This window comes from Vreelandella sp. H-I2 (assembly GCF_052959335.1).
In genome coordinates this window covers 1-57,671 of sequence record NZ_JBRAMC010000007.1, presented here as the reverse complement: position 1 = coordinate 57,671, position 57,671 = coordinate 1, and the positions used below count along the sequence as shown (strand labels likewise).

50 protein-coding genes, 2 tRNA genes, 1 rRNA gene and 1 pseudogene are annotated in these 57,671 nt (G+C 52.2%); 30 read left to right on the top strand and 24 right to left on the bottom strand.

All coding sequences use genetic code 11. The features are described from left to right. The first annotated feature begins 23 nt into the window (after nt 1-23). Together ACUVOF_RS17130 and ACUVOF_RS17125 are read left to right on the top strand one after the other, a co-directional pair. A tRNA-Val gene (locus tag ACUVOF_RS17130) sits at nt 24-100 on the top strand. Nucleotides 101-124: 24 nt separating this feature from the next. Further along, a tRNA-Val gene (locus ACUVOF_RS17125) sits at nt 125-201 on the top strand. Between the two features lie 55 nt (nt 202-256). On the opposite strand, the gene ACUVOF_RS17120 is transcribed toward ACUVOF_RS17125, so the two are convergent. The 4 genes from ACUVOF_RS17120 to ACUVOF_RS17105 form a co-directional block, all read right to left on the bottom strand. Beyond that, nucleotides 257-742, bottom strand: a complete 486-nt coding sequence (locus ACUVOF_RS17120; RefSeq protein ID WP_447045482.1) for a GAF domain-containing protein — start codon at nt 740-742, stop codon at nt 257-259. 177 nt (nt 743-919) lie between these two features. Continuing rightward, nucleotides 920-1,711 (bottom strand): MetQ/NlpA family ABC transporter substrate-binding protein, encoded by a 792-nt coding sequence (locus ACUVOF_RS17115; RefSeq protein WP_447045481.1) that lies wholly within the window; start codon nt 1,709-1,711, stop codon nt 920-922. Between the two features lie 104 nt (nt 1,712-1,815). Beyond that, nucleotides 1,816-2,469 carry a methionine ABC transporter permease gene (locus ACUVOF_RS17110; protein WP_113269658.1) on the bottom strand — a complete coding sequence of 218 codons (654 nt, stop codon included), beginning with the start codon at nt 2,467-2,469 and terminating at the stop codon, nt 1,816-1,818. Continuing rightward, nucleotides 2,450-3,508, bottom strand: a complete 1,059-nt coding sequence (locus ACUVOF_RS17105) for a methionine ABC transporter ATP-binding protein (protein ID WP_447045480.1) — start codon at nt 3,506-3,508, stop codon at nt 2,450-2,452. Before ACUVOF_RS17105 ends, ACUVOF_RS17110 begins: the two co-directional genes overlap by 20 nt. 594 nt (nt 3,509-4,102) lie before the next feature. Between ACUVOF_RS17105 and ACUVOF_RS17100 the strand changes: the two genes are divergently transcribed. The 10 genes from ACUVOF_RS17100 to moaE all read left to right on the top strand — a co-directional run bounded on the left by ACUVOF_RS17100 (nt 4,103) and on the right by moaE (nt 12,029). Next, the gene (locus ACUVOF_RS17100) at nt 4,103-4,729 is read left to right on the top strand and encodes a riboflavin synthase subunit alpha (RefSeq protein WP_447045479.1); all 627 of its coding nucleotides are present in this window, start codon (nt 4,103-4,105) and stop codon (nt 4,727-4,729) included. 207 nt (nt 4,730-4,936) lie between these two features. Further along, nucleotides 4,937-6,235, top strand: coding sequence for an NCS2 family permease (locus ACUVOF_RS17095; RefSeq protein ID WP_447045478.1), 1,299 nt, complete (start codon nt 4,937-4,939; stop codon nt 6,233-6,235). A gap of 46 nt (nt 6,236-6,281) precedes the next feature. After that, nucleotides 6,282-6,827, top strand: a complete 546-nt coding sequence (locus ACUVOF_RS17090) for an adenine phosphoribosyltransferase (protein ID WP_447045477.1) — start codon at nt 6,282-6,284, stop codon at nt 6,825-6,827. Nucleotides 6,828-6,832: 5 nt separating this feature from the next. Beyond that, entirely contained in the window at nt 6,833-7,312 is a 480-nt protein-coding gene (gene gpt / locus ACUVOF_RS17085) for a xanthine phosphoribosyltransferase (protein WP_113269663.1), read from the top strand. A gap of 2 nt (nt 7,313-7,314) precedes the next feature. Then, nucleotides 7,315-7,998, top strand: coding sequence for a uracil-DNA glycosylase (ung, locus tag ACUVOF_RS17080; protein ID WP_447045476.1), 684 nt, complete (start codon nt 7,315-7,317; stop codon nt 7,996-7,998). A gap of 93 nt (nt 7,999-8,091) precedes the next feature. Further along, nucleotides 8,092-8,721, top strand: a complete 630-nt coding sequence (gene upp / locus ACUVOF_RS17075; protein WP_113269665.1) for a uracil phosphoribosyltransferase — start codon at nt 8,092-8,094, stop codon at nt 8,719-8,721. A gap of 87 nt (nt 8,722-8,808) precedes the next feature. Then, the gene (locus ACUVOF_RS17070) at nt 8,809-10,041 is read left to right on the top strand and encodes a uracil-xanthine permease family protein (RefSeq protein ID WP_447045475.1); all 1,233 of its coding nucleotides are present in this window, start codon (nt 8,809-8,811) and stop codon (nt 10,039-10,041) included. Between the two features lie 84 nt (nt 10,042-10,125). Beyond that, a complete protein-coding gene (mobB, locus tag ACUVOF_RS17065) occupies nt 10,126-10,662 on the top strand; it encodes a molybdopterin-guanine dinucleotide biosynthesis protein B (protein WP_447045474.1) in 537 nt (178 codons plus the stop codon). Nucleotides 10,663-10,761: 99 nt separating this feature from the next. Then, a complete protein-coding gene (gene moaC, locus ACUVOF_RS17060) occupies nt 10,762-11,559 on the top strand; it encodes a cyclic pyranopterin monophosphate synthase MoaC (protein ID WP_447045473.1) in 798 nt (265 codons plus the stop codon). Between the two features lie 14 nt (nt 11,560-11,573). Next, complete coding sequence (moaE, locus tag ACUVOF_RS17055; protein WP_447045678.1) at nt 11,574-12,029, top strand: molybdopterin synthase catalytic subunit MoaE; 456 nt, start codon at nt 11,574-11,576, stop codon at nt 12,027-12,029. On the opposite strand, the gene ACUVOF_RS17050 is transcribed toward moaE, so the two are convergent. Further along, entirely contained in the window at nt 12,026-13,618 is a 1,593-nt protein-coding gene (locus ACUVOF_RS17050) for a ribonuclease J (RefSeq protein ID WP_447045677.1), read from the bottom strand. The two genes, moaE and ACUVOF_RS17050, sit on opposite strands and share 4 nt — an antisense overlap. A gap of 242 nt (nt 13,619-13,860) precedes the next feature. Between ACUVOF_RS17050 and purU the strand changes: the two genes are divergently transcribed. Together purU and ACUVOF_RS17040 are read left to right on the top strand one after the other, a co-directional pair. Further along, a complete protein-coding gene (purU, locus tag ACUVOF_RS17045) occupies nt 13,861-14,715 on the top strand; it encodes a formyltetrahydrofolate deformylase (protein ID WP_447045472.1) in 855 nt (284 codons plus the stop codon). Nucleotides 14,716-14,739: 24 nt separating this feature from the next. Further along, complete coding sequence (locus tag ACUVOF_RS17040; RefSeq protein WP_447045471.1) at nt 14,740-15,411, top strand: energy-coupling factor ABC transporter permease; 672 nt, start codon at nt 14,740-14,742, stop codon at nt 15,409-15,411. A gap of 8 nt (nt 15,412-15,419) precedes the next feature. On the opposite strand, the gene lexA is transcribed toward ACUVOF_RS17040, so the two are convergent. Continuing rightward, complete coding sequence (gene lexA, locus ACUVOF_RS17035; protein ID WP_447045470.1) at nt 15,420-16,097, bottom strand: transcriptional repressor LexA; 678 nt, start codon at nt 16,095-16,097, stop codon at nt 15,420-15,422. Nucleotides 16,098-16,376: 279 nt separating this feature from the next. On the opposite strand from lexA, the gene ACUVOF_RS17030 reads away from it, so the two are divergent. The 4 genes from ACUVOF_RS17030 to ACUVOF_RS17015 all read left to right on the top strand — a co-directional run bounded on the left by ACUVOF_RS17030 (nt 16,377) and on the right by ACUVOF_RS17015 (nt 19,327). Next, nucleotides 16,377-17,054, top strand: coding sequence for a TetR/AcrR family transcriptional regulator (locus ACUVOF_RS17030; protein WP_113269672.1), 678 nt, complete (start codon nt 16,377-16,379; stop codon nt 17,052-17,054). Continuing rightward, on the top strand, nt 17,032-17,568 hold the full coding sequence (locus tag ACUVOF_RS17025) for a L,D-transpeptidase family protein (protein WP_447045469.1): 537 nt from the start codon (nt 17,032-17,034) through the stop codon (nt 17,566-17,568). The genes ACUVOF_RS17030 and ACUVOF_RS17025 overlap by 23 nt, the downstream gene beginning before the upstream one ends. 100 nt (nt 17,569-17,668) lie before the next feature. Further along, on the top strand, nt 17,669-18,700 hold the full coding sequence (nagZ, locus tag ACUVOF_RS17020) for a beta-N-acetylhexosaminidase (RefSeq protein WP_447045468.1): 1,032 nt from the start codon (nt 17,669-17,671) through the stop codon (nt 18,698-18,700). Nucleotides 18,701-18,748: 48 nt separating this feature from the next. Continuing rightward, on the top strand, nt 18,749-19,327 hold the full coding sequence (locus tag ACUVOF_RS17015) for a hypoxanthine-guanine phosphoribosyltransferase (protein WP_447045467.1): 579 nt from the start codon (nt 18,749-18,751) through the stop codon (nt 19,325-19,327). Between the two features lie 20 nt (nt 19,328-19,347). On the opposite strand, the gene ppsR is transcribed toward ACUVOF_RS17015, so the two are convergent. Then, nucleotides 19,348-20,181, bottom strand: a complete 834-nt coding sequence (gene ppsR, locus ACUVOF_RS17010) for a posphoenolpyruvate synthetase regulatory kinase/phosphorylase PpsR (RefSeq protein ID WP_113269675.1) — start codon at nt 20,179-20,181, stop codon at nt 19,348-19,350. A 323-nt stretch (nt 20,182-20,504) separates the two neighbouring features. Between ppsR and ppsA the strand changes: the two genes are divergently transcribed. After that, the gene (ppsA, locus tag ACUVOF_RS17005) at nt 20,505-22,880 is read left to right on the top strand and encodes a phosphoenolpyruvate synthase (RefSeq protein WP_447045676.1); all 2,376 of its coding nucleotides are present in this window, start codon (nt 20,505-20,507) and stop codon (nt 22,878-22,880) included. Nucleotides 22,881-22,997: 117 nt separating this feature from the next. Further along, nucleotides 22,998-24,788 (top strand): gamma-glutamyltransferase, encoded by a 1,791-nt coding sequence (gene ggt, locus ACUVOF_RS17000; protein WP_447045466.1) that lies wholly within the window; start codon nt 22,998-23,000, stop codon nt 24,786-24,788. 9 nt (nt 24,789-24,797) lie between these two features. On the opposite strand, the gene ACUVOF_RS16995 is transcribed toward ggt, so the two are convergent. The 3 genes from ACUVOF_RS16995 to acnB form a co-directional block, all read right to left on the bottom strand. After that, nucleotides 24,798-26,741 (bottom strand): glycerophosphodiester phosphodiesterase family protein, encoded by a 1,944-nt coding sequence (locus ACUVOF_RS16995; protein ID WP_447045465.1) that lies wholly within the window; start codon nt 26,739-26,741, stop codon nt 24,798-24,800. Between the two features lie 42 nt (nt 26,742-26,783). After that, nucleotides 26,784-27,278 carry a ribonuclease E activity regulator RraA gene (gene rraA / locus ACUVOF_RS16990; RefSeq protein ID WP_447045464.1) on the bottom strand — a complete coding sequence of 165 codons (495 nt, stop codon included), beginning with the start codon at nt 27,276-27,278 and terminating at the stop codon, nt 26,784-26,786. Between the two features lie 190 nt (nt 27,279-27,468). Then, nucleotides 27,469-30,072: a bifunctional aconitate hydratase 2/2-methylisocitrate dehydratase gene (gene acnB / locus ACUVOF_RS16985; protein ID WP_447045463.1), complete on the bottom strand. Its 2,604-nt coding sequence runs from the start codon at nt 30,070-30,072 to the stop codon at nt 27,469-27,471. Between the two features lie 583 nt (nt 30,073-30,655). On the opposite strand from acnB, the gene miaE reads away from it, so the two are divergent. Together miaE and ACUVOF_RS16975 are read left to right on the top strand one after the other, a co-directional pair. Continuing rightward, nucleotides 30,656-31,342, top strand: coding sequence for a tRNA isopentenyl-2-thiomethyl-A-37 hydroxylase MiaE (gene miaE / locus ACUVOF_RS16980; protein WP_447045675.1), 687 nt, complete (start codon nt 30,656-30,658; stop codon nt 31,340-31,342). Between the two features lie 27 nt (nt 31,343-31,369). Further along, nucleotides 31,370-35,269: an AAA family ATPase gene (locus tag ACUVOF_RS16975; protein ID WP_447045462.1), complete on the top strand. Its 3,900-nt coding sequence runs from the start codon at nt 31,370-31,372 to the stop codon at nt 35,267-35,269. A gap of 21 nt (nt 35,270-35,290) precedes the next feature. Here ACUVOF_RS16975 and ACUVOF_RS16970 read toward each other — a convergent pair whose 3' ends face one another. The 4 genes from ACUVOF_RS16970 to queC are packed head-to-tail and all read right to left on the bottom strand — an operon-like array spanning nt 35,291 to nt 37,819. Beyond that, entirely contained in the window at nt 35,291-35,548 is a 258-nt protein-coding gene (locus ACUVOF_RS16970; RefSeq protein ID WP_447045461.1) for a YkgJ family cysteine cluster protein, read from the bottom strand. Then, nucleotides 35,545-36,402: a 6-pyruvoyl trahydropterin synthase family protein gene (locus ACUVOF_RS16965; protein WP_447045460.1), complete on the bottom strand. Its 858-nt coding sequence runs from the start codon at nt 36,400-36,402 to the stop codon at nt 35,545-35,547. The genes ACUVOF_RS16970 and ACUVOF_RS16965 overlap by 4 nt, the downstream gene beginning before the upstream one ends. Then, nucleotides 36,402-37,106 carry a 7-carboxy-7-deazaguanine synthase gene (queE, locus tag ACUVOF_RS16960; RefSeq protein ID WP_447045459.1) on the bottom strand — a complete coding sequence of 235 codons (705 nt, stop codon included), beginning with the start codon at nt 37,104-37,106 and terminating at the stop codon, nt 36,402-36,404. Before queE ends, ACUVOF_RS16965 begins: the two co-directional genes overlap by 1 nt. After that, entirely contained in the window at nt 37,106-37,819 is a 714-nt protein-coding gene (gene queC / locus ACUVOF_RS16955) for a 7-cyano-7-deazaguanine synthase QueC (protein ID WP_447045458.1), read from the bottom strand. The genes queE and queC overlap by 1 nt, the downstream gene beginning before the upstream one ends. 206 nt (nt 37,820-38,025) lie before the next feature. Here queC and ACUVOF_RS16950 point away from each other — a divergent pair, with 206 nt between their 5' ends. Beyond that, on the top strand, nt 38,026-38,442 hold the full coding sequence (locus ACUVOF_RS16950; protein WP_447045457.1) for an SRPBCC family protein: 417 nt from the start codon (nt 38,026-38,028) through the stop codon (nt 38,440-38,442). Nucleotides 38,443-38,483: 41 nt separating this feature from the next. Here the strand turns inward: ACUVOF_RS16950 and ACUVOF_RS16945 are convergent, their stop codons facing one another. From ACUVOF_RS16945 to ACUVOF_RS16905, 9 genes and pseudogenes are all read right to left on the bottom strand, one after another. Then, the gene (locus ACUVOF_RS16945; RefSeq protein ID WP_447045456.1) at nt 38,484-38,723 is read right to left on the bottom strand and encodes a DUF2789 domain-containing protein; all 240 of its coding nucleotides are present in this window, start codon (nt 38,721-38,723) and stop codon (nt 38,484-38,486) included. 138 nt (nt 38,724-38,861) lie between these two features. Continuing rightward, a pseudogene (locus ACUVOF_RS16940) lies at nt 38,862-39,945 on the bottom strand (asparaginase). 28 nt (nt 39,946-39,973) lie between these two features. Then, complete coding sequence (locus tag ACUVOF_RS16935; RefSeq protein WP_447045455.1) at nt 39,974-41,185, bottom strand: MFS transporter; 1,212 nt, start codon at nt 41,183-41,185, stop codon at nt 39,974-39,976. A gap of 25 nt (nt 41,186-41,210) precedes the next feature. After that, the gene (locus ACUVOF_RS16930; protein ID WP_447045454.1) at nt 41,211-41,714 is read right to left on the bottom strand and encodes a hypothetical protein; all 504 of its coding nucleotides are present in this window, start codon (nt 41,712-41,714) and stop codon (nt 41,211-41,213) included. A 106-nt stretch (nt 41,715-41,820) separates the two neighbouring features. Continuing rightward, nucleotides 41,821-43,077 carry a DEAD/DEAH box helicase gene (locus ACUVOF_RS16925; RefSeq protein ID WP_447045453.1) on the bottom strand — a complete coding sequence of 419 codons (1,257 nt, stop codon included), beginning with the start codon at nt 43,075-43,077 and terminating at the stop codon, nt 41,821-41,823. Nucleotides 43,078-43,361: 284 nt separating this feature from the next. After that, on the bottom strand, nt 43,362-43,856 hold the full coding sequence (locus ACUVOF_RS16920) for a helix-hairpin-helix domain-containing protein (RefSeq protein ID WP_447045452.1): 495 nt from the start codon (nt 43,854-43,856) through the stop codon (nt 43,362-43,364). A 79-nt stretch (nt 43,857-43,935) separates the two neighbouring features. Next, a complete protein-coding gene (locus tag ACUVOF_RS16915) occupies nt 43,936-44,541 on the bottom strand; it encodes a PqiC family protein (RefSeq protein ID WP_447045451.1) in 606 nt (201 codons plus the stop codon). Nucleotides 44,542-44,550: 9 nt separating this feature from the next. Beyond that, nucleotides 44,551-46,251, bottom strand: coding sequence for an intermembrane transport protein PqiB (pqiB, locus tag ACUVOF_RS16910; RefSeq protein WP_447045450.1), 1,701 nt, complete (start codon nt 46,249-46,251; stop codon nt 44,551-44,553). Next, complete coding sequence (locus ACUVOF_RS16905) at nt 46,244-47,611, bottom strand: PqiA/YebS family transporter subunit (protein ID WP_447045674.1); 1,368 nt, start codon at nt 47,609-47,611, stop codon at nt 46,244-46,246. Before ACUVOF_RS16905 ends, pqiB begins: the two co-directional genes overlap by 8 nt. Nucleotides 47,612-47,996: 385 nt before the next feature. Between ACUVOF_RS16905 and ACUVOF_RS16900 the strand changes: the two genes are divergently transcribed. From ACUVOF_RS16900 to ACUVOF_RS16875, 6 genes are all read left to right on the top strand, one after another. Further along, a complete protein-coding gene (locus ACUVOF_RS16900; protein ID WP_447045449.1) occupies nt 47,997-48,974 on the top strand; it encodes a calcium/sodium antiporter in 978 nt (325 codons plus the stop codon). Nucleotides 48,975-49,198: 224 nt separating this feature from the next. After that, nucleotides 49,199-50,614: a cytochrome ubiquinol oxidase subunit I gene (locus ACUVOF_RS16895; protein ID WP_447045448.1), complete on the top strand. Its 1,416-nt coding sequence runs from the start codon at nt 49,199-49,201 to the stop codon at nt 50,612-50,614. Between the two features lie 2 nt (nt 50,615-50,616). Continuing rightward, nucleotides 50,617-51,618, top strand: coding sequence for a cytochrome d ubiquinol oxidase subunit II (gene cydB / locus ACUVOF_RS16890; protein ID WP_447045447.1), 1,002 nt, complete (start codon nt 50,617-50,619; stop codon nt 51,616-51,618). Nucleotides 51,619-51,622: 4 nt separating this feature from the next. Continuing rightward, entirely contained in the window at nt 51,623-53,296 is a 1,674-nt protein-coding gene (gene cydD, locus ACUVOF_RS16885; protein ID WP_447045446.1) for a thiol reductant ABC exporter subunit CydD, read from the top strand. Next, on the top strand, nt 53,293-54,999 hold the full coding sequence (gene cydC, locus ACUVOF_RS16880) for a thiol reductant ABC exporter subunit CydC (protein WP_447045445.1): 1,707 nt from the start codon (nt 53,293-53,295) through the stop codon (nt 54,997-54,999). Before cydD ends, cydC begins: the two co-directional genes overlap by 4 nt. A 49-nt stretch (nt 55,000-55,048) precedes the next feature. Further along, nucleotides 55,049-56,041 carry an adenosine deaminase gene (locus ACUVOF_RS16875; protein WP_447045444.1) on the top strand — a complete coding sequence of 331 codons (993 nt, stop codon included), beginning with the start codon at nt 55,049-55,051 and terminating at the stop codon, nt 56,039-56,041. Nucleotides 56,042-56,099: 58 nt separating this feature from the next. Here the strand turns inward: ACUVOF_RS16875 and ACUVOF_RS16870 are convergent, their stop codons facing one another. Then, the gene (locus ACUVOF_RS16870) at nt 56,100-57,086 is read right to left on the bottom strand and encodes a cytochrome-c peroxidase (RefSeq protein WP_447045443.1); all 987 of its coding nucleotides are present in this window, start codon (nt 57,084-57,086) and stop codon (nt 56,100-56,102) included. A 475-nt stretch (nt 57,087-57,561) separates the two neighbouring features. On the opposite strand from ACUVOF_RS16870, the gene ACUVOF_RS16865 reads away from it, so the two are divergent. Next, nucleotides 57,562-57,671, top strand: a 16S ribosomal RNA gene (locus tag ACUVOF_RS16865); the annotation flags it as partial.

Sequence of the window (57,671 nt, the reverse complement as noted above, 5' to 3'; positions counted from 1 at the left end):
CACGTTTTTGTCGAAAAAGAGATAGGACCATAGCTCAGTTGGTTAGAGCGCCACGTTGACATCGTGGAGGTCGGCGGTTCAAATCCGCCTGGTCCTACCATTCTTTACGCCAACATCTTTTTTCAGGACCATAGCTCAGTTGGTTAGAGCGCCACGTTGACATCGTGGAGGTCGGCGGTTCAAATCCGCCTGGTCCTACCAGCTATCGTCAAAAGCCCCCCCCAGGTATTGTTGCCTGGGGGCTTTTGTATGGACGCTATACGGCAAGTTCGATCAGGTCGGGTAGATCAGTTTGGTGCATAAACGTTGCTACCAAGGCTTCGATTCCCGCTTGATCTTGCTGGGTAAACCGCGCATGAAGTGGGCTATCCAGATCGAGTACACCCCAGAGGCGGCCATCCACTACGATTGGCACCACGAGTTCAGAGCGAGAGTTGGCGTCGCAGGCAATGTGGTCGGCAACCGCATGTACGTCTTCCACTCGCTGAGTCGTTTGCTGGCGAGCGGCCGCACCGCATACGCCTTTGTTGAAGGGGATCGGGTGGCAGGCAGGCTGACCTTGGAAGGGCCCCAAGCCCAAGACATTGGGCTGACGCTGAAGGTAAAAACCGACCCAATTAAGGCCGCTAAGCTGCTGTTGAATGAAAGCGCAGGTTTGTGCGCTGTTAGTGAGCCAATCCCGAGTATCGAGCAGTGCTTCAAGCTGGCGATTGAGTAGGGAGTAGTCGACTGAGGGTTGCATACGGCTTCCTTAGCGATAGGGCATAACTGTTAGCACAGTAAGCTATTAGCACAATAAGCCCGTGCCTTATTTCGCAGAGCATAAGGCCGGCACTTATCGACATTCATGTCGACGTTCATGCCGGCCTTATTACATCGTTTTAATGCTGCGAAAAGCTGGCGAAAAGAGCGCTGGTCGTTACTCGGTCCAACCTGGCACCGCTGCACCCTTGAATAGCTCTTCTGCTTTTTCGATCACTTCTTCGCGCTGATAAGCGTCGACCAACTGGCGGATCTCTTCACGCTCTTCATCACCGCCGCGTACAGCGATCAGGTTGACGTAGGGAGACTCAGGGCCTTCTTTGATCAAGGCATCATCCAGACTCAAGCCTGCTGGCTGTGCGAATGTATTGTTGATGAAGGCCATGTCGACATCTGGCAGTACGCGCGGCAGCTGAGCTGCTTCGATTTCGCGGAAACGAAAGTCGCGTGGGTTTTCAGCGATATCAATAGGTGTTGACTCTAGAAACTCTGGATCGTTAAGAGTGATCAGGCCCTCGTTGTGCATCAGTATCAGCGCCCGGCCCTCATTAGAGGGATCATTTGGCAATGCGATTTGCGCGCCGTCCGGTAAGTCGTCGATGCTGTCGTATTTTTCCGAATAAGCGCCGATCGGGTATACAAAGGTATAGCCGGCAATCGCTAGATCATAGCCACGGTCGTTTACCATCGACTGCAAATAAGGCTCATGCTGGTAGGCGTTCGCGTCTAAACTGCCATCGGCCAAGGCAGCATTCGGCGTGACATAATCAGTGAACTCGATGATTTCAACATCCAGGTCATATTCTTCTTTGGCGATACGCGCCGCGACTTCCATTACTTCTGTTTCAGGGCCGGCAACCGTGCCCATTTTAATGCTGTGTGTTTCCGCATTAGCGACGTTAACCGCAAGGGCTAACGCTGTAAGGCTACCAATAATCAATTTTTGCATGAAGTTTCTCCAGTAACGTTGCAAGTAATTATTCAATGATGCGGCAATAAGAATTCGTTGTCTAATGCGATTTGGTTATAGCGGATTAATGCGCTGTGATGCTGTTACTTACGATCACTTTTGCGCACAAGGTAGTCACCCAGGCTCTGAAAGCCCTGGACCATAACGACCAGAATTACCACTGTAATCAACATGATAGTGGGGTTGAAACGGTTATAGCCATAGCGAATACCCAGGTCGCCCAGGCCGCCGCCACCAACAGCACCTGCCATGGCAGAGTAACTAACAAGCGTAACAACGGTGATTGTTAGACCTGTCATGATCCCGCCACGGGCTTCTGGAATCAGCACTTTGCGTATGATTTGCCATGGGGTTGCACCCATGGCCTGGGCAGCTTCAATTAAGCCAGGTGAGATTTCGTTCAGCGCAGCCTCCACGAGACGAGCAACAAAAGGAATAGCAGCAATGGTAAGGGGGACTGAGGCCGCGTTAATGCCAATTGATGTGCCCACTAACATTCGCGTAAAAGGAATGATCGCCACCATTAAAATAATAAACGGGATAGAGCGGCCAATGTTGGTAATAATACTCAGTGCTTGGTTGAGCACTGGCTTCGCTAATATTTGGCGTGGGCGTGTCACATAGAGCATCACCCCTAGAGGTAGACCCACCAGAGTAGAAATAAGCCCTGAAACGGCCACCATATAAAGGGTGTCCAGCGTCGCCTGTAAAATTAGATCAATCATTGCGCTGGACATGGCCGAGTACCTCTACCTGTAGTTGATGAGATTCAAGATAAGTCATGGCTTGCTGGGTTTGCTCTGGTGTGCCTAGCAACTCTGCAATCATCAGTCCCAGGGTGCGTTCCTGTATCGACTCTACCTTGGCTTGCAGGATGCTGACATCGACCCCGCACTCGCGGGCCAGGCGGGAAATCAGTGGCGTAGAGACTGCATCGCCTGAGAACGTCAGGCGTACCACCGGGTACGTATTTTCGCCTGGGGCATCAATAAGCCTTTCAGTCAGCTCCTTAGGCGGCGTTAGCTGAAGAAAGTCATTGAGAAACTCACGGCCAAGCTGAGTGCGCGGCGCAGTAAAGAAATCGCCGACTTCTGAATCCTCCACCAGTTCGCCGTCAGAGATTAGGCTAACCCGGTGACAAATGGATTTGACGACTTCCATCTCGTGGGTGATCAATAAGATAGTGATGCCCAGTTGATGATTAATATCGCGTAGTAGCTCCAATATTGAGCTAGTGGTTTGCGGGTCTAACGCAGAGGTTGCTTCATCGCACAGTAGCACCTGCGGTTTGCTTGCTAGTGCCCGGGCAATCGCAACACGCTGTTTTTGACCGCCTGAGAGCTGGGCAGGGTACTGATTGGCTTTGTCTGCCAAGCCGACCATTTCCAGTAGCGGAATAACGCGCTCTCGAATGGTGTGGCGTTTTTGGCCCATCAGCTCTAGCGGTAGGGAAACGTTATCGAATACTGTGCGCGTGGTCAGTAGATTAAAATGTTGAAAAATCATGCCTATGCGATGACGCGCGCGGTTTAGGTCTGCGTTGCTTAAACGCGTCATTTCCTGGCCATCTACCTTGACGCTACCGCTTGTGGGGCGCTCTAGCAGATTGACGCAGCGAATAAGCGTGGACTTACCCGCGCCAGAGAGACCAATGACGCCGTGAATCGTGCCTTTAGGAACGATGAGGTTGGCTTCTTTAAGCGCATGGACGGTATTGGAGCCGCTGCCCTTGTTATTACTGAAATAGGTTTTACTGACGTTGCTAAGTTCAATCATAGCGTCTGCCTTAACGGTAGGCCGAAGACGGAGAGCGGGGCGCAACTACCGGGCGGGTCAGTATAGGGCGGGCCAACATCGAATGGGAAACAAAAAAGGCCACCCTAATGGGTGGCCATCAACGCTGGACACACCCGTTTAGCTGCACTTCACCGAGTCAGTGACTCGATGGACGCCCGCAATCTGGGTACAAATCGGCGTCTTTACATTTGCGGCAGAATTCTAGAGATGGACAGTTTCTATGTCAATTATAACGGACTGATTTTATAGTTTAAGTGCTTAAAACAGTATTATTTTCTAAAGTGGGTTGGTATTAAGGTTTTTAAGCCTGTTTGCATGGTTTGGAACGTGTTCGGTTGGGTAAAAATCCATGCTTGTGAACGGCTTTAGAAAAGCGAATGGCGTAGAATAAACAGCCAAAGGTAGATGACCAAGGGGGCAACCTTGGCGCGCTAAAACATAAGGCGCCAGATGTAGGCTGGCGTCAGTGATTCCGTTATCTTTACCCACTATTGTGAGACACACGTTTTTCTCACCACTTATTTTCAGTACTAATTTCCACCACTACTTTTCAACACTAGGAGAATGAGCCCTATGTTTACTGGCATTGTGCAAGGAGTCGCCAGAGTAATTGCGGTGCATGAATTGGATGATTTTCGCGTGCATGTGGTGGAAATGCCGCCCAGCATGCGCGAGGGGCTTGAGATTGGGGCGTCTGTTGCGCACAACGGTGTCTGTTTAACGGTGACGGCTATCGACGGTAATAGCGTTAGCTTTGATCTCATGCGTGAAACGTTGAGATTGACTAATCTTGGTGCAATCACGCCAGGGCAGTGCGTCAATATAGAGCGTGCAGCACGCTTTGGTGATGAGATCGGTGGGCATTCCATGTCGGGGCACATTATTGCCATGGCAGAGGTAGTGGCTATTGAAGAGGCACCTAATAACCGTCGATTATGGTTTTCCTTACCCGAAAGGCTCGGCCGGTTCGTGTTTGAAAAAGGCTATATCGGGGTGGATGGTATTAGCTTGACCATAGGCGATGTGCGGCAGGCTGATAGGGTGGGCGTGGAATTCAGCGTGAATTTAATTCCTGAAACGTTGTCGCGTACCACCCTTCAGAATCGAGCGCCTGGGGATAGTGTGAACATAGAAATCGATCCGCAAACCCAGGTGATCGTTGAAACCGTTGAGCGTGTATTGGCGCAGCAGCGCCGGTAATGTTATTTATTGGCTGCAGAATTGACCGATCGGTTAGCTCGTGGCCTAAAGATTGCTTGGCATAATCGGCGGGGCTGTTTCCGCGTATATTGGTCGCCATACTTAGGCGCTCGCATCATGGGGAGCGTTTCGGTAGTATGTGCGGCTTTTCTCAGCACCAGAACGCATACTAACCATGCGGCGTTAGCGCTAAGGATAAGAACATTCATGAAACTTCTGGATAACTATTTCAAGCTCACTGAGCATAAAACCAATGTGAAAACAGAAGTTATCGCTGGGATCACCACGTTCCTAACGATGGCCTACATTATTTTCGTTAACCCGAGCATATTGTCTGAAGCAGGCATGGACTACGGTGCGGTATTTGTTGCGACATGCTTGGCCGCGGCGATTGGTTGTTTTGTGATGGGCTTGTGGGCTAATTATCCTATCGCCCAGGCGCCAGGTATGGGTTTAAATGCCTTTTTCACCTACGGTGTGGTACTGGGAATGGGCTACACCTGGGAGGCGGCGTTGGGGGCTGTCTTCTTCTCCGGCTTAACCTTTTTCTTATTAAGCATTTTTAGAATTCGGGAGTGGATTATCAACTCCATTCCCATGACGTTACGGCTCGGTATTGCCGCCGGTATCGGGCTTTTCTTGGCGATGATAGCGCTTAAGAATGCGGGTATCGTGGTCGCTAATCCAGCTACTTTTGTTTCATTGGGAGATCTCTCTCAGCCGCCTGCTATTTATGCACTGTTCGGCTTCTTTGTTATTACCGCGCTCTCCTATTTGAGAGTCACCGGGGCGGTTATGATCGGTATTTTGGGCATCACCGTGATAGCCATGGTCCTTGGCCATAATGAGTATGGCGGGCTGATGTCGATGCCCCCGTCGATTGCGCCTACCTTTATGGCGATGGATTTGATGGGCGCACTGGATGTGGCGATGCTCAGTGTCATTTTTGCTTTTCTATTTGTGGATTTATTCGATACGTCCGGTACGTTAGTGGGAGTTGCACACCGCGGTAAACTGTTAGACAAAGATGGCAAGTTGCCGCGCATTGGCCGCGCTATGATGGCCGACAGTACGGCTTCTATGGCGGGTGCTGCGCTGGGTACTTCCACCACCACTAGCTATATTGAATCAACTGCAGGTATTGCATCTGGCGGCCGTACTGGTTTAACGGCGGTAATCGTTGGCGGTTTATTCCTCATTAGTCTGTTCTTTGCTCCGTTGGCAGGCTCTATCCCAGCGTATGCCACGGCCGGTGCATTGCTATATGTGGCCGTATTGATGGCTGGCAGCTTGGCGCACGCTAACTGGGAAGACCCCACAGATGGTGCTCCTGTGTTGATTGCCGCACTGGCAATGCCATTGACGTTCTCAATTGCAGAAGGGATTGCGCTAGGCTTTATCAGCTATGTGGCAATTAAGACGCTTTCGGGCCGTTTTAGTGACTTAAATCCGGCCGTCATTATTTTGTCGCTGCTGTTTGCAACAAGATACCTATTCTTAATTTGAGCGGGCGCTTGCCCCTTAACTTTTTTACTATCCAATGAGAGACGCGATGAGCATCTACGGCGACTATATTAAGTCCGTTATTCGCACGGTTCCCGATTGGCCTGAGCAGGGCGTGAATTTTCGTGACATTACTCCTTTGCTGCAAAATAGCGCTGCCTTTCGCAAGTTGATCGATAGCTTCGTACACCGCTATCAAGAAATGAACCTGGATGCCATCGCGGCTATTGATGCCCGCGGTTTCATTATCGGCGCGCCACTGGCTTACGAGTTGGGGTGTAGCTTTGTGCCGGTGCGTAAGAAGGGCAAGCTGCCGTTTAAGACTATTAGCGAGACTTATACGCTGGAATATGGCCATTCTGAAGTTGAGCTACATGCAGATGCTTTTCAGAAAGATGATCGTATCTTGCTAATGGATGACTTGATCGCAACCGGCGGCACTATGCTAGCCGCGGCCAACCTTATCCAGCGCAGCGGTGGTCAGGTAGTGGAAACCGCGACTATTATTGATTTGCCAGAGCTGGGCGGCTCTCAAAAAATTCGCGATGCGGGCTACAGTGTGTTCGCCGTTTGTTCTTTCAACGAAAACGAGTAATCCCTATGAGCAGCGATCGATATCACCAACATTTCACTGTCTCCTGGGATCAGCTGCACCGTGATGTTCGTACCCTTTGTCATCAAATGATCGAACGCGATTTTAAAGGCATTGTGGCGATTACCCGTGGCGGTTTAATTCCTGCTGCGCTCATCGCACGGGAGCTTAATATCCGCCTGATTGATACTGTCTGCATCAAAAGCTATGACCACATGGACCAGGGTGGCCTGGACATTATGAAGGGCGTCGATCATGACGGTGAAGGCTGGCTGCTTGTTGATGATTTGGTGGATACCGGCAAAACGGCTCGTGCGGTACGCAAGATGCTGCCTAAGGCCCATTTTGTCACTATTTATGCCAAGCCGGATGGCCGCCCTTTAGTGGATCAATACCTGACAGAAGTCGCTCAGCAGTGCTGGATTCAATTTCCTTGGGATATGGGTATTGCTTACGTTGAGCCACTTGTCGACCAAATGAAGAGGTAATAATGAACAATCCACTTCCCGAAGATTGGCGTCAGTGGTTGGGTAATGAATTTCAGGCTGACTATATGTTAGCGCTGAAAGGATTTTTGGCGGAGCAGAAAGCCGCTAAAAAAACCATTTATCCGCACTCATCTCATTGGTTTCGTGCCTTTGAATTGACCCCTCTGAAGGAAGTGAAAGTTGTCATTTTGGGGCAAGATCCCTATCACGGCCCCCACCAGGCGCACGGCATCAGCTTTTCCGTGCAACCTGGTGTAAAGGTGCCGCCATCCTTGGTCAATATCTACAAAGAGTTGGCAACTGATGTAGGTTTTAAACCAGTACAGCACGGCCATTTAGAGTCATGGGCAAAGCAAGGTGTCCTACTGTTAAACACGTCTTTAACAGTGGAGCAGGGCAACGCTGGCTCTCACCGCGGTAAGGGGTGGGAGACATTCACCGACCGTGCGATTGAAACCGTCAGCGAACACGCGCCTCCCAGTGTGTTTCTCCTTTGGGGAAGCCATGCGCGGCAGAAGAAGGCGCTGATTGACCAAAGGCGCCATTTAATCCTTGAGGCTCCGCACCCGTCACCGCTCTCCGCGCATCGTGGTTTCTTCGGTACACGGCATTTTTCCCAAGCAAATCAATTTCTACAAGCGCAGGGAAGAGCACCCATCGATTGGCAATTGCCGGAAAACCCTTAACCTCGCCAGTGGTTGTGGGTAGAATATGCGCAATTTTGCGCCTAACGATACACCCCAGGGTGCCATTCTAAAGCCCTGCAGTGAGGAAGTCCTATGAGTGTTTACGCCATTAACCATCCGCTTGTTCAACATAAGCTGGGACTGATGCGCGAAGTTGATTTGAGCACCAAGAGCTTTCGTGAGCTGGCAGGTGAAGTCGCCAAGCTGTTGACCTACGAAGCAACCAAAGGTCTGGAGTTAGAAGATCATGAAATCCAGGGGTGGAATGGAGAGCCGATTGCAACGCGGCGACTGAAAGGGAAAAAAGTGACCGTCGTGCCAATTTTACGCGCTGGGCTTGGCATGTTAGAAGGCGTAACGGACTTGATCCCTAGTGCACGCGTCAGTGTCGTTGGGCTATACCGCGATGAGGAGACGCTTCAGCCGGTTCCTTACTTCGCTAAGTTTGCCAATGATATCGAAGAGCGCATGGCGATCGTGATTGATCCGATGCTGGCAACCGGAGGTTCAATGGTGGCCACGCTAGATATGCTGCGGGAGCGCGGCTGCGAACATATGAAGGTCATTGTCCTCGTTGCCGCTCCTGAAGGAATCAAGCGAGTGCAGGACGCCTACCCCGATATCGAAATTTACACTGCTTCGGTCGATGATCGACTCGATGAAAATGGTTATATCGTCCCTGGGTTAGGTGATGCTGGCGATAAGATCTTCGGAACGCGCTAAGCGCCCTTTTTAATCTTGCCCCTTACGCTTTGCGTTAGGGGCATTTTTTTGCACACCTATTATCTAAAAATCACTAGGAATTCTCTAATGCGTGAAGCTGCCAGCCAGGCTGAATCGTGGCCAAAAGTAGTGTTAACCGGTGCACAAATGCTGTTTGTAGCGTTTGGGGCTTTAGTGTTAGTGCCACTTTTGACCGGCCTTGACCCCAGTGTCGCCCTCTTCACCGCCGGTGCTGGTACGTTGATATTTCATGCAGTCACTAAGCAGACTGTGCCCGTTTTTTTGGCCTCATCGTTTGCCTTTATTGCGCCTATTCAAGGGTCGGTGGCGAGCTTCGGCGTATCGGCCACGATGGGTGGCCTAATGGCGGCAGGGTTTGTGTATGTGGCTATCTCGCAAACGGTGCGATTAAAAGGAACCGCCTGGTTACATCGCTTACTGCCGGCCGTGGTGGTCGGACCGGTCATCATGGTCATTGGCTTGGCGCTTGCGCCTGTGGCGGTCAGCATGGCAACAGGTGAAACCAGTGACAATATCGGTTATGGAGCGGCGATTTTTCTCTCCATGACCAGCTTGCTAGTCACGCTGGTACTGGCCGTTTTTGGCCGTGGCCTGATACGCCTAATACCGATTATGGGCGGTATTGTCACAGGTTATGTTTTAGCACTAGTGATGGGAGTAGTGGACTTCACGCCAGTGCGCGAAGCGGCGTGGCTTTCAGTGCCCAGCTTTACCGCACCTAGTTTTCACTGGGCCGCTATCCTATTTATGATTCCGGTCGCCATTGCCCCGGCGGTGGAGCATATTGGTGACATGGTGGCGATAGGGTCGGTGACCCGCAAAAACTATCTGGAGAAACCCGGCTTACATCGCACCCTGTTAGGCGATGGGTTGGCTACCAGCGTGGCTGCGCTGTTCGGCGGGCCACCCAATACGACTTACTCTGAAGTTACTGGAGCCGTTACGCTGACTCGTGCGTTCAACCCCAAATACATGGTTGTGGCAGCGATTATTGCGATTGTGCTCGCATTTGTGTCTAAGCTTGGCGCGCTACTGCAAACCATTCCTGGCCCGGTGATGGGGGGTATCATGACGCTGCTATTTGGCTCTATTGCAGTCGTTGGTATGAACACGCTTGTACGCGCAGGGCAATCGCTGACAGCACCCCGCAATTTAGTGGTCGTCTCGCTGATACTGGTATTCGGAATAGGCGGTATGCAGTTTGGTGGCGGTCAGTTTACGTTGCAAGGCGTGAGCTTGGCTGCGCTCGTGGGGATTGTATTGAACTGGCTGTTGCCTCAGGAGAAAGAGGACGAGTGACGTCGTCCTCTTTAGCCCATGTGCATTGTGTGCATGGTATCGTTGACAGGATGGCGCTCAAATAAAATAAGGTGTGTCGGCAGCATGGCTAATGAACTAACCGCATCCTTTCCCATTCTGGGGATTGCCGCCTGGAGTGGTACGGGCAAAACGACGCTACTAGAGCAACTGCTGCCACGCTTGCGCGAGCAAGGTTTAAAAGTGGCCGTCATTAAACATGCGCATCATTCGTTTGATGTCGATCAGCCAGGTAAAGATAGTTATAAGCTGCGCAGTGCTGGCGCGGCTCCGGTTTTAGTAGCCTCCCGCCAGCGCTTTGCGTTAATGCAGGAGACTCCCGGCCTTGAAGAACCTGATTTAGCCCAGTTAGTGGCCATGATGGTGCCGCATAACCCAGATTTGGTGATTGCCGAAGGCTTTAAAGAGTGGCCGATTCCTAAGTTGGTGCTTTACCGCGCAGGCATTGGGGATCAGGCCATTTTAACCGGCCCATGGGTTAAGGCGGTCGCGCTGAACGCGCCAACGCCTATCGATTTGGCCACTGGGGTGACTCAGTTAAATCTTGACGATAGCGACGCAATAGCGCGCTGGATAGTGGCCTGGGTAAGCACAAAAAAGTAACACGCTTGCCTTGCTTTAAGGGCCGTGCAATTAAGAACTCTGCCTATAAGTGTTTTGTGCCCATAAATACTTTGGCTTCCAAAAGGAAAGGTGACCAACATGCATCTAACCCACCTCAACACACGTGGCGAAGCCAATATGGTGGATGTCGGCGATAAACAAGAGACACGCCGCGAAGCGGTCGCCTCGGGACGAATTGTAATGCAGCCTGAGACGCTGAAGCTGCTTAGCGCAGGTGGCTTGCCCAAAGGGGATGTCCTGGCCACTGCACGTATTGCAGGTATTCAGGCAGCAAAGCGCACCCATGAGCTGATTCCCCTCTGTCATGCATTAGCACTATCAAAGGTGTCGGTTGAATTTGAGATCGATATGGCTGGATCTTGTGTACATGTAACCTCTTTGTGCCGCTTGAATGGCCGCACCGGCGTTGAAATGGAAGCGCTTACCGCCGTCTCGGTGGCCTGTTTGACTCTGTATGATATGTGCAAAGCGGTCGATAAAGGCATGTGTATAGAAACCATTCAACTCGACAGTAAACAGGGCGGCCAGCGCGGTGATTACCAGCGCATGAGTGTGCAGGCGCCAATTGTCACTGGCGATGGTATGTCGGGAGAGGTTAGTTTAGGTGAGCGCTGTCCGTCACCCTGCGTGCGGGTTAAATTTTTGGCCGAATTGCGCGAGCGAGTAGGCGAAAGCGAAGTGTCCGTCGGTCTGGATCAGCTTACTAGCCGCGATATCAGTGGTTTGAAAGCAGCGCTGGCTGAGCGCGATGGTCGGTTTAAACTGCTTACCGACCAGCGTACGCTATGCGCCATTAACCAAGTGATGGCTAACGATGATGCACTAGTGACCGATGATGATGAGGTGGCTTTTTTTCCACCGGTCACAGGGGGCTGAGTGTGAATACTAAGATGGATATTAAGGTAGCGATTCAAGCAGCGCCTTTCTCAATGAGTTATGGGTATGACGATGCACTAGCAGGACGTAGTGATATTGGCGCAGTGGTGAGTTTTACCGGATTGGTGCGTGATTTTAACGAAACACCTGACGTGACAGGGTTAACGCTGGAGCACTATCCTGGAATGACCGAGCGCACCCTGACCGACATAGGTGAACAGGCATGGCAGCGCTGGTCGTTGCAGGCAGTGCGTATTATCCACCGGATAGGTTACCTTGGGCCGGGCGACCCGATTGTGCGCGTACTGGTTGCCAGCGCCCACCGCCGTGAAGCGTTTGAAGCCTGCGATTTTATAATGGACTTCCTAAAAACCCAGGCGCCTTTCTGGAAGAAAGAACACTCTACTAAAGGTGAGTACTGGGTTAAAGAACGCCATTCCGACCAGCAGGACGCGGCGCGCTGGGTCTAACGACTGGAGAGTTCAGGCATTTCAGCGGCCATAATTTGTAGGTGCACGCCGGGCAGATGCTGCATATGTTCTGCTAGCCAGTGAATTAGGCGAGGCTGCAACGCATGGCGCAGATCGGCAAGCGTATCAGCAGCAATTTCATCAAGCTGATCATCTAGCCAGTCGCTAAAGCTATCTTCATCCAGCGGGCTAGAACCTGAAGCGTCTAGCATCAAACGACCAATACGCGCCCAGCCCGTGGCAGTGGCTGTTACTGGCAGTGCTAGGTACAAGCTACCATGGCGGGTCGTGCTGGCGTCGCTCACTTCTAAGCCGGGATGAGGCACTACACTGTTTTGGCTGACAATACAGGGCGGCTGTGGGTATCGTGCTTCGCAGCGTAATCCATGACTATCAAAGCAGATTAGATCGCCGTTGATGGGTGTCAACGGAGCGCTAATGCCTAGCTGGCCAGCAATCGATTGATGAGCCTGCTGATGGCGGGCTTCGCCATGTACAGGCATAAGATGTTTTGGCCTAACCCACTGATAAAGCTTAATGAGTTCGTCTTGAGCGGGATGTCCGGTGGCGTGCAGCTCAGGGTGATTGAACTCGTCATAGATACTGACGCCTAGGTGCGTTAAGCGCTTTTTAAGTTGTTCAATAGGACGCTCGTTGCCTGGAATAGCTTTAGCCGAAAATATGACGTTATCGCCTGGCTGAAGATCGACAAAAGGATGACGTCCCTGAGCAAGACGCTGTAGAGCGGCGCGGGGTTCGCCCTGGCTGCCGGTAGCAATAATCACTACTTCATTGGGGGGTAAATACCCAAGGTCATGATTGGGTACCAGCGGCGGTAAATCATCCATATAGCCAAGTCCGCGGGCGACACTGACCATGCGCTCCATAGAGCGGCCCATTAAGCTAATACGGCGACCAGACTGTTGGGCTGCGCGTCCTATAGCTAGCACTCGAGCAAGGTTACTAGCAAAACAAGAAACTACCACACGGCCCTGGCAGTTGCTGAGGGTCTTTGTTAGTGCTCGAGCAACATCCCCTTCGCTGCCAGAGTGACCAGGCATAGGGGCGTTGGTGGAGTCGCCCACGACTAAATCAATGGGGGCGAGCGCTTTGAATTGGGCTGCGTTCATCGGCATGCCAATGAGGGGCTCGGGATCGAGTTTCCAGTCACCGGTATGTAAAATGCGATAACCACCGGCCATCATCATCAGCGCACAGCTTTCGGGAATTGAATGCGTTAAAAGTAAATAGCGCAGCGTGAACGGGCCACTTTCTAACGCCTCGCCCGGTTCGATGACCTGGATAGCGGCGCTGCTGAGTTGATGTTCAGCAAATTTAAGCCGTAACAGCCCTGCCGCAAGAGGGGTGGCATAAATGGGACAGTTCCACAGCGGCCATAGCCAAGCAACAGCCCCAATGTGATCTTCATGTCCATGAGTGATAAACAGTGCTTTCGGCACGATGCCCAGTGCCTTCGGTGTATCAACATTGGGCACCTGGAGCGGCGAGTCGGGGAGGTCTTGGCGAATCATCATGCCGCAGTCAACGGCAATCCAGTGATCGTCATAGCCGTATAGCGTTAGATTCATACCAATCTCACCGCATCCCCCCAGCGGCAGCATGCGCAGCGGCGGACGACGACGGGGACGAATTTGAACGCGTGGTGAATGCATTAGTTATGAAAAGCCTAAAAAGTAGTGCCTTAACTATACGGGAAGGCAGGGGCGGCTAACAATCATCCATGGCCTTCCGATACACTATGCAGTCTGGTTAACATCCTAAGCCGCTGGTTTGTAATAATTACCTTAGAAGCAAGTCAAGAGTAGCTCACATGTCTCATTATTATCGTTTAGTTGTGTCCTGTCCTGATCGGGTGGGTATTGTTGCGCGAGTATCGAGTTTCATTGCCCAGCAGGGTGGGTCCATTACTGAAGCAAGTCAGCACTCAGATTTAGAAACTGGCTGTTTTTTTATGCGTTACGAAATATTGGCGGATTCCGTGGGCATGTCGGTAGAAGCGTTACGTGTAGCATTTGAACCGGTGGCCAGCGAATTCAATATGCAGTGGTCACTGGTCGATACCCAGAAGCGACGACGAGTGGTGCTAATGGTGTCGCGAGAGTCGCACTGCTTGGTAGATCTACTTTATCGCTGGCAAGCGGGTGAGCTGGATTGCGATATTGTCGGTGTTATCTCTAACCATGACGATATGCGTTCACTGACAGAATGGTATGGCATTCCCTACCATCATGTTCCGGTTGACCCTGAAAACAAGCAGGCGTCGTTTGCGGAAGTACAGGTTGAGATTGACAATGCTCGTGCTGACTGCATCGTGTTGGCGCGTTATATGCAAATTTTGCCACCTGAATTATGCACGCGTTATGCGGGGCGAGTAATTAATATTCATCACAGTTTCTTGCCCTCGTTCGCTGGCGCTAAGCCTTATCACCAGGCTTACCAGAGGGGAGTTAAACTGATTGGAGCTACCTGCCACTACGTAACGGAGGAACTCGACGCGGGTCCTATCATCGAACAGGATATTCATCGCGTTAGTCACTGTCATACGCCCACCGATTTAGTACGCTTCGGCCGTGATGTGGAGAAAGCGGTACTCGCTCGGGGATTGCGGTGGCATTTAGAGGATCGGGTACTGGTCCATGGCAACAAAACTGTGGTGTTTAGTTAATACTTATTGAACCGAGAGGCCACCATGTCATTTGCGCAAAGTGTATTAGCGCCCTGGATGCTGCTGCTCACCTCGCTCCTCTCGTTAGGAGTTGTTGTTTGGGTAATTAGTCGGCGGCCGTGGCAGGCCTTGAGGGGAGACGTCGCGCTTCAGCACCGTTGGCTAGGCGCGACGCTGGCGGTGGTGCTGATGTGGCAGCTGCGTGCTCAGGCGGTTGATTGGCTAACGTTACATCTGGTCTTTACGGTATTGCTGACACTTGTGTTTAAGGCGCCCCTAGCGCTGATCAGTAACGTACTTATTAATATTGCTATGGTATTGATCGGTCGCAATGAGTGGATGCTGCTGGGAGCTAATATTCTTGTCACAGGAATAGTGCCTGCTGCGATCATTGGCACGGTGTGGCGGTTGGTAGATCGGCGCCTACCGGATAATCTGATGGTATTCCTATTTGTCTGCGGCTTTTTCGGCTCTGCACTGGCAACGCTGGGAGGAGGGTTAGCTGCAGTGTTGCTGATAGTCGTCGCGGGTACTGATCCTGATGCTGTCTATTTGGCTCAGGAGTATGCGCGCTTCCTACCCCTATTAATGCCATCCGAGGCGCTACTAACCGGCATGCTGCTGAGTATTCTGCTAGTTTACCATCCTGATTGGGTGGCCACTTTCAATGACCACCGCTATATCGACCTGCAGTAACGCCAGTTTTAGCCGAGCGCCTGCCCGTTACCACCGCGAATGACGCCGACGCCGACGCCTTCGATATCGAGTGACTGATAGCGCAGATCTATTTCGATTGGCGCAAAGTCGGAATTTTCTGCAAACAGGGTTACCTGATGCCCCTGGCGTTTGAAGCGTTTAACGGTCACTTCATCCTCCAGACGAGCAACCACGATCTGTCCATCACGTACCCGCTCGGTGCGGTGAACTGCCAACAAGTCACCTTCTAAGATGCCGATATCTTTCATTGATAAACCACGTACACGCAGTAGGTAGTCAGCTTTTGGTGTGAAGTATTCTGGTGGTAATGGGCAGTAGCGATCAATATGCTCGGCGGCCAGTATAGGGCTGCCTGCCGCCACTTCTCCAATCACCGGTAGGCCTGTGGGCAGCGGCTCTACATTGGAGGGTACGGTCGTGGTGGCACTATCCAGGGCTTCTTGGGGCTCTTGGTTGGGCAGGCGGATGCCGCGAGAGGTATTGCGGATAATACGAATAACCCCCTTGCGCTCAAGTGCGCGCAGGTGTTCTTCAGCCGCATTAGGAGAACGGAAGCCAAGCGCTTTAGCAATCTCGGCGCGCGTAGGAGGGTAGCCAAATTCGCCCATGGTCTTAACGATAAAATCAAAGACATGCTGTTGGCGAGCGGTTAGTGGACGCGACATACCAGACTCCATAATTTGTAAATTGATAGTGAACTGACAGTAACAAAGATAAATGTCGAATTAATCGATAAGTGGTTAAGTATACAGTATGTTCCTCTGTCCAGTATATGGCCTGTCAATCCTCATTTTCTCTACCCGGGCAATTTTAGTCATCGTTTTAAACTAAGTTTTTTCTTATGCAAGACGCCATATTTCATTAGTAAATCAAGCGTTGAGCCTGCCAAGTTTATAGAATAGTATTTTGCTATGTTTTAAACACTTGTTTCCCTGGAGAGCGCTATGGCTCAGTCTGATACGGTGACCCGTATACTCGATACCGCTGAAGTGCTGTTTGCAGAGCGTGGTTTTGCTGAAACCTCGCTGCGCAACATCACTAGTAAAGCGCGCGTCAACTTGGCGGCCGTGAACTACCATTTTGGCTCTAAGAAAGCCTTAATTCAGGCTGTGTTTTCTCGCTATCTAGATCCTTTTACAGTGCGTTTTCACACGGCACTTGATGAGCTTGAAGCCCAGCATAAAGGGCACGTTGTGCCGCTTGAAACGTTACTCGAAACAATGGCAACAACCGTTCTGGCTGTGCCGGCTGAACGCAACAGTCTCAAAGTATTCATGCGCTTACTTGGACTGGCCTACAGCCAAGCACAAGGGCATCTTCGACGCCATATTCAACAAGAGTATGGCGATGTGTTTGCCCGTTTCACGGAGCTTGTGCGTCAGGCGACACCAGACCTGCCTGACGCGGAACGCTTTTGGCGACTACACTTTATGCTTGGTACCGTGATATTTACCCTGTCAGGCCTCGATGCATTGCGAGATATCGCGGAAAAGGATTATCACGAGCAGGTCACTGTGCGGGATTTAGTAAGGCGGTTGCGTCCGGTGGTAGTTGCTGCCATGAATGCACCGTTACCTCCTGCCCTCGAAGAAGGAAAACATGCGAACGCCCAAGCTAGCTGAGCTACCTCCAACTGAAAACATCTGGCTGGAGATTGATACCACTCAACAGCTAATGCGCTGCTGGTGGGGCGCGAAAGTGCTTCATGAATACGCGATATCTTCCGGTGCCGCCGGTAATGGAGAGCAAAATGGGAGTGGTAAAACACCCCATGGTTGGCACTATGTACGAGCCGCTATTGGTGCTGATAGACCGGAAAATGCCGTTTTTCGGGGCCGACGCTGGACTGGCGAGGTATTTTCACCTGCGCTAGACGAGATTTATCCAGGGCGTGACTGGATTTTAACCCGTATTTTGTGGCTTTGCGGGTTAGAAAGGGGAGTGAACCGCGGAGGCCAGGTAGACTCGCAACGGCGCTATATCTACCTGCACGGTACGCCACCTGATCAGCCGATGGGTGTTGCTGCTTCCCATGGCTGTATCCGTTTACGTAACAGTGATTTGCTGACTATCTTTTCGTTAGCAGTGCCGGGTACCCCGGTTTGGTTGCATGGCGGTCGGCAGTGTTTTGACTAACCAGGCTGTGACTGACAGTAACAACCGTTAATGTGTCTCAGATTTTGACTCTGCTAGACGATCGTCTAGAATCATCGCCCCTTTTAATGGACCTATCACGATGACTCAACCGTTAGGCCCGGTCATGCTGGACCTTGAAGGCCCTAAATTGACGGCTGCAGAAAAGCGCTTACTACTTGAACCGACGGTAGGGGGCGTTATTTTATTTGCCCGTAATGTCGAGAATGGCTATCAGGTTCGCCAACTCTGCAGCGATATTCGCCGTGTGCGTGCTGATTTACTGCTGGCAGTCGATCAAGAGGGCGGACGCGTTCAGCGTATTAAAGAAGGGTTGACCCGTCTTCCTGCCATGGCGCGCATTGGCGAGCGCTATCGCGACAATCCCGAAGATGGCTTGTCGTTAGCAAAAGATGCTGGGTGGTTATTGGGAATGGAAATGGCCGCCTGCGGGTTGGACTTAAGTTTTGCTCCCGTACTGGATGTTGAAAGCGGTGTCTCAAGTGTTATTGGTGATCGTAGTTTTAGCAGTGATCCCCAGCACGTGGCGCAATTGGGCAGCGCGTTTGTTCAGGGCCTACACGATGCAGGTATGGCGGCGGTGGGTAAGCACTTCCCTGGCCACGGTGGGGTAGCCGCAGACTCTCACGTCGCACTGCCGGTGGATGATCGTCCGCTAGAGGTTATTAAACGGCATGACCTGATACCCTTTGCCCAGCTAGCCACACAGCTAGAAGGCGTAATGCCTGCGCATGTGATTTACAGTGCTTTCGATAAGCGCCCGGCAGGCTTTTCGCCTAATTGGCTCGGTATGTTGCGCGAATCGCTGGGGTTCAAAGGCTGTGTGTTTTCCGACGACTTAAGCATGGCGGGCGCCCACGAAGCGGGCGATCCTAAAGCGCGCGCTCAAGCGGCGCTAGCGGCAGGCTGCGATATGCTGTTGGTATGTAATGATCGTGCTGCCGCGCTTGAAGTGATGCTGGCGTGCCAGGGTATAGATACCAAACGTCCCGCTAAACTGCGCTATAGCCGTGCGCGGCCTGATTTAGACGCGCTGAGTGCGCTGGGCCGTTGGCGCCGTGCTCACGCTAAGTTGGAAGCGCTGGCGAACCAGTCAAACCCCAGCGCTATTTAGCCACGTATTGTAGCAAATACAGTTTATAACCCGCCCTGGAGTTGGTAGATGTCAAAGTTGGATAAAGAGGCGTTAGAATCGCTAGACTCAATGCGTGAGTTGATGGATAACGCCGACTGTTTAATTTCTCAACAAGAGGTAGAACTTGCTCTTGATCGCATGGCGGAAGCAATCACTCGTGATTTAGGCGATAAACTGCCGGTTTTTTATTGTGTAATGAATGGTGGCTTGATTACGACAGGGCATTTGCTCACCCGTTTAGGCTTCCCGCTGGAAGTGGACTATCTACATGCCACGCGTTACCGCAATGAATTCCGTGGGGGTGAGCTTTTTTGGCGTGTTTCTCCAGAAGTACCCATGGCAGGCCGCCATGTGGTAATCGTTGACGATATCCTGGACGAAGGCGCGACACTGGCGGCCATTTTGGCTTACTGTGAAGAAGCCCAAGCCGCCAGCGTCACCACGGCTGTATTGGTCGATAAACAACACGATCGCAAAGCAGTGCCCGGCTTGAAAGCCGACTATTGCAGCTTGAAAGTCGCCGATCGTTATGTGTTCGGCTTTGGCATGGATTACAAAGGTTACTGGCGCAACGCACCGGGTATTTTTGCGCCGAAAGGCATGTAATCACACAGTGACTTATCGTATTAGCGGGGCGAAAAGCGCCTCGCTAAACCGGTCTCGGCAATCATTCGCGTAGAGATCTCCTCCACCGAAAAGCGTGTCGCATCGATAAAGGGAATATGCATGGTGCGGTAAAGCGATTCAGCCTGTTCCACTTCTTGAAGGCATTGATCCATCGAACTGTAGCGGCTATTGGGGCGTCTTTCATTGCGAATCGCCGACAAGCGCCGTGCATCAATCGTTAAGCCAAACAGTTTTTGACGATGAGGCACAAGTGCCTTGGGCAGCTTCAGCATTCCGTCTTCATCTAGATCATCTTCCGTCAGCGGATAATTGGCCGCCCGAATGCCAAACTGAAGTGCCAAATAGAGCGAGGTGGGTGTTTTGCCGCAGCGTGAGACGCCCACCAGGATGATATCCGCTTTATCATATTGATGGGTGCGGGCGCCGTCATCGTTATCAAGCGCGAAGTGAACGGAGTGAATACGGTCCATATAAACGTCATCACTACCAATCGAATGAGTACGCCCCACGCTGTAGGAAGAGTGAGTGTCCAGCTCCTGTTCTAAAGGCTCTAGGAAAGTCGAAAAAATATCGACTTTGAAACCGGATGCCTGACGAATGACGTTGCGAATCTGCTGGTCGACAATGGTGTCAATGATAATAGGACGATGCCCGTCGCGGTCGGCCGTTGATTCAATGATCGCTGCTAACGCCTGAGCTTTTTCCAGCGTATCGATATAGGGCTTGGTCTGCATGTCGATTTCGACATCGCTGAACTGGGCCAGTAGGCTGCGCCCTAAACTTTCCGCCGTGATGCCGGTGCCATCTGAAATAAAAAAAGCCGTACGTTTCATGACAAAATCCAGTGATGATGAATGCGTCTATTGTGGGCCGAGCCTTTTGCCAGCACAACGTGGCATAGCAATTTACTGCGGCAACTTCGTCAGCGCGATACACATTTGGTGAAAGGTGTGCGCACCTGACTACATAACCAGCCCAAAAAGCCCTGCTGTTGTAAAAATCCTCCACTCTCTTCGCTATTAGACCAATGGCGAATAGTGGGGCGTGGTGCTAGGGTGTCTTGATTAATTATCCATGGCCCATGGTCTTATCGACTATGCATAGTTTTGGTAACTATGTCAGCGGCTGTGCCGGTGTCTATGAGCGAGGGGGTTACGTGGAAGAGTATATTCTGTGGTTCGATCAGTTGGGCATGTCGGACGTCGAACGCGTGGGTGGCAAAAATGCCTCGCTGGGTGAAATGATTTCCAATCTTTCAGGTGTTGGAGTGACGGTTCCTGGCGGCTTTGCTACCACTGCTCACGCTTATCGCGAATTTCTCTCCCATGAAGGGCTAAATGAACGTATCAACGCTACTCTTGCTCGTCTGGATGTAGATGATGTGAAAGCCCTGGCCGAAGCAGGGCGCAACATTCGCCAATGGGTTATCGATACCCCGCTTCCCCCCACGTTTGAAGCAGCCTTGCGTGAGGCTTATGGCCAACTTCAACAACAGCACCCGCAACTGAAAGTAGCCGTACGCAGCTCAGCCACCGCGGAAGACCTCCCTGACGCCTCCTTCGCGGGTCAGCAGGAGACCTTCCTGAATATTGAAGGCTTTGACAATATCAAGCGTGCAGTGCACGAGGTTTTTGCCTCGCTGTTTAATGATCGTGCAATCTCTTACCGTGTGCACCGCGGCTATGCCCACGAAAATGTCGCCTTGTCGGCAGGCGTGCAAAAAATGGTGCGCTCAGAGACCGGCGCGGCCGGCGTTATGTTTACTCTGGACACCGAATCTGGTTTCAAAGATGCCGTTTTTGTCACTGGCTCTTGGGGCTTGGGCGAAACCGTGGTACAGGGCGCAGTTAATCCCGACGAGTTCTACGTGCACAAGCCGACACTGGCGGCGGGCCGCCCTGCGGTGTTGCGCCGTAATTTGGGTTCCAAGCTGATCAAGATGGTTTATGGCCAAGATGCCAGCGCCGGTAAATCGGTTGAAACCGTCGATGTGCCCCATGCCGACCGCGGCCGCTTCTGTATCAACGATCAGCAAGTGATGGATCTGGCCCGTCAGGCAATGACTATCGAACAGCACTACCAGCGGCCCATGGATATCGAGTGGGCGCTGGATGGTGATGACGGTGAGCTGTATATTGTTCAGGCACGTCCTGAAACGGTGGTCTCTCAGCAGGAAGGGGGCAAGCTTGAGCGCTTCCAGCTACGCGAAAAGGGTCGCACATTGATTACCGGACGGGCAATTGGCCAACGCATTGGCCGGGGTACCGTTAAGGTAGTGTTAAGTCCGGATGATATGGACAAGATCCATGACGGCGATATCCTGGTCACTGACATGACCGACCCGGATTGGGAGCCGATCATGAAACGTGCTTCTGCGATTGTCACTAATCGAGGCGGGCGCACCTGTCATGCGGCCATTATCGCCCGCGAGTTGGGCATTCCTGCGGTAGTGGGTTGTGGCGATGCCACCACTCAACTACAAGATGGGATCGACGTGACGGTGTCTTGCGCGGAAGGCGATGCCGGCAATGTCTATGAAGGCCTTCTGGAGTTTGATTGTAAAGTCTCCAGTGTTGATGCCATGCCAGAAATCCCTTTCAAAATTATGATGAATGTGGGCAATCCTGATCGCGCCTTTGGGTTTGCCAGCTTGCCTCATGCGGGTGTTGGTTTGGCACGCCTTGAGTTTATTATTAACCGCATGATTGGCGTCCATCCAAAGGCGCTGTTGGAGTACGATACGTTGCCTGTGGATTTACAGCAGGTAATCGATTTACGTACCGCAGGTTATGCCGATCCAGTCAGTTTTTATGTGGATAAGCTGGTAGAAGGCATCTCTACTCTGGCGGCCGCATTCCACCCTCAGCGTGTGATCGTGCGTTTGTCAGATTTTAAGTCAAACGAATACGAAAATTTGATTGGCGGTAAGCTTTATGAGCCGGGTGAAGAAAATCCAATGCTGGGTTTCCGGGGAGCGTCACGCTACATTTCTGAGGCGTTCCGGCCCTGCTTTGAACTCGAGTGCCGAGCGCTCAAGCGGGTGCGCGAAGAGATGGGCTTCGAGAACATCGAAATTATGGTGCCTTTCGTACGCACAACCGATGAAGCGCGTGAAGTGGTAGAACTGTTGGCGGCGAACGGCCTGGAGCGCGGTGGCCCGACAGGGCTTAAAGTCATAATGATGTGCGAACTGCCTGCTAACGCACTACTAGCTGATGAGTTCCTTGAGTATTTTGACGGTTTCTCGATCGGCTCAAATGACTTGACCCAGTTAACACTAGGTTTGGATCGTGACTCAGGTATCGTGGCGCATCTGTTTGACGAGCGTAATGGGGCGGTTAAAAAGCTGCTTGCGATGGCCATTCAGGCGTGTAAAGCAAAAGGCAAATATGTGGGTATTTGCGGGCAGGGTCCGTCAGACCATCCAGATTTAGCGAAATGGCTGATGGAGCAGGGCATTGACTCTGTCTCACTTAACCCCGATGCGGTGTTGGAAACGTGGTTTATGCTCGCAGGACAAAAAATCGAGTAATCGCGTTCACCTTCAGTGATCGCTGTGCGCCCGGCCATTGTGCCGGGCGTTGCTGTTTTTATAGGCTACCCTTTGTGAGTGGTTTTTTTTATTTAACTTAACGTGGAGAGCGCTGAGATGTCCCCAAAAGCGGCTAAGTTCGCGCTACCTGTTCTGCTTGTGGCGCCGTTATATAGTTGGGGGTTTAGCTATGAGACTCCTGCCATTTCCCCAGAAAGTGAATCTGGCTATGAAGAGAAACCCGGTTGGGAGGCTGAGTCGTTTGCAGTGGCTGCTGCCAATCCGCTAGCGACCGATGCTGGTTACCAAGTGCTGAAAGCCGGCGGTAATGCTATTGATGCGACCATTGCGGTGCAAATGGTACTGAATTTGGTAGAGCCCCAGTCTAGCGGTATCGGAGGTGGGGCTTTTTTAATGCACTACGACGGCAGCGAAGTGCGCGCTTATGATGGCCGTGAAACTGCTCCCCAAGGCGTTAGTGGTGAGTTGTTTCTGGAAGATGGCGAGCCGCTTGAGTTTAACGAGGCGGTTGCTAGTGGTCTTTCCGTCGGTGTGCCAGGCACGCTGCGTATGCTTGAAAAAGCTCACGCAGAGCATGGTGAGTTGGCCTGGAAAGAGTTGTTTACGCCTGCCATTACCTTGGCCGAGGAGGGGTTTGCCGTTAGTAATCGGCTGCATACTAGCTTGGAGAGCGATGAGTATCTGCGCCGGGATCCACTCGCAAGCCAGTTTTATTACAACGATGAAGGTGAGCCGATCGCGGTTGGAGAAACGCTTAAAAACCCGGCCTTGGCAGAAGTCTTTCGCCGCGTGGCAGCCAAAGGCAGTTCCGCTTTATACGAGGGTTCCGTCGCAGAGGATATTGTCGAGCGGGTTCAGAACCATCCCGAGCGCCCAGGTAGTCTGACGCTTGATGATATAAATGGCTACGAGGCGCTTGACCGAGAACCGTTGTGCACCCCTTGGCAACAGTGGGAAGTGTGCGGTTTCCCGCCACCCTCGTCGGGTCATCTCACCGTTATGCAGATATTGGGTATGCTTGATCAACAGCCGCTGCTTGAAGCCCCGTTGGATAATGGCGCCCCAAGCAGCACCTGGTTGCACCAGTTTCTTGAAGCCTCGCGTCTGGCATTTGCCGACCGTGGACGTTACATCGCCGATCCCGACTTTGTCGATGCTCCGGGCGGCGATTGGTCATTGATGCTGGCCCCTGAATACCTTGAAAAGCGTAGCGAACTCATTGGTGAACTGAGCATGGGGGATAGCGTTGAACCGGGCAACCCCGGTGAGCTTGCGGTTAGTTGGGCCAGCCAGCCGAATCAGCCTGAATACGGCACTAGCCATATCAGCATTGTTGATGAAGACGGCAACGCGGTGTCAATGACCACTACCATTGAGCAGGCGTTTGGTTCACGCATTCTCTCGGATGGTGGGACAGGCTTGGCAGGTGGTTTCCTGCTTAATAATGAGCTAACCGACTTTTCATTCATGCCTGAAGTGGATGGTGACCCCGTGGCGAATCGGGTCGAACCCGGTAAGCGCCCGCGTTCCAGCATGAGCCCGACCCTCGTGTTCGATCAAGAAAGCGGAGAGCTAGTCGCCAGCTTGGGCTCGCCGGGAGGCGCGGCGATTATTCATTACACGGCCCGTACGCTCGTAGCGATGCGCGATTGGGGTTTGAATGCGCAGGAAGCATTGAACCTTCCCCATGCCATTACGCTGGGCGGAGAAGTATATGTTGAGGAAGGCCGTTTTCCTGAGGCAACCCAAGAGGCGCTGCGTGAGCGAGGACACACGGTTAGCGAACGGGAGCTAACCAGTGGACTTCAAGCAATTATGCGCCTTGATGATGGCACTCTGTTTGGTGGCGCTGATCCTCGCCGTGAAGGCGTGGTCATGGGTGACTAGAAATTCGCTTTATTGGCGAAGCCAGTTGCGCAGCTTCACCAGCATTAGCGCCCCGTCGCTTAACTCCCGACGGTCGTGAATAAGCGCTGTTAAACGATCTGGGTAGTCGGTGATGATTGCATCGACACCCAGGTCAATTAACGCCGACATTCTGGCACGGTCGTTGACTGTCCAAGCGTGTATTTCGTAGCCATACAGTCTTGCCAGGCGAATTTCTCCTTGCGTTATTCGATTGTGTCGAAGGCCCAATGCATCAAAGCCGCGACGATTCAGCGTGCCGGGCAAAATGAGCTGTGCCAGTAGCGTGACACGCAGCTCTGGTGCTCGAGCATTAATATGCTCAAGTAACAATGGCGACATGGTGGCCATGCGGGTGTCTAGCAGGGCGTTGGGGAAGCCACAGTTGGCATAGCCATCGAAGGCGTTATGCTGGGTCGCCCAACAGCGATATCGCACGTCGCTTTCGGCGTCTAGGGTATCCATTACTGCGTTGGCTAACGTTTGTTCCTGCCCTGGTAACGGTTTGATATCAATCATTAATCCCGCTTTTCCTCTAACGCGTTCGAGCGCTTCATCGAGGCCAGGAATGGCTTCGTTTTGGAAAGCATCGCCAAACCAGCTGCCCACGTCGAACTGGCTGAGTTGTTCTCTGGTTAGCTCGCCAAACTCACGGTTGTCGCCAGTTAGCCGCGCCATGCTGCGGTCGTGGTAAAGCATCACTTGCTGGTCACTGCTCAAGCGTACGTCTATTTCTATGTAGTGAGCACCATCGATCAGTGACTGCTCCAGCGCGGCAAGGGTGTTTTCTGGAGCCACCATGGAGCTTCCTCGATGGGCGATCACTGCAACGTTGTCACGAATTTCAAAGCTATTCAGAATCCACCACGCTTGTAAGCCGGCGAAAACCAGCACGCTGAGCTCAACCGCCCAGGCAAGTCGTCCTGCGTTAGTATCTTCCGGTGGAGCCGCTGGACGTGGTTCTTGATGAGCTAGCTGCATATACAAACAGGCAGAAAGCAGGGCATTGGCGGCAATACCAATAAACGTAATGGCGAGCGTTACCAGCACATAGCCCAGTAAATAGGTCAACATCGCCGGAATCAGCACTGCATTATGTTCGGGTAGCCACCACAGTAGGGGCGTGAACAGGCGGTCGAATAGCAGAGTGATCAGCAGTGGAAGGCTGATAATAATCAGCAGCAAGAGCAAAACCGCTGCCCCAATAGAGCGCCGCCAGCCGCGCGTTAAACTAACGCTGCGCTTGAGTGCCTGCCATGGGCTGCAGCTTTCCAGTGCTACCAAGGGCAGCGCAAGTAGCCAGCGTAAATAGAGCCATGAAGCTGCCCATATCCAGGCGATGACAAGTGGTAAGGCGCAGCCTATGAAATACCATAGGACGGGGGGGCGTACATGCTGTAAATAGTAGGGGTCAATACCCCCTAACCACCCATCATATAACCAAGCGAGCGCTGCCATGAAGGGCGCAAGCAGCAATAAGTGTATGCCTACCTGAAGAAACACCAAGCCCGCCAGAGCAGGTAGTCGTCGAGTGCTCAACCAGAGTGCTTCAAGGGCTAAGCGATAGTGGTTGTCACGTGGTCTGACGGCGACTTGCAGCATGCCCGCCTGCTGCCAGTAAATAATTACAAATGTGAGTCCAAGCCCTACCAACATGCCCAGCAATCCTAATGGGCTAAACAGTAAGGTAATCAGCTCATCATTAGTGACGACGGTACGGTTGAGTTGAGCAAGCAGCCCGCGAACTACCCAGGTGACCGCTGGCAGCAGCAAGGCTGAGGCGAGCAAGGTGAAAAACAGGTGGTAGGCGATCAGGGGTCGAAGATGATCGCGCAGCGTTCGTAGTAAGGCAGAGCCAAGATAGGTCAAAGGCTGCATCGTCATTAAACGGTAAGAGTGAAGCACCAGGGTGGCAGTTACCGCCACACCTGGCAAGGGGCTCTTTTAAGTCAAACTTAATGACTACTGAGGTCGTTGTTAAGAAAGTGGCAGCTCTTGCTCGGCAACAATAATGCCGTTGTTATCGGCATATAACCACTGGCCGGGCCGAAGAGTAACGCCGGCAAAGGAGACGTCAATATCACGCTGTCCTTCGCCGCGTTTTTCGCTTTTGCGCGGATGGCTGCCTAGCGCCTGAACGCCAATGGGTAGAGCGGCGAGTATATCAACATCCCGTACGCAGCCGTACATAACGACCCCCGCCCAGCCGTTGGCGACGGCCTTCTCGGCGAGCATGTCCCCCAGCATGGCGCAGCGGTGCGAACCACCCGCATCAACCACAAGCACCGCGCCGTTCCCCGGCTCGGCAACGGCTTGTTTCACCATAGAGTTATCTTCAAAGCACTTTATTGTCCGAATAGGGCCGTAGAAGGCTTCTAGCCCGCCAAAATTGGCAAAAAGTGGGTCAAGTACAGCGACCTCTGGGTGTGCATCGCAGAGATCGGGCGTCACTATATCAATCGAATTCGACATCACTCGCTCCTAAGGTTAAACGCTGTTGGATTATCGATCAGTTTAGAAAGGTAGAGCATAAAAAACGCCCCGCCCTGTAAAACAGTGGCGGGGCGTTCGGTCATCGACTCAGAAAATGCAACAGGTCGCATTTTCTGCGATGGTGCGAGCATCGGCGATGGGGCGGCCTATCTCAAGTGTTTAACAAGCATTAGGCTTCTTGAGCGACCGGAATCACGTTTGAGGCTATCTTTTGATACTCCTCAATTTCGTGAAAGTTCATATAACGATAAATCTCGCCCGCCATAGCGTCAAATTCACCCATATAGCGTTGATACTCTTCAACGCTGGGTAGGCGTCCTTCTACTGCGGCAACGGCCGCCAGTTCCGCAGAGGCGAGGTACACATTGGCACCGTCACCCAAACGGTTCGGGAAGTTACGTGTAGACGTAGACACCACGGTGCTCTTAGCGGCAACGCGGGCCTGGTTACCCATACACAATGAACAACCCGGCATCTCCATACGGGCACCGGCACGGCCATAAATGCCGTAGTAGCCCTCTTCGGTCAGCTGATGCTGATCCATTTTCGTCGGTGGTGCCAGCCACAGCCGGGTTTTTAAGCTACCTGCAGGCTGCTTCTCAAGCAGTTTACCAGCCGCCCGGAAGTGGCCGATGTTGGTCATGCAAGAGCCGATAAAGACCTCATCGATTTTCTCGCCCGCCACGTCAGACAACAGGCGCGCATCGTCAGGATCATTCGGCGCACAAAGAACCGGCTCTTTAATTTCAGCCAGGTCAATTTCGATAACTTCAGTGTACTCGGCATCTTGGTCGGCACGCATCAAGCTGGGGTTGGCCAGCCATGCTTCCATACCTTCGATACGACGGCTAATGGTACGCTCGTCGCCGTAACCGTTGGCCATCATCCACTTCAAGAGGGTAATGTTGGACTTCAAGTATTCAGTAACGCTCTCTTCAGACAGCGTGATGGTACAGCCAGCGGCGGATCGCTCGGCGGACGCATCAGAAAGCTCGAAGGCTTGCTCAACGGTTAAGTCTTCCAGACCTTCAATTTCCAACACACGCCCAGAGAAGGCATTTTTCTTGTTGGATTTATCAACGGTCAGCAAGCCCTGCTTGATGGCGTAGAGCGGAATGGCGTGAACCAGGTCGCGCAGCGTAACGCCCGGCTGGCGCTTACCCTTGAAGCGAACCAGTACAGATTCCGGCATGTCCAGCGGCATGACACCGGTGGCAGCGGCAAACGCGACCAAGCCTGAACCGGCTGGGAAAGAGATGCCTAGCGGGAAGCGAGTATGCGAATCGCCACCGGTGCCAACGGTATCAGGCAGCAGCATGCGGTTGAGCCAGCTGTGAATAATACCGTCACCTGGGCGCAGTGAAACGCCGCCACGGTTCATAATGAAGTCGGGCAGGGTGTGGTGAGTATCCACATCTACGGGCTTTGGGTAAGCCGCGGTGTGGCAGAACGACTGCATTACCAGGTCGGCTTGGAAGCCAAGACAGGCAAGGTCTTTCAGCTCATCACGGGTCATCGGGCCGGTGGTGTCTTGTGAGCCAACGGTGGTCATCTTGGGCTCGCAGTACATGCCGGGGCGAACGCCCTCTAGACCACAGGCTTTACCGACCATTTTCTGCGCTAAGGTGAAGCCTTTGCCAGTATCTTTAGGCTGATCGGGTAAGCGGAAAACGTCAGAGGTGGGCAGGCCCAGTGACTCACGCGCTTTACCAGTCAAACCGCGGCCAATGATCAGGGGAATACGGCCGCCAGCGCGTACTTCATCCAGAATCAGCTGCGTTTTAAGCTCAAAAGTGGTGATTACGTCATCGCTATCGTGTTTGCACACTTTACCTGCATAGGGGTAAACATCGATGACATCGCCCATGTTCAGGTTGCTGACATCCATCTCAACCGGTAGGGCGCCTGAGTCTTCCATGGTGTTAAAGAAGATAGGCGCAATTTTGCTACCAAAGCAGAAACCGCCTGCACGCTTGTTGGGCGCGTAAGGAATATCGTCACCGAAGAACCACAGTACCGAGTTGGTGGCAGATTTACGCGATGAGCCGGTGCCGACTACGTCGCCGACATAGACGACGGGGAAGCCCTTGGCTTTAACGTCTTCGATCTGTTTGAGCGGGCCAGTGGTGCCTGGAACCAATGGCTCAATGCCGTCGCGCTCGTTTTTGAGCATGGCGTTGGCATGGAGCGGAATATCCGGGCGTGACCAGGCATCCGGCGCAGGTGACAGGTCATCGGTATTGGTTTCACCAGGAACTTTAAATACGCTCAGGGTGATTTTTTCAGCCAGTGCGGGTTTAGACAGGAACCAGTCGGCGTCTGCCCAGGACTGAATAACCTCTTTCGCGACGCTGTTGCCGTTCTTGGCGCGGCTTTCCACATCGTGGAAGGCATCGAACATCAGCAGGGTGTGCTTAAGCTGCTCGCCGGCTTCGCGCGCAAGCTCCTCGTTATCGAGTAGCTCCACCATTGAGACGATATTATAGCCACCCTGCATGGTGCCAAGCAGTTTAACGGCATGAATCTTATCGATCAGCGGAGAGCTCGCTTCACCTTTAGCAATCGCGGTTAGAAAGCCAGCTTTTACATAAGCAGCTTCATCAACGCCCGGCGGTACGCGGTGGGTAATTAAATCGAGAATAAACTCTTCTTCACCTGCCGGTGGCGTTTTCAGCAGTTCAACCAGCGAGGCTACTTGCTCAGCGTTTAGGGGTTTGGGCGGGACGCCCTCAGCGGCACGTTCCTCGACATGTTGGCGGTAAGCTTCAAGCACGTTGGGGCCCTCTCATTTTACGTTCTCATTTACTTTATGGTGACGGCATACACGTTGCACGGTGTTGGCCGCGCAGTTGATGTAAAGTGGGGCCGATCACATAGGACATACGCTTGACAAACAGCGTGTGGTTGGATGGCTGGGATTCTACGGCAAACTGTCGACAATGTTAAGCTGGCAAGTCGGGGCGGCTCTTGTACTTTATGTTGATGCCTCGATCTAAACGAATCAAAAAAACGTTTTTTATGAGTCTATTGGCTCAAAAAAAGGAAAGTTTTTTCCATCTCATCGTTATCCGCTGGCTGTGCAGATGTGATTGTCGTTACAGCGCGTTACCATAGTCCTCAATTTATATCTTTAGAACCTACCTACTAATCGTAATCGCACTTGTGAGCCTCATGTAAACTCATGAGCGAGGGAGGAATAAAGTGCTTCCATCTTTTTTACTGGCTTCACTAAATTAGCATTAGACAATATAGGACGTAAAAAAATAATGCGTAAAAAGGATTACAAATAATAGGGCTAGGCGCCTTGCGCGCTTATGTGTTGTACAATAGTGAAATACAAGATCGGTGATGGTGTTATGTCGATACAACTTAATGCATTTAATACTAGTGAATTACACAATAGTGCCTTGCAAATGGCTGATCATGCATTGAAAGCAGATGATCTGTTGCCGGAAAGTCTGCACCAGTTTTTAGCCTGTTCAACCCCGGTTGCGTGGCTACAGTGGGCGCTTGAAAATCCTGAAACTCTTTTAATTGATCATGCGCAATGCGAAAAAAAAGCTGCTTCAACGGCAATGAGCCTGCTTTATCGTTACGTTGACCAGCCGCTCTTGCTAAGCAAAATGTCGCAACTAGCTCGGGAAGAGTTGTTGCATTTCGAGCAGGTAGTCGCGCTTATGGAGTCGCGCGGAGTGGCTTACCAGCATTTGACAGCTTCACGCTATGCGGAAGGCCTTAGACGGCACTTGCGCAGCAATGACCCCGAACGGCTAATTGATGTATTAATCATCGGTGCCCTTATTGAGGCACGTAGCTGTGAGCGATTTGCTTGTTTAATCCCTTATTTAGATGAAGAACTTGCCAAATTTTATCGTACCCTGGTGAAATCAGAAGGGCGTCATTTTGAAGACTATTTGTTACTTGCTCGCCAGCAAACTCAAAGCTCAATTGACGAGCGGATCGCTTTTTTTGTAGCGCGTGAAGCGGAGCTGATTACTTCGCCCGATACGGCTTTTCGTTTTCATAGCGGTGTGCCAGCTTAAGCCGCTTAGCCCGGCAGGATGTTTATCATGCGCGATGCCAGTGAGACAGACCAGTTAACCTTATTCGGCCATTTTTCGCTTACTCAGGGGGAAGATGTACTAACCCACTTTAGTTACGACAAAGTGAAGGCGTTGCTTGTTTATCTTTTGTTGCACCGCCAACCAGTTAATCGAGCCGCATTAGCAGAGTTATTATGGCCCGACCAAGGGCTGTCGTCAGGCAGAACCAACCTGCGACACGCGCTGCACTGTTTGCGTCAATCATTAGGCGAGAGTGCCGACCAGGTATTAAGTGTCTCCCGACAAACGATCGCCTTCCAGCTCCCCAGCCATTGGCAAGTAGACCTGCATTCACTGCAGCAGTTACTCGAAGGGCCTCGTGATTTAGACACCCTTGAAGCGTTGATGAACTGCTACCAAGGTGATCTGATTGAAGAGCTTCAGCTCGCGAACTGTAGTGAATTTCAGCGCTGGTTAGTCCAGATACGCAACGAGTGGCGTCAGCGTGTTATTCGTTTTGCGGAACATGTACTCGAGGCCCATACCGACGTACCTGACCTAACCCTAGAAACGCTTGTTAGTCGTTTTTCAGGTTATGGCCCGTTTCATGAGCGGCTGGTTCGCCAACTCGCTGAGCAGAACCAAATGGCCGCTGCACATGAGCAATATAATAGCTATTTACAACTATTAGCACTGTCGGGCCAACAGCCAGAGCCGAGTTTCTTGCAACTGGCCAGCTATTGGTCAGATGGGCATCACGACCCTCGCATGATGAGCCCCCAAGGGGCTTTTTCTCGCGCATTGGCGGCAGACAGCAAGCCGTTACGTGAAGATGAAATTGAGTTGCGACAGCTTTCTGTGATGGCTATCCGGTTGCGTTTAAAAGGTGAGTGGCAGGATCGTGGGGCGACGCGCCACTGCCTTACGCTGCAATTGGAATTGTTGCGCTGGTTAGAGCAGCAGTGTCATCACTTGGGTGGCTTTTGGTTGCCAGGCGCTACTGGCGGCTTAGGATTGGCGTGTTTTGGTACCCATGGTCCCGCGCACCAGTTGGCTGAGTTAGTGGCGCTTTATGAACATTGCCGCCAAGCGCTTCCCCAGGAAAGTTCACGCTATTGGTCTGGTGAAGGCGAGGTGCCGCAATTTGAGCTGGCCGCTGGCCTGCACAGTGGACGTGTCGTCTATCTGCCTGAGCGTCAATTGGCAGATCCGTTGGGCCAAGTCACGCAAACCTCTTTAGAATTAATGAGTGCAGCCGAAGGCAGTGAACTGGTTATTTCCCAAGAGGCCAGCCAGCATATGCCGCCCGCGCTTGATCTACAGCCACGGCTGGTGTCCCGCTTGATCGCCAGCGACGGGCGTGTTCGTTTACGTGCGCTGGTGCTGGGTCAGAATGAAGGTGGCCGTGATGCGCTGCCGCCTAGCCTGGTAGGGCGTGAAACCTCGCTACGCACCTTACGCGATGCACTGGCGCGGGCAGGTATTGGCTTGCGTCAAAGCGTCCTGGTGCGTGGGGCATCGGGAATGGGGAAGTCGGCGCTGATGGTGGGTTTTCGTCAGTTGGAGCTTAGCCGAGAAGCCGCTATTTGTTGGCAGCCCACTACACGGCTGTCAGTGCTAGACCCCTACGGAGTCGCCCGGACTCTCGTCAGTTGGTATCTCACGCAAACCCTGACCGTTGACGCTATTCACGAGCTACAGGCATCGCTAGGGTTTGACCAGCTTGAGCCTGACCGCCAGCATTTGCTAGAAGAAGCGCTAGGTGTTCACGAAGTAAAAGAGATTACCCAGTTAGCCCAAAGTGGTGAAGCCGTTGAATTGGTAGTGATGCTACTGCACCGACTCATTGAGCGTCAGGCTGCCACGCATACCCTAGTGTTAATGGTTGATGACTTGCAGTGGCTAGATGAGCCCTCTTTTAAAGTACTGGCCGGTCTACAAGCGCGCTTACCTATTAATACCGCCTTTATGCTTGTGGCTAGTCACCATGGGCGAGATCAACTACCGGTAAAACTACATTGGGACCAGCAAATTAGTCTGGGAAACCTGGATGCACTGCAGTCATCGCGGCTATTGTCGCAGCTGTCTCGCCGTTACCGTATTCACCTGAGCCCGCGGCTGCGGAATCAGATTATTGAGCGCTGTGATGGCGTACCCCTGTACATGCAGGAGATTTGTCGACGCTTGGATATGGATCGTCGTGAAGGGCGCAGTGTCCAGTTCGATGAACTGCCTAAAGGGTTATTAGGGCTATTGGCAAGCCGCATCGATCAGCTTGAAAGTGACCGCGAAATTGCCCACGTGGCGGCAGTGTTGGGGAAGCGCTTCCGGTTGGACTTTCTGTTGGAATGCAGTGGCTGGGAAAAAGGGCGGCTTAACCAAGCGCTCGAACATATGCGCGTACTGGAGATTGTCGAGCCGGTCGATAAAGAGAGCGGGGAGCACGAATACCAGTTTAGCCATCAGTTGCTGCAAGAAGCGGCCTATCTTTCCTGTCCTCGGGATGTGCGCGTCAAGCTGCACCAACAGGTGGTGACCTTAATAGAGGAACGCTTCCCGGTGTGGATTAGTCGTCACCCCGGCGATTTTGCAACACATTTACGGCGTAGCGGGCATTACGCTCGTGGTGCCCGCTATTTTGAGTTGGCTGCTCGTGAAGCGTTAAAAGTGAGCGCAAATCGAACCGCACTGCGTATGGCAGATTTTGGTTTGGCGAGTCTGCGCCACGTTGAGCATGAGATTGAGCGCGAAGTGAGTCTACTCACCGTGCGCGGTCAGGCGGCGTTCTCATTAGAAGGCCACGGTTCGCCAACCGCACATGAAAGCTTTGTGCGTGCGAGGGAGCTGCTGCGCGAATCGGGTACCGATAGTTTAGAGGATCCAGAAGATCTAGAGCAGATATTCCTGGTCAAATGGGGGCTCTGGGTAGGACGTAGCCAGCGCTATGCCCATGCGGATGCCTTTGCACTGGCTTCGACACTGGCGGATATTGCCTCTCGTTTAGAGGATCCACGCTATCGCCGTTTGGCCGATTATGCCCGCGCCAACTGCGAGTACTGGGCAGGTCGCATTCAGCAGGCTCACGATCATTTAGATGAAATCGATCCCCTCAATGCACAAATGATGATCGAGTGGCTGCCGTTCTCTGATCATCCGCAAGTTTCGGCTGCCTGCTTCCAGGGATGGGCACTCTGCCTGCGCGGTGACTATCAGCGTGCCGAGCGCCAGGTCTCGGCAGCAATTCGTTTGGCAGAGAAAATCGCTCATCCTGGCACCTTGGCATTAGCACTGCTATTTGCCGCCGCGCTTTATCGTCAGTTAGGCCACGTCCATCTGGCTGCCCGGCATGCCGAACGGGCGGCCGCGATGACTGGCACGCCGGATTTACAGTTATGGCAAATTTCGGCGCAAAGCATTCTCGGCTGGCAGCGGGCGCTGGCAGGCGACACCACCGGGTTAGCACAGTTACGCGACAGCTTGGACCAGATGGCAGAGCTGAACGGGCGTGACCGCTATCAGCGGCCTGTGCTCTGGTATTCAGATGCCTGCATTGAGCTAGGTGAGTTAAACGCCGCAGAGGATTACCTAGACCAGTGTTTGGTGATTGCCCGGGAGCGCACCACGCTATTTCTGCCTGAATTAGCCACCCAGCTGGCCAAGGTGCGTGACCTGCTTGGGCATCCTGCCAATGAAGTCAAAGCTCTCGCTGAAATGGCGATAAGCCAGTCTCGGGAGCACGGCAATCGCCACCAGGAGCTAGCGGCACTTGAGCTATGGCTAACCCGTATTGAGCCCAACGACCAGCAGGCGAAAGAGAGCTTTAGGCAGCTGTTGAGCGAAGTCAGCCATAGCGATGCGCCGGTGCTTACCCGCTGGATTAGCTTGTTGGATCGTCGTTTGCCGCGGCCGGTAGGCGCAGAAGGTTGATCAGCTAAAGCAGGACGCTGTTTAGCAAGTGTCCTGCTCCAGCCAGGTCAATGTGGCGAGCGCCTCATCCCGGTGCTCGCCGCACACACTAGCGTCAAAGTTAAAGCGCTCGCAAACCCTGGGGCGACTCGGATCGCCAAACAAACGGCACAGGTTGTTTTCATCTAACTGTACGCAGCGAATACCTGCTGGCTTGCCTTCCGGCATACCGGGAATAGCAGAGCTAATTGAAGGCGCTATACAGCAGGCGCCACATCCAGCACGGCAGCCTACACTCATAGCTTGGTACTTGGTAGAGCACTTGGTGAAAACATAGCAATCGCCCCCTTGTTGATACCCTCGAACGCCTGAATGCGTGTGGCTATTCCGCTTTGCGTGGCAACCTCTTTTGCCAGCCAGGCGGCGATATTTTCCACTGTGGTGGGGCCTGGGAGCACAGCGCATAGCGTCGCTGGTAGCATAATGGAAAAATCGCCTTGGGCGGCCCGATAGCCGCAGGTAAGGAAGTCGTTTTCCTGCGAGGTGATATCCGCCTCTTCAAGCAGGTAGCGATTATCTAACCATGTGGCCCACTGCTTTTCGAGCGTAGGTTGACGCATCCCTTGCTGAAAGATATGTAGCCGCGAACGGTGGCCGTGGGCGATACGCTGGCAGTTGCCTTGGTGGCGCTTTAGGCCGTGCGTGTAGCCATAGGCAGCGCCTTCAATGGCCTCGCCGCTAAGCGTTAGGGTGACTTGGTGGACATTTTTAGGCCGCTGTTCGGTGAGCTGCTGGCTTAAATGCTCAGCGACCGTGTCAAGCTCGATAGCGTGCCAGGGTAGCAGGCTAAAGGCCTCTTTTGGCCCCTTGACCTCCATCGGATAGGGGGTGGTAGTACGCACACAAACACCTTCAGGGCACTCTGTAACGGTCACCCCAGGCGCTTGGGTGGGCACCAGCAGAGTATGATCTAAGCCGCTGTCTAGGGTTCGCTTGATCCATGGTTTCACTTCACCAAAATCGAATAGCATGCCATCTTCGCCCAGCTCGCCATCCAGTACTGCGTCCACCTGCCAGCTACAGCCCACTAGGCCGCGCTGAGAGCACCACAGGGATACGTCAATATGGGTCAGTTGTTTAACGAATAGGGACATTAATCAAAGCCTGCTAGTTTGTGCATTTGCAGCGACAGTCGCCATTGGGGGTTAGCCATACAGTAGGCGGTCGCTTCTGCGACGGTAGTCTTCTTCTGATTGAGAGGGGTAAGATCCATCGGCTGCAGGAAAAAGTGGCGAAAATAAAGGCTTGAAAACTGCTCTGGCGGTGCATCCGCTTGTGGAAAAACGAGCTTTAACTCGTCGCCTTGCGTAATGGCTAACGGATTGCTGCCCTTAGGGCTGACACATAGCCAATCAATGCCCGGCGGTGGAGCCAGCGTACCGTTGGTCTCGACCGCCACCTCAAACCCATGGCTGTGCAGTACGGTAATCAACGTCGCATCAAGCTGCAGTAAAGGCTCACCGCCGGTAAATACTACATAGGGCGTTGCATAGGTTTTTGCATCGTTCTTTGTATAATTTTTTGCATCGTTATTTGTATGGGGCTTTGCATCACCGCTTTGGCTGGGCCAGAGAGACGCTATATGCTCGGCAAGCGCATTGGCAGTGACAAACTTTCCGCCATTGATACCGTTTGTACCGATAAAGTCGGTATCGCAAAAGGTGCATTTAGCGGTCGCCCGGTCAATTTCGCGGCCCGACCATAGATTGCAGCCGCTAAAGCGGCAGAAAACGCTCGCTCTGCCCGCTTGGGCGCCTTCGCCCTGCAGGGTATAAAACGCTTCTTTAACCTGATACATCAGCTCTGGCCTGCTGTGGTGTCTGGGTTATAGCCTAATGGGTCGGTGACACCGTTGGCAGCAAAGGCAGCTAGCCGCTCGCGGCAGCTTCCACACACGCCACAAGCAAGTTCACGGCCTTCGTAGCACGTCCAGGTAAGGCGGTAATCCAAGCCCATGGCCAGGCCTTCGCGAAGAATGTCTGCCTTACTCGCATAGAGATAAGGGGCGTGTAGCTTCACTGGCTCGAAGTTGGCGATGCCTGCTACGTGATTCATTGCCTCGACGAATTCGGGGCGACAATCGGGGTAGAGAACATGATCACCGCCATGGGCGCCGTAGTCGACTCGCTGCGCACCAATGTTCACGGCCTTGGCAATCGCCAGGGAGAGCAGAATCATATTGCGATTGGGTACTACGGTATCGTGTAAATTGTCCGCGGCATAGTTACCCTGGGGGATCGGTTGGTCTGGATTGGTCAGTGCTGAATTATCAATCAGGCTGTGTATTGCTCGGATATCGACCACTTGGTGTGGCAGACCAAGTGCAGCGCATACCTGACGCGCGGTGTCGAGTTCACGGGCATGTCGCTGGCCATAATCAAAAGACAGCGCGTGTACGTTGAGTCCTTCACGCAATGCGCGGTGAAGCACGGTAAAAGAGTCCATTCCGCCGGAATAGATAACGATGGCCGTGGTTGCTGTATCAGCAGCCACGTAGTCTATTGAAGACATGATAAAACACTCATTGTCGGAGAATTTGTTAATCGCGTGCAGCGATTAGCTGGCGCGGCGTTCCGGGGTCCGGTCCGGAGGTCGGCAGTTTACGCAATAGCCGTGAATCTGACCAGTTCTAGCGATATTGAAGTAAACACAGCATTGGCGGGCAGCATTAATTTCGACATGATACGCTAACCACTCACGCTGTTAGAGGGAAACCAATGGCTACCATTGAGCACAGTGAAATTGTTAAGGCTCCCCCTGAAAGGGTGTTTGAATTACTGAGACGCGTCGAAGACTTTGCTGATTACTCAGATCTGATTCGCTCCATCGACTCGTTAGGGGAAAACCGCTATCGATGGCATGTGCGCGCAGTGGGTATGGATTGGTCGTTTGACGTTATGATCACTGAGATCCAGCCGCCACATGTGCTTGCCTGGGAGTCGTTAGACGGCGTTAAAAACCAGGGGCGATATCGCCTACGCGAAGTGCCCGAAGGTACGGAAGTGGCGCTTACATTGAGTTATGAAATTCGTAACCGTTTAATGGAAAAGGCGGTTAATAAAGCTGCCAAACCGTTAGTGGGGAAAGTCAGTCGTCAAATTCTTGAGCGCGTAGAGGCGCGTTTGAATGGTTAGTGCGCCACAATCGGCGGCGCACAAATTAACGCACTAGAGTGCTAGTTTGGCTTATGCAGCGAGGCATCCAGGTGGTCGACGACTTCTGCCCAATCGGCATCTTCGTCAACCGCCTCTTTTAGAAACTCTGCTTGGCCTTCGTTCCAACAGGGCGCTTCAGCAAGTGGCATTGTCTCCGGTAGCGGGGCGTTGCGTTGTATAAAGCGCTCAATGGAATCAGGATCAGAAGCAAGGCCTAGTTGTTCGAATAATTCGCTGAAATGATGCACCGGTTTTTCCATATTCTGTTGCTCCTTCAGTCGATTAGAGTATTTTCTATAACAGAGTACTTTCTATAACAGAGTACTTTCTATAACAGAGTGCTTTCTACCACCTAGCTTGATTCTCTGCCTACGCTAACATTTATCAGCTTTGACTGGTTAACGTTCTCCGACGAGCGGCGTTAAAAATCGTTGGCGCTGATCCTCTATAGAGAGAGGCTGGGCCAGCAAGTGGGCAAGCTTTGTGAAAGCTGCCTCCGGTGTCATATCATCACCCGCGAGTATGCCCGCATCGCTGAGACCATGACCCGCCGCGTAAGCGCCCAACTGAACACTGCCCTGCGGGCACTGGCTAATAGCAGCTAGCAGCTAGCAGCTTGCCTTCTCCGCTGGCTTTAGCCAGTACATTAAGCAAGCTGGGGTCATCGGGTACGTTTCCCGCACCCCAGAGCTGCAGTAATGCGCCCTTAACGCGTGAATCACTCAACCAAGCGTCCAATTGCCAGGCTGAAATTCCTGGCCACAGGACGATGCGTACGACCTCACCTTGATTGACCAAACGGTAATCGGGTAGCTCGAAGCGAGGGGCACCTCGTTGTTGAAGGCCAAGTCCACGACTGGGGTAATAAACGAAATCGTCGCCAACACGCTCACCGAGCAACGGGTAGTTGGGGCTCGCGAAGGCGCTGACCGCTTCGCTATGCTGCTTGATGGCGCGGGTTCCACGTAGCAATTGCCCGGCAAAGTAAATAGCCACTTCTTGTAGGGCAGGCTTAGCGGCGAACTGCAGCGCGCCGTGTAAATTGCCTACGGCGTCACTGCCGGCTGCTTCCAGCGGTAACATGGAGCCCGTTACGACCACAGGGCGATCCAAACCTTGCAACTGATAGGCTAGGCTGGCGGCGGTCCAGCTAAGGGTGTCGGTGCCATGAATAATGACGAAGCCTGTGTAGGCCGTTAATTGGTCGCTGATATCGCTGGCAAGCTGTTGCCAGGTAAGTGGGGTGGCGGCGCTTGAGTCAATCAGTGAGGTGTAGCTGATGACCTCATAAGGCGGCAGAGCGTGCTGTTGGGCAAGCGGTAACTGGCTAAGGGAGGTGGCCATGCGCGTGGCGAAATCGCCACCAGGCGAAAGCCCATTAGCATGCGGCTGCATGCCGATGGTTCCGCCCGTATAAATGACTAAGACGCGCTCTTGATGTGGGTTATTGCTTGCTAGAAGAGAGTAGGGGGACATCGCCATCTCCAAGGGCTTGTACGAAACCTGCTAATCAGTTAGAGCGAGTAGCGCGCTCTACCAAAAGTCCGCCACTTTGGTCATTCAAGCGCTGATTACGCCCAGCCAGTAACGCAAAGCCACAGCAAACACTGATTAGAGCGATTAATAACCAGGCAATGTGAGTTATGTGGGCGCCTAATTGGAGCATAACCCCTACGCCAAAAGGCCCTAAGGCTGCCAATGTGTACCCACCGCCCTGGACAAGCCCTGATAGCTGGCCTGCAAGGCGTGAGTTGGCTGTGCGCAAGACTAACAAGCTGAGCGCTAAGCTAAAGCTGCCGCCTTGGCCAATGCCTAGCAGGGCGGCGCCGGGCCATTTCCACTCCAATGGTGCGATAAGCAGCATCCATAATCCCGCGGCGGTACTCAAGAGTACCAGTAATAAAGCGGGGCGCTGGTCTCGCCCCAAGCGAGCAAGCCAGGGAGCGCCCAGTGCGGAAGCCAGTTGGCACATAATCGAAACGGCCATGGTCCAGCCTGCATCGGCTTCGTTATAGCCGCGCTCAACCAGCAGAGTAGGAAGCCAGCCAAACACGATGTAGGCCATGGAGGACTGAATGCCCATAAATAGCATAACGTGCCAGGTCAGCGGTTGCTTAAGCAGGCGGAATATGCCGCTCTTGGGCGGATTGGGCGTGTTTGGTGCTGTAGAGCGGGGCATTTGAAAGTGCCATAAAACAAGCGCTAGCAGCGCCAGTAGTGACCAGCTCATTAAGCTTGCCTGCCAACTACCGAGTAGTTGCGTAAGTGGCACGCTCAAGCCGGCCCCCAGCGCTCCGCCCAGGCAGAGCGCCATAGTGTACAAGCCGGTGAGAAGGTCGGCGCTTTCTGGGAGTTCACGTTTAACCAGGGCAGGAAGCAGCGTGCCGCCAATACCGATTGCGCAGCCTGCCATCGCAGAGCCGATAAATAACACACCGGGAAATGGCAAGCCACGTAATATAAGCCCTGCTGCCAGGAGTATGAGCGCGGCACTCAATGTACGTTCGCTGCCTAGGTGCTTTGCCAACGTTGGAGCGAGCGGGGCGGAAAGGCCTAAAAATAGCACGGGAAGTGTAGTGAGTAGCCCCGCTGCGGCAGCTGAAAGCCCAGCGCTCTCCTGCAGGCGTGTCAATAAAGGGGCAACGGACGACATGGCAGGGCGTAAATTTAGCCCCACCACGACCATCAGCAGAATAAAGGTAATTGAACGACGCGATGCCATATCTATGCTTATTTCACGTTAATGTTTACTTAAGGTGAGGGCGCAAGTCTCCGCGAACAGCGTCGAGTAGGGTAATAAAATGGTAGTCTTGAGGGGTGTCCAAGCAGTCCACTTTAACACTTGTTCGCATGCCTTTATCCATCTGTAACTGATCAAAGATTTCTAAGGTTAGCTTGCGTGCAGGTTTATCGCCGGCCGTCATGATGCCATCTTCAAGCGTAAACGTTTCAAGCAGGGTGACACGCACGCGCGTGCTATTCCCTTCACTCAGCACGCGGCGTACGAACAGCCACCCTTCACAGGGCAGGGAGTGGTTGTCATCGCGTTGGCGCAAGAAAATCGTACGGTAACAAGCGCCCTCGACAGATGCTTTTTCAGCCATGCTGCGGTAGGCCTGAACGACTTGATTCGCTGATGCGCGAGCGTCCTCCAGACGTTGAACAATCCCTTGATGTTCACGGCTAAGCTGTTCTTGACGTTGAAATGTTAGCCATTGACGATAGTCGGCCATAAGTTGGGATGAGGCCATAATCACTCCATGAAAAGTAGTTCATGCCTAACGGCTAAAATAGTTGCTAGATACAGCGACTTGGAATATGCAAAGGCGACACCTTCGCATATTCCTGAACTGTGAGCTAGCGCCGAGCGCGACGTTTGCGTTCACCGCCGTTATTGGCGCTCTGGCCTTCTGGTTTGCGTTTGGCGCGAGGCTGGCGCTGGTTGCGACGACCATTCTCAATGGGCTCAGGTTTGATGCTCGGGTCGGGTTCAAAACCTGGCACGATATGCTTTGGTAGCGTCTGTTTTATCAGCCGCTCAATATTGCCTAGCAGGGCGTGTTCGTCGACACACACCAATGAAACGGCTTCGCCATTGCTGCCAGCACGCCCGGTACGCCCAATGCGGTGTACATAATCTTCGGCTACGTTGGGCAGGTCGAAATTAACCACGTGGGGCAGTTCATTGATGTCCAAGCCACGGGCGGCGATGTCGGTCGCCACCAACACCTGCAGGTCACCACTCTTAAAAGCCGTTAAAGCGCGCGTGCGGGCTCCCTGACTTTTGTTGCCATGAATAGCCATGGCGGGTATTTCCTGTTTGGAAAGCTGCTCAGCAAGGCGGTTAGCACCATGTTTGGTTCGCGTAAACACCAGTACTTGAAACCAGCCGTTTTGCTGGATTAAGTGGGCCAGGAGTTCACGCTTTTTCTCGCGATCTACCCGGTAAATAGCTTGCTCAATTTTTTCGGCGGTGGCATTGCGTGGCGCTACCTCAATCATAGCCGGGTTATCCAGCAGCTGTTGAGCCAGGGTTTGTATCTCATTGGAGAAGGTTGCAGAGAACAGCAAGTTTTGACGCTTTTTGGGCACCAGCCGCAGCAGCCGTTTAATGTCATGGATAAAGCCCATATCCAGCATACGGTCAGCTTCATCAAGCACTAAAATTTCAACGGCTGAAAGGTCAACATGCCCTTGCTGGTGAAGGTCTAATAGGCGACCAGGGGTGGCGATAAGCACATCTAAGCCAGCCTTGAGAGCATCGATTTGAGGCTGCTGACCGACACCGCCAAAGATAATATGCGAGCGCAGCGCGAGATGCTGGCCATAAGTCGACACGCTCTCGCCTACTTGAGCGGCGAGCTCACGGGTAGGGGTTAACACAAGCGCTCGTACCTGGCGCTTTCCAGGTCGTGGTCCAGCAGTAAGACGTTGTAACATGGGTAGCGTGAATCCAGCTGTTTTGCCAGTGCCGGTTTGGGCGCTGGCCAGCATGTCACGGCCTTCTAGTACGACGGGGATGGCCTGTCGTTGTATCGGGGTAGGCTCGGTGTAACCTTGCGCTGTGACAGCGCGTAACAAATCGGCGTGCAGGCCAAGTTCAGAAAAGCTCATGCGTTCTCCGCAGTCACCTAGTGAGTAAGCCCCGGTAAATGGTTGTTATCACTAGATATAATGTTCAAAAAGCGAGGTTGATACACCTTCGCGGCAGCGAAGTGTGCCAGATAATTCAGCGTGCCGCGATGGTCGTTAGTTAGCCGTGGATGACCGTGAAAGGAGACGTGAAGGTGACAGCACGCAGAGGCGCTCTCATCGGGCGCCACGGGTACACCAGAAAACTTACGTGTCAGTAATAAGCCAAGCAGTATAACACGGTTATGAAACGGCAGCTTGTTTAGCTATCGCGTGTCTGCGCAAGATTGCTGGGCATGCAGAGGAATTAACCGAGCTAAAGTGGCAGGTGGCAGTTGAAGCTGAGCAAGCTCTTTGGGTGTTAATGCGAAAAAGTGCTCTGGGGTAAAAACACCTAGCTGAAAAAGTTGGCGCGCAGTTGCTGGCCCTAAGCCATCCAGGGCGAGTAGCCGTCGCGCAAACAGTGAGATAAAACGATGTTTCTGTTTATCGTCCAGCTTGGCGATGACGGTTTGATAGTAAGTTCCCGCGTGCAGGGTGATAAATTGTTCAATACGCTCAAGCGCGGCGAGCGTTGGGGCATCAAGTGAGCGCACGGCTAGCTGATCAAGAAGGGCGTCATGGCTATTGATAGCTGTTTCATAGGTCGTCAGCGATGCTTCGCCCTCCAGCAGTGTCGTTACCGTCTGTCTCAAAGCATTCACTGCATCGCGCAATTGCTCAACGGGTAGTACTGCTGTGTTGTTCGAATCATCTGTCATGTGAACATCTCTGAGAAGGAGAGCATTAAGCGTAGTTCAGCAAACTATGTTTAAAAAACCGAGGTATAAAAATTTAGGGCTAATCAAAATAGTTGCCTTGACGAATGTTGTTGGCAATGAGCTCGGCGGCTTGGCCCCAGCTATCGCTCAATGCGCGTACCAGCGCCGGGTAGCCATCTTGTTCAAGGGCTGTTTCCGCATAGAAATTTTCCATTGCTAGTAGCTCTCCCTCTCCATTCAGCAATTGCCATTGGCCGCTAGCCACGGCCACGCCATCAAAGCGGCCCTGGAATTGGTCGATGTTTAAGCGCAAAGACAGCGCATTGGGCTGTCTACTTTCGGTACGGACCACTCTAAGCGTTGGTAGCGCTTGAGATAGGTTGGTGAGCATCCTCCGCTCCAGCTGCCTATCTAACCCTTCTGCCCATTGATGTTCCCGCGCAGCGTTCAGCGTAATGTCATCAAGTTGCATCACGATGCCATCGACGTCCAGATAGTGGGCAAGCTGAGGGGTGCCCAGCACAAGTGTGCCCTCGGGTTGACTCGGTGTACTCGCCAACGGTTCGCTCGGTAGCATATAGCGGGCAGGCGGCGTGACACTGCTGGCACAGGCCGATATCACGACGTAGACTGTTAGCAGTAGCAAATACCTAAACCATCTAAACATACTTGTCCATATCAGCATTTTGGCTCCTTAGTCACGTGGTGCACGCGGAATGGGGTCTTGAGCATCCAGGTTGTCAAACAGTAGTGCCCTGGGGTTGTCATTGAGCGTGCGCGTAAGTGGCTGTAGATCACGCATTAAGCGATCCAGTCGTTCGATCGCCGTGGTGAGCTCTTGATACGCGGGCGACGAAGGTGATAGCCCTTGTAATGTGCTACGTAATTCCTCAAGTGTCCCGTTGAGATTGCCCCCAATGGCTTGGGTCTCAGGGTCATTCAGTAACTGATTTATCGAGGTGCTTACTTCGCGAATCTCGTTGAGTACGCTTTCAGAAGCCTCTAAGTTGCGGTCCAGACCGGTTAACAGCGGCTCAACCTCAAGCGCGTTTAGCTTATCCAGTAAATCTGTTACCTGGGCTTGTATCTGTGCAAAGCCGCCTGCCACCGTTGGGAAGACGCTTCGGTCAGAAAATTGCTCGGCGGTATACTCATCGGCAAGGTCGCGGTGGAAGTTTAGGTCGACAAACAGTGCGCCCGTTAGCAGGTTGCCACTTTTTAACGACGCACGGAGCCCTAAGCCGAACATGCGCTGGAACCGCGCCTCCCATTCTTCGAGGTCAATATCGCTATTTTCAATACCCAGTCGCTGAGGCTCAATCCTTATCAGTACGGGAATCGCAAAGCGTGCGCGAGAGTCGGGCTGCGGCGCAGTAAAGTTCCAGGGCACGGCGGCAACGGTGCCCATGCGCACACCACGAAACTCGACCGGCGCTCCCTTGGACAGGCCACGCACTGTTTCATCTACCAGCAGTACATATTCTAAATAGCGGTTAAAGGTCCCTTCTCGTGCTGCGTCTTCATCGGCATAGAGGGTGAAATGAGTATTGGCTTCAACCGGTTGTCCCATCGGTAAATCTTCGGGGACGCCGAAGGTGACACCACCACCGAGTAGCGCTTCAATAGATTCAACGTTAACGCGTACACCATCGGCACCTAAGCGAAAGTCAATGCCGCTTGAGGTCCAGAAACGCGTGCTGTCAGTGACTAAATTGGTATATGGCTTTTCAATGAATACCTGATGCTGCATGGTGCGTGACTCAGGTTCAAAATTGTTCTCTTCAATACGTCCCACTGTGTAGCCTTGATAAGACACTGGATCGCCAACGCGAAGAGAGTTGCCCATTTGGCTGGTTAAGCTAAGACGGAGCCCTGCCTGACCAGCAGGTGCTACGGGGGGGATGTCACTGACCGGAAATTTTCGTCGTGGCGCTTCTTCAGTGCCGGGCTCAAGCTGAATATAAGCCCCTGAGAGCACGGTGCCTAAGCCGCTAATCCCTTCACGACCGATACGTGGCTTGACCACCCAGAAGCGGCTGTCTTCGCGCAACATATCCTCTACTTCTGGTTGGATGCTGGCGGTCAAAACAGCGTGGGATAGGTCATCCGAGAGTTGTACGTTTTGCACCCTGCCGATCTCAACATTTCGGCTACGAATCAGGGTATTGCCAGCTTCGATGCCTTCCGCATTATCCATGGTAAGTGTTACCAGGATGCCGCGATTGGAGTAATTATCGTATACCAGCCATAAACCAATGGCGATGGCAACGATCGGCACTATCCATATAGGCGAAAGGCGAGTTTGGCGTGATGTTTTAGCCTTATTTAAATCCTGTTCGTTGGTTGAGTTGGTTTTCGTTTGTTCAGAAGTAGGCGGTGTTGTTTCGTTAGCCATCAACAGGTTCCTTGGTGGCCGTTTTACGGCGAAGAAGAGAATGACGTAGTGAGTTTTTAGCAGGGAGAGGCGTATCCCAAATTAAGCGTGGATCAAATGTCATCGCCGCTAACATGGTCAATACCACTACTGAGCCAAAGGCGAGCGCCGCCGGGCCCGGTGTGATCGACATTAATGATCCGGCGCGAATCAATGCCACTAAAATGGCGACGACGAAGACATCCACCATTGACCAGCGGCCAATAAATTCTGTTAGTCGATAAAGCCGGGTACGGCTTTGTGCATTGAGTACACTGCTGCGCCTGACAACTAAGCAAAGCCAGGTTAAAGCGACTAATTTACCTACTGGAACGATAACGCTGGCAATGAAAATGACGGCAGCGATGGGCCAAGAGCCCATTTGTATGAGTTGAACAACCCCGCCAATAATGGTTGAGGGCGTTGAGTGGCCTAGACTGGTGGTGGTCATAATAGGGTACACATTGGCGGGAATATACATGACGGCCGATGCGCAGAGGAGTGCCCAGGTGCGCTGTAAGCTATGTGGCAAGCGTTGATGAAGCTTTTCATGGCAGCGAGTGCAGTAGCCGCGTCCTTGTGGCGATAGGCGGTTGATGAGTCCGCAGGTTGGGCAGCCAGTTAACCCTTGTCCTGCTGCAGGCATGCCCGTTTGAGTACCTTCGGGAGCCAACGGTTCACCCTCTAAAGAGAACCACATCCAGTCGGCGTCGATAGATTGGGTCGTCATCAATAACAGCAGCGCAAATACACAAAATGCCCAGAACGATATGCCTAGCTCAACATCGGCCAGGCCGGCTATTTTGATCAGGCTGACTAAGGCGCCAATGATGAAGACATCAGCCATCATCCAAGGTGTTAGGTGAGATAGGGAGCGTGCAATATCCCGGCTAAAAGGCAATAGGCGGTCACGCAGAAGGCCAAATTGAAGCCACAGAACGCCGATAAGGTATACCGCTGGCAGCACGACAATCGTCATGATGATGGCGATAGCGACCACGGGTTGATGAAAGCCAATCAGGGTAGTGGCGGTCTGCGTTAACTCGATACGGTTACTAACACCACTCACTGTGAAGCTAATAAAGGGAAATGACACCGCCACTATGAGTGCAATCAGTGAGGCGATGGCCAGGGCCATACTGCGTTGTGCTGGGTAGCGGTGGCGTTTGACTAAGATATGTGTACAGCGCGGACAGCTTGCTTTTTCGCCTGCGCTAAGTGGCGGCAATGCCGACACCCAGTCGCACTCATGACAAGCACGCAAACGTCGCCGCTGAGTTCTAACTTCAGGGGGCGAACGGTCAACGAGGGGAGTGTTGACCGGTAATGTATGTCGCTTTATTAATCGTTGTGGAGGCAAAAACCAAAACTCTCAGTGCGAATCCTTAGTAAAACTACTAGGATGTGGCGGATTAGGCGGTCAAACGCGCTTTTTAGCAAGCCTATGTTGCTGAAATACTACTCAAAAAATATAGACTAGCAGCTTGACTAAGGCATTAGCTTAGAGAACGATCTGCGGCGCAATGAGAGACAGTTGAATGTGACTCGTAGGGCGGCTGAATCGTTTGCCAGGGATCATTCATAAGCAAAGTGCCGTTAGTAATAGCATCTTACGGCCATCTCTATGAAGTAGTTCTTAAAAGTAGCCCTTAGAATGAGTCCCTAAATACAGTTCTTAATGTGACGCATGGAAACAGTGCCGATCATTATGCCATGAAGGAAATGAAATGTTGCTTCCCATATTAGCGGTTGTGTTTGGATTGGTCTTACTGGTTTGGAGTGCCGAGAAGTTTATCGATGGCGCAGCGGCTACATCTCGTTGGCTTGGGCTTTCACCTCTCTTGATTGGTATGTTGGTCATTGGGTTTGGTACCTCGGCGCCGGAAATGATGGTTTCAGTACTGGCTGCATTGGATGGCAATCCGGGATTGGCAGTAGGCAACGCCTACGGTTCAAATATTGCAAATATTGGTTTAATACTCGGGTTGGTCGCGCTTATTGCTCCCCTTGCTGTTCACTCCAGTGTTATTCGCAAAGAGATGCCAATACTAATGCTCGTCATGTTGGCGACTGGCTTGATTCTACTCGACGGTTTTGTAGCACGCTGGGAAGCCGTCTGTCTCTTACTGGCATTAGTGGTTTTTATTGTTGTTAGTATCGTTCGTTCACGCAACCAGCCAGACGACGCAATCGTCTCTGAAGTAGCTGAGACCCTGGATAGCAAACCGATGTCCCGGGGGAAATCCATTATGTGGACACTGGTGGGGTTGGCGCTGCTAATCGCCAGTTCCCGCTTGCTGGTGTGGGGGGCAGTGGAGATCGCGGTTCGTTTCGGCGTTAGCGATCTGATTATTGGGCTAACCGTCGTCGCTATTGGCACCTCGCTGCCGGAACTCGCCTCTTCGATCAGCGCTTTGCGCCGTAAAGAGCACGATTTGGTATTAGGCAACGTGGTAGGTTCCAACTTGTTTAACAGCTTGGCGGTTGTCGGCCTTGCCGGAATTATTGCACCCATTGACGCAGGTCGAGAGGTATTAGTGCGTGACTGGAGTGTGATGACCGGCATGACGTTACTGATGATTCTGTTTGCGTTCTCTTGGCGTGGGCGCCCGCGGCGAATCAACCGTTTGGAAGGGGGCATCTTACTGGCGCTATTTATCGCTTATACCGGCTATATGGTGAGCGTGGTAGTGTTATCCCGGTAGTTTGTCAGCGGACTATAGCCCATCTAAATTAGCCTGTGCGTCAATGAGACACATCAAAGGCGTTGGGCTGTCTAAGGTAAGATGGTTACTTAGGAAAACAGCAAATTAAAAAATATTAAGAAATAAGCTTAGTGCTTATAACGAAAAGTGCAGTGCCATGAAGGCTCAACTAAGCTTGTGTGAACCCATTGATAGGATATCGATTCAGGTCTTAGGAGAGTGAAATGGAACTTGATCCCCTGGTGCTATCACGGCTTCAATTTGCATTCGTCGTATCGTTTCATGCGATCTTCCCCGTGTTTACTATTGGCTTGGCGTCTTACATCGCGCTGCTTCATGGCCTTTTCTATAAGACTGACAATCCAGCTTGGGATCGCCTTTCGCTTTTCTGGACAAAGGTATTTGCCGTTGTTTTTGGAATGGGGGTAGTGTCAGGCATTGTGATGTCGTTCCAATTTGGCACTAACTGGAGCAATTTTTCTCAAGCATCGTCTAATTTTATTGGCCCTATGCTGAGCTATGAAGTTATTACGGCTTTCTTTCTTGAAGCAGCCTTCTTAGGCGTATTGTTATTTGGTCGCGGTAAAGTACCTGAAGGGGTGCATCTATTTGCCGCTATTATGGTAGCGATAGGCACTTTCATTTCGACTTTTTGGATTTTATCAGCCAACAGCTGGCTACATACGCCTGCGGGTGTAGAACTCATTGATTCTCGCTTCCATGTAACCTCTTGGATGGAAGCTATATTTAATCCTTCCTTCCCATACCGCTTCTTTCACATGGCAGTGGCTTCCTTTCTAACCGGTGGCTTTGTCGTGGCGGGCGTCAGCGCATGGTTTTTATTGCGTGACCGCGACCCGGAGGCAAATCGCCGTGCGCTTTCAATGTGCCTTTGGCTGCTTCTTTTTCTAGCGCCGACCCAAGCGGTAATCGGTGACTTCCATGGTCTCAATACTTTAGAGCATCAGCCGACCAAGGTGGCTGCTATGGAGGGGCATTGGGAAACGGCCACGAATGTGCCGTTGCTGTTATTTGCGATACCTGATCAGGAGGCGCAAACCAACCATTTCTCATTTGGCGTTCCTAACTTAGCGAGCCTTATCCTTACCCATTCGTTTGATGGTGAAATACCGGGCATTAATGAAGCGCCGCCCGAGGAACAACCGCCTGTGTTCATTGTGTTTTGGGCATTTCGCGTAATGGTGGGGATTGGGCTTTTAATGATTGCAGTTTCGCTGACAGGGCTGATATTGCGACGCAAAGGGCGCATCTATAAACAACGACTGTTTCTAAAGACACTGACCAGGATGATCGCGATGCCATTTGTGGCGGTCTTGGCGGGATGGGTTGTCACTGAATCGGGCCGTGCCCCTTGGCTTGTCTACGGCATGATGACGCACGAAGAAGGGCTGACGCCTTCGCTAACAGGGCCTATGGCGTTATTTACGCTACTTGGCTACATCTTGGTTTATGCGGTGGTTTTTTACGTAGGCATCTATTACCTCACACGCGTCGTGCGCAATGGCATGTTGCCCGAAGAAAAGCGTGAAACGGAAGCAGATAATTCTAGGCGACCCATGCGTCCGATGTCAGGGGCGGAGACTTCCTTTGATGATGACCTTGATCCGGTGAGGAACTAAACATGGATATGTTTGATTTAACGTTAATTTGGGCTTTCATCATTGGTTTCGGCATCATCATGTATGTGTTGATGGATGGGTTTGATCTGGGATTGGGGATTATCTATCCCTTTGCTCCCGATGAGGATGCTCGGGACGTAATGATGAACTCGGTCGCACCAATATGGGATGGTAACGAAACGTGGTTGGTGCTGAGTGGGGCAGGGCTTTTAGGAGCCTTCCCATTAGTTTACTCGGTATTTTTGCCGGCACTTTACATCGGTGTGTTCTTGATGCTGGCGGGACTGATCTTCAGGGGAGTGGCGTTTGAGCTGCGGTTTAAATCGCGCCGCAACCGGCACTGGTGGAATCGTGCCTTTTCCTGGGGATCGGCCATTGCTGCCTTTGCACAAGGTGCGGTCGTTGGGGCTTATATTCAGGGCTTTCCCGTTGAAAACTTTGCCTATGTAGGCGGTGCATTTGACTGGTTGACGCCATTCTCAGTGTTGACGGGGCTTGGCCTGATGGCAGGCTATGCTTTGCTAGGCGCTACTTGGTTGATACTAAAATCAGAAGGGTATGTGCAGGATTGGGCATATAAAATCACTCCCTTGTTACTGGCACTCGTGCTATTTGTTTTCGCCGTGATTAGTCTGTGGACGCCGTTCGTGAACCCGCTCGTATGGGAGCGATGGTTTGGTAATATTCAGTTAATTTGGATTTTTCCTTTTTTGGCGCTGATCTGTGCGTTTACCGTTTTTCGTTCTGTCCAAAAACGTCGTGAGCTAGCACCTTTTCTTGCCACTATTGGCATTTATGTCTTTACCTATTTGGGTCTGATCGTCAGTAAATGGCCCGTTGTCGTTCCACCGAACTACACGCTTTGGGATGCGGCTTCTGCGCCTGAATCTCAGCTTTTCCTGTTGGTGGGCGTGGCCATTGTTATCCCTATTATATTGACCTATACCGCTTGGACCTATTGGGTTTTTCGCGGCAAGGTACGAGTAGGCGAGGGATACCACTAATCACATGGTAACTGAACATGCGCTCTCTCTGACGCCACGCAGTTGGCTAAAAACGTTGGCTAAAGGAGAGCGCAATTACCTGTTTTGTTCAGCGCTATGTGGCGTGTTGGCAGGTAGCCAAACGATTGTCATGGTAGTTGGCCTGGCGTGGCTTATTGATCAGGTAGCAGTACATGATCGTTCACCCATAGCCTTATTTCCTGTATTCGCTCTGCTGGTAGGTAGCGTTTTGTTACGCGCTGCCTTTCAGTGGGGGCATGAAATATTGGGCCTGGAAGCAAGCCTGCGTATTCGACAGCGTGCCAGATCGCAACTATTAAATAAGCTGTCCGCCTTAGGCCCTGTTTGGCTAACCGGTCAGCACAGCGGCTCCCTAGCCAACCAGGCAGTTGAACATATTGATGCGCTGGAAGGGTATTTTTCCCGGTTTTATCCCCAATTGCGGATCGCACTGTGCTTGCCGCTGCTGATATTGATGGTGGCGGGTTGGCTGGATTATCTGGTGGCACTGTTTTTACTACTTTCTGCACCGCTTATTCCGATTTTTATGGCGCTGGTAGGGATGGGAGCTGAGCGTCTTAATCGCGATCAGTTTGTTGCTGTATCGAGGTTGTCAGCTCATTTCATAGATCGTGTGCGTGGTATGACAACACTACAGTTATTTGGCCGAACCTCAGCCGCGCAACAAGATGTCTGGTACGCCACTGATGATTACCGACGTCTTAGCATGCGTACTTTGCGCCTAGCGTTTCTTTCCTCGGCGGTGCTGGAGTTTTTTGCCTCCGTAGCCATTGCAGTCGTGGCCATGTATGTTGGTTTTGGCCTGCTGGGGTATATCGAGTACGGGCCTTCATCATCTCTGACGCTTTTTTCGGGTCTTGCAGTTTTATTGCTTGCGCCTGAATTTTTCCAACCCTTGCGTACGCTTTCTCAGCACTACCATGACCGTGCAGCGGCACTGGGCGCTGCTGAGAGTGTGGTTAATGTGCTCAATGAACCAGCTTTAGTTAGCAGGCATGCCGCTGTGGCTCCGTTATTGGGTAACTCGGTCATTGAGCTAGTTGCTACTTGCGTTAGTTATCCTAGCCGAGGGCAAGTAATTGGTCCTATCGACCTGACGATAAAAAAGGGTGAAGTAGTGGCGATTAGCGGAGCCTCCGGTAGTGGAAAGTCGACCCTACTGGCGTTACTAGCAGGTTTTCTTGCGTCTAGTTCCGGCATATATCGTCGACAAGAAAACTACCAGTATGCTTGGTTAGATCAGCAACCCTGTCTTTTACACGGCAGTTTGATTGATAACCTGCGCTTAGCAGCACCACAAGCGTCCCATGAGCAAATGGAAGCTGCGCTGTACCGGGCAGGCTTTGGACCTTTTTTGAAACAGCTGCCTGATGGGCTTGATACCTTAATCGGCGAGAGAGGGGTTGGCTTGTCGGGCGGCCAGGCCCAGCGCCTTGCACTCGCACGTGTGTACCTTAGCAATGCACCGCTGGTGTTATTGGATGAGCCTACCGCCAGCCTGGATCAAGACACTGAGCAGTTTGTGATGTCAGCTTTACTTAAGCTTGCCCAAGAGGGGCGCACCCTGGTAATTGCTACCCACCATCCTGCTGTTATAGCTGCTGCGCAACGCCATTTTTCTTTTGAAAGGGGTGAGTTGGTAGAGGTGCTCGCTTGATTGCTATTTTCCGCGACTTTCGCCCTTGGCTGTTGCTTTTAATACAGCGGCGCAGGCGTTTTTTAGTGGGCGCTTTTCTCATTTGGATTACCCAAATGGCTGGGCTTGCCCTGCTGGGACTATCGGGCTGGTTTATTACCGCCAGTGCATTAACCGGTATTGCCTTAACACTGGGTATTGCCGCGCATTTAGATGTTTATGTGCCCGGTGGCGGTATTCGTTTTTTTGCCTTGACGCGTACCGTTGCGCGTTATATTGAGCGGCTTTACAACCATAATACGGTCTTAACGCTGCTGGCTGACTTACGCTATCGTGTATTTGGCTATTTAACGCAATTGGATGATGCTCGCTTGCACGGTGAGCGTGCCAGTGATTGGCTGAGTCGCTTAACGGCTGATATCGACACCCTGGATAATTTTTATTTGCGTATTTTGGTGCCGCCATTTGTAGCACTGCTTGGCATTATGACGGTATCGCTTTTTGTGGCTATTTGGTTGCCCAGTGTTGCCGTGTTGATGGCAGGGACACTAGGGCTGCTCTGGTTAGTAGTGACGTTATTCGCCGCTACGTGGGGATTCTCTCAAAGCTACCAGCAGGTCGTTGACCAACAGTCGCTGCGTCACTTAGTCGTCGACCAAGTTCAGGCTGCCGCTGAGTTAATGAGTTATCAAAGCGCGCAGTGGCACCGCGAAATTATTGCTGGCCATGAGCAGCAAGCGTACATTAATCAACGCCGCTTAGGACGCAAGGCGGCGTTGATAAACAGCTTGGTGAGTGCCGTTAGCGGTTTGATGGTGGTGGCCGTGCTGTGGCTTGCTAGCTTGGCGTTTACCCAGCAACTGGTAACAGCTCCGATTGTAGTGATGGCCGTATTGATCGCACTGGGGGTGAATGAGATGTTCATTGCGCTACCTGCCAGTTTTATGAAGCTTGGTGCGAGCTACGCGGCTGTTCGGCGGTTAAATCAATTAACCAGTGATTCCAAGCCGGTACATCCAACGGCGACGCTTTCAGAAGAAGCAGGCTTGGCTATCCGTACTAATCACCTCTCTTTGCATTATGCGCAGACATTGCAGCCAGCGCTAAGTAACGTCGATTTTCACCTGCCAGCCGGTAAGCGAGCGGTTATTACCGGCAATTCCGGTGCTGGTAAATCTTCCTTAGCCAGTGTGTTGATGGGGCGCTTAAAAGCTACGCAGGGTGAAGTAACGATAGGTGGTGAGCTCCCCTGGCAGCTGTCATCCGAAAGCCGTGCCCACCATTTTGCAATGCTCACTCAACAAGTAGACCTGTTTGATACTTCGTTAGCCGAGAACCTGCGTGTAGCCAATCCATCCGCTAGCGATGCAGCACTCTGGGAGGTGCTTGGTGCTGTTGTGCTGGACGGTTGGGTTCAGCAACTACCGCAAGGCTTAGCAACAGCGGTGGGAGAGAAGGGTCAGCAGCTTTCCGGAGGCCAAGCCAGACGGTTGGCGCTCGCGCGCTTAATGTTACGGAATCCTCAGGTGGTGTTTCTTGACGAGCCGTTTGCGGGTGTTGACGCTGCGACGGCGAAGCATATTGCAGCTTCTTTGGATCAATGGTTGGTTAACAGAACGGCTATCTATTTTGTTCATCAAGCTAACTCACTCAATCTATTGCCTGGGGTCGAGTACCACTGGCACCTTGATGCCGGTAAACTTAGCCAATGCCTGCTTAACTAATCATTAGTGAGTGATATTGTTTAATTGATACGACAACAAGGGGCCCTCCATGCACGATTTTTTACGCGATCTTCCTAAAGTAGAGCTCCACTTACATATCGAAGGCTCGCTTGAGCCAGAATTAATGTTTTCTTTGGCGCAGCGTAATGGCGTTGAATTGCCCTATGCCACGGTGCAAGAAGCCAAAGATGCTTACCATTTTAGTGATCTGCAAGGGTTCCTGAATCTCTATTTCCAAGGCATGAATGTGCTTCGTAATGAAGAGGACTTTTACGACCTGGCGATGGACTACTTCAAGCGCGCCCGGGGTGAAGGTGTTGTACATATCGACATGCACTTTGACCCCCAGGCTCACCTGCAGCGTGGAGTGCCGCTTGAAGTAATAATGGCTGGGCTATTAAAAGCCAAGCAAGAGGCAGAGGACACACTGGATCTTTCCATCGGCATGATTATGGCTTTTTTGCGTGATCGTCCCGCAGAGGAGGCGTTGCAGGTGCTTGAGCAAGCGGCTCCTTATTGGAAAATGCTGGATGCCATTGGTTTGGACAGCGCTGAGCAGAATAATCCACCTGCAGCGTTTATTGATGTATTCGAGCGCGCCAAGCAACTTGGGCTTGTTCGCGTGGCGCATGCGGGTGAAGAGGGGCCCGCCGAGTATATTACAGAAGCTCTGGATGTGCTTGGCGTGCAGCGCATAGATCATGGGGTGCGCTGCTTGGAAAGTGATGAAGTGGTGAAGCGCTTGCGCAGTGAGCAGGTTGTTCTAACGGTTTGCCCGCTCTCTAATGTCAGTTTGAAAGTAGTAAAAGAACTGCGTGACCATCCACTTCCCAAACTCTTGGCTGAAGGGCTAAAAGTAACGATTAGCTCAGATGATCCCGCCTATTTTGGTGGTGGCATGCTGACTAATCACATCGCTTGTGCAGAGGCATTTGGATGGGATCAGACGATATTTCGTCAGTTAACGCGTAATGCTATTGAGGAAGCTTTTGCTACCCAGGAGCGACGCGAAGAGCTGTTAGCTCGGTTGGCTGAAGTATAACGTTTAGCCGCCTGGCGATGATGGCCAGACGGCTGTTTAGTTGAAGCTAGTGAGTGGTTTAAGGCAGTGCAGGTACTTCAAAGTCAGGCATTTCGCCGGTTAATGTGTGCAGAAATGCGGTGATATCACTAATCGTGCCATCATCGAACTCTCGCCCTAACATTTCCTGTCCCATGATGGCGACAGCTTCTTCCAGCGTTTCGGTGGCACCGTTATTCATGTACGGATAGGTTACTGCCACATTACGTAGCGTGGGGGTCCTGAAGCGATACTTGTCGCTTTCTTTTTCCGTGACAACATAGCGGCCTAAATCGGTTGATCCCGGCACTTGTATCGCGTGGAATTGGCTGTCGGTGAAATTTGCTCCCCGATGGCAAGCGATACAGCCGTTATCAACAAACGCTACCATGCCATCTTTGGCTTGCTCGCTTATTGCTTCTTGATCGCCGTGTAGGTAACGATCAAATGGTGAGTTGGGAGTGTTGAGTGTGCGTTGGAATGCGGCTAGTGCATGCGCTAAGTTATCATCAGTAATGGGATCTTCTTGACTAGGATAGGCCTCGCTGAATTTTTGCTGATAAAGCTCGAAACCCACTAACCGTTCTAGTGCCTTGTCTAGGTCCATGGCCATTTCTACTGGTGCTTCAATAGGCCCCAGTGCTTGGGCTTCTAAATCAGGCGCACGTCCATCCCAAAATTGTGAGCCTAAGAAGCCGCTGTTTAATACAGTCGGTGTATTACGTTCACCCACTTGTCCATCATGGCCCACTGCACGTGGAATCCGGTCGGCCCAGCCTAGAGCTGGGTTATGACAGGTGGCGCAGCTGATAACGCCGCTTGAAGATATACGCGGTTCAAAAAACAGCATATTGCCAAGCGCTATTTTCTCTTCTGTTAAAGAGTTATCGGCTGGTATAGGTGGTAAGTAAGGCAGCGCTTCGAAGCGGTCACGATAGTTTTCTAGCCCATCATCAGCCATGGCTAAACTCGCTGTTAAAAGACTGCTCATCGCCAAAGTGGGTAATAACATAGCTTTTGTGGTCATGATTTTTCTCCCTTGCTTTTACAACCGGCGTCTCGGTTCTGATGAAGTAAAGCGTCAACGGCCGCTATCTATAAGCTTATGGGAGAAGTAATTAGCCGTTTTGTCCTGGATCAAGTCCTGGGTCGTTTTATGGTCGGCTTCGGTGACACCTTCGTCTTTAATGACTTTTGCTGATGAATCTCCAAATCGCTATTGACCTTATTGGTAAATCGGGTAGTATACGCACACGTCAACGGGGCACAGCCTCAACGACCAGCTCTTTAACAATTTGATCAGGTAATTCATGTGGGCGCTTGCTGATGTTGGTGACAAATCACCAAATATCAAGGCAAGCGACTCAAGTAGCTGGTTTTGAAGAGCTTAGTTTTTCGAAGCCTGTTTTGAATGAATTCGTTTGAACCTTGAGCCAAGTTTGATCCGCTTTTGCTACTGTCGGCTAGTCCGTTGGTTAGCGAGTAAGGATCACAATGATTTTAAACTGAAGAGTTTGATCATGGCTCAGATTGAACGCTGGCGGCAGGCCTAACACATGCAAGTCGAGCGGTAACAGGTCCTTCGGGATGCTGACGAGCGGCGGACGGGTGA

Coding starts and splice junctions, on each gene's coding strand:
- ACUVOF_RS17120 (WP_447045482.1), bottom strand. CDS start 742: ATGCAACCCTCAGTCGACTACTCCCTACTCAATCGCCAGCTTGAAGCA.
- ACUVOF_RS17115 (WP_447045481.1), bottom strand. CDS start 1,711: ATGCAAAAATTGATTATTGGTAGCCTTACAGCGTTAGCCCTTGCGGTT.
- ACUVOF_RS17110 (WP_113269658.1), bottom strand. CDS start 2,469: ATGTCCAGCGCAATGATTGATCTAATTTTACAGGCGACGCTGGACACC.
- ACUVOF_RS17105 (WP_447045480.1), bottom strand. CDS start 3,508: ATGATTGAACTTAGCAACGTCAGTAAAACCTATTTCAGTAATAACAAG.
- ACUVOF_RS17100 (WP_447045479.1), top strand. CDS start 4,103: ATGTTTACTGGCATTGTGCAAGGAGTCGCCAGAGTAATTGCGGTGCAT.
- ACUVOF_RS17095 (WP_447045478.1), top strand. CDS start 4,937: ATGAAACTTCTGGATAACTATTTCAAGCTCACTGAGCATAAAACCAAT.
- ACUVOF_RS17090 (WP_447045477.1), top strand. CDS start 6,282: ATGAGCATCTACGGCGACTATATTAAGTCCGTTATTCGCACGGTTCCC.
- gpt (WP_113269663.1), top strand. CDS start 6,833: ATGAGCAGCGATCGATATCACCAACATTTCACTGTCTCCTGGGATCAG.
- ung (WP_447045476.1), top strand. CDS start 7,315: ATGAACAATCCACTTCCCGAAGATTGGCGTCAGTGGTTGGGTAATGAA.
- upp (WP_113269665.1), top strand. CDS start 8,092: ATGAGTGTTTACGCCATTAACCATCCGCTTGTTCAACATAAGCTGGGA.
- ACUVOF_RS17070 (WP_447045475.1), top strand. CDS start 8,809: ATGCGTGAAGCTGCCAGCCAGGCTGAATCGTGGCCAAAAGTAGTGTTA.
- mobB (WP_447045474.1), top strand. CDS start 10,126: ATGGCTAATGAACTAACCGCATCCTTTCCCATTCTGGGGATTGCCGCC.
- moaC (WP_447045473.1), top strand. CDS start 10,762: ATGCATCTAACCCACCTCAACACACGTGGCGAAGCCAATATGGTGGAT.
- moaE (WP_447045678.1), top strand. CDS start 11,574: ATGGATATTAAGGTAGCGATTCAAGCAGCGCCTTTCTCAATGAGTTAT.
- ACUVOF_RS17050 (WP_447045677.1), bottom strand. CDS start 13,618: ATGAATCTAACGCTATACGGCTATGACGATCACTGGATTGCCGTTGAC.
- purU (WP_447045472.1), top strand. CDS start 13,861: ATGTCTCATTATTATCGTTTAGTTGTGTCCTGTCCTGATCGGGTGGGT.
- ACUVOF_RS17040 (WP_447045471.1), top strand. CDS start 14,740: ATGTCATTTGCGCAAAGTGTATTAGCGCCCTGGATGCTGCTGCTCACC.
- lexA (WP_447045470.1), bottom strand. CDS start 16,097: ATGTCGCGTCCACTAACCGCTCGCCAACAGCATGTCTTTGATTTTATC.
- ACUVOF_RS17030 (WP_113269672.1), top strand. CDS start 16,377: ATGGCTCAGTCTGATACGGTGACCCGTATACTCGATACCGCTGAAGTG.
- ACUVOF_RS17025 (WP_447045469.1), top strand. CDS start 17,032: ATGCGAACGCCCAAGCTAGCTGAGCTACCTCCAACTGAAAACATCTGG.
- nagZ (WP_447045468.1), top strand. CDS start 17,669: ATGACTCAACCGTTAGGCCCGGTCATGCTGGACCTTGAAGGCCCTAAA.
- ACUVOF_RS17015 (WP_447045467.1), top strand. CDS start 18,749: ATGTCAAAGTTGGATAAAGAGGCGTTAGAATCGCTAGACTCAATGCGT.
- ppsR (WP_113269675.1), bottom strand. CDS start 20,181: ATGAAACGTACGGCTTTTTTTATTTCAGATGGCACCGGCATCACGGCG.
- ggt (WP_447045466.1), top strand. CDS start 22,998: ATGTCCCCAAAAGCGGCTAAGTTCGCGCTACCTGTTCTGCTTGTGGCG.
- rraA (WP_447045464.1), bottom strand. CDS start 27,278: ATGTCGAATTCGATTGATATAGTGACGCCCGATCTCTGCGATGCACAC.
- miaE (WP_447045675.1), top strand. CDS start 30,656: ATGTCGATACAACTTAATGCATTTAATACTAGTGAATTACACAATAGT.
- ACUVOF_RS16975 (WP_447045462.1), top strand. CDS start 31,370: ATGCGCGATGCCAGTGAGACAGACCAGTTAACCTTATTCGGCCATTTT.
- ACUVOF_RS16970 (WP_447045461.1), bottom strand. CDS start 35,548: ATGAGTGTAGGCTGCCGTGCTGGATGTGGCGCCTGCTGTATAGCGCCT.
- ACUVOF_RS16965 (WP_447045460.1), bottom strand. CDS start 36,402: ATGTCCCTATTCGTTAAACAACTGACCCATATTGACGTATCCCTGTGG.
- queE (WP_447045459.1), bottom strand. CDS start 37,106: ATGTATCAGGTTAAAGAAGCGTTTTATACCCTGCAGGGCGAAGGCGCC.
- queC (WP_447045458.1), bottom strand. CDS start 37,819: ATGTCTTCAATAGACTACGTGGCTGCTGATACAGCAACCACGGCCATC.
- ACUVOF_RS16950 (WP_447045457.1), top strand. CDS start 38,026: ATGGCTACCATTGAGCACAGTGAAATTGTTAAGGCTCCCCCTGAAAGG.
- ACUVOF_RS16945 (WP_447045456.1), bottom strand. CDS start 38,723: ATGGAAAAACCGGTGCATCATTTCAGCGAATTATTCGAACAACTAGGC.
- ACUVOF_RS16935 (WP_447045455.1), bottom strand. CDS start 41,185: ATGGCATCGCGTCGTTCAATTACCTTTATTCTGCTGATGGTCGTGGTG.
- ACUVOF_RS16930 (WP_447045454.1), bottom strand. CDS start 41,714: ATGGCCTCATCCCAACTTATGGCCGACTATCGTCAATGGCTAACATTT.
- ACUVOF_RS16925 (WP_447045453.1), bottom strand. CDS start 43,077: ATGAGCTTTTCTGAACTTGGCCTGCACGCCGATTTGTTACGCGCTGTC.
- ACUVOF_RS16920 (WP_447045452.1), bottom strand. CDS start 43,856: ATGACAGATGATTCGAACAACACAGCAGTACTACCCGTTGAGCAATTG.
- ACUVOF_RS16915 (WP_447045451.1), bottom strand. CDS start 44,541: ATGCTGATATGGACAAGTATGTTTAGATGGTTTAGGTATTTGCTACTG.
- pqiB (WP_447045450.1), bottom strand. CDS start 46,251: ATGGCTAACGAAACAACACCGCCTACTTCTGAACAAACGAAAACCAAC.
- ACUVOF_RS16900 (WP_447045449.1), top strand. CDS start 47,997: ATGTTGCTTCCCATATTAGCGGTTGTGTTTGGATTGGTCTTACTGGTT.
- ACUVOF_RS16895 (WP_447045448.1), top strand. CDS start 49,199: ATGGAACTTGATCCCCTGGTGCTATCACGGCTTCAATTTGCATTCGTC.
- cydB (WP_447045447.1), top strand. CDS start 50,617: ATGGATATGTTTGATTTAACGTTAATTTGGGCTTTCATCATTGGTTTC.
- cydD (WP_447045446.1), top strand. CDS start 51,623: ATGGTAACTGAACATGCGCTCTCTCTGACGCCACGCAGTTGGCTAAAA.
- ACUVOF_RS16875 (WP_447045444.1), top strand. CDS start 55,049: ATGCACGATTTTTTACGCGATCTTCCTAAAGTAGAGCTCCACTTACAT.
- ACUVOF_RS16870 (WP_447045443.1), bottom strand. CDS start 57,086: ATGACCACAAAAGCTATGTTATTACCCACTTTGGCGATGAGCAGTCTT.